Raw genomic sequence first — 57,089 nt, 5'->3', positions numbered from 1 at the left:
GCTTATCTAAGTTAAATAAAAACAGAAGAACCCCGTGTCGAAAGATATGGGGTTTTAGCTTTTGGGAATTTACTCATTATTTAATCAAATAAGAGTCTAATTTTAATTTTCAATAAGTAAGTGATTTTTCAACTCATATGAAGTCACATTCCTATAAATGTTTTATTAGCTGTGCTATAATCCCGCTAAAATTCTACCCTTAAAAACAAGAGAAATTATGACCGCACTTAATGTATTAATTTATCCTGATGATCACTTAAAGGTTGTCTGTGAGCCTGTTACTGAAGTTAATGATGCAATTCGTAAAATTGTTGATGATATGTTTGATACGATGTATCAAGAGAAAGGTATTGGTTTAGCTGCACCTCAAGTAGATATTTTGCAACGTATTATTACTATTGATGTTGAAGGCGATAAACAGAATCAGTTTGTTTTGATTAACCCTGAAATTTTGGCTTCTGAAGGCGAAACGGGAATTGAAGAGGGGTGTTTATCCATTCCAGGGTTCCGTGCGTTGGTTCCTCGTAAAGAAAAAGTGACAGTGAGAGCGTTAGATCGTGATGGTAAAGAATTTACTTTAGATGCTGATGGTTTGCTTGCGATCTGTATTCAACACGAGATCGATCATCTTAATGGAATTTTATTTGTTGATTATCTTTCTCCACTTAAACGCCAGCGCATTAAAGAAAAGTTGATTAAATACAAGAAGCAGATTGCGAAAAGCTAAAACGTAGGGTGGGCTTTAGCCCACCAATCATTTCAAAAAACGGTGGGCTTAAGCCCACCCTACTTCCTATCAATTACCATAACGTAGAACATTATGAAATCACTTAATATTATTTTTGCTGGTACGCCAGATTTTGCTGCACAGCATTTACAAGCCATTCTAAATTCTCAACATAATGTGATCGCTGTTTATACGCAATCTGATAAACCAGCTGGTCGCGGTAAGAAATTGCAAGCAAGTCCTGTAAAGCAACTTGCTGAGCAAAATAACATTCCCGTTTATCAACCTAAATCCTTACGTAAAGAAGAGGCTCAGTCCGAATTAAAAGCGTTAAATGCAGATGTAATGGTTGTTGTCGCTTATGGATTAATTTTACCGAAAGCTGTATTAGATGCCCCTCGTTTAGGTTGTTTGAATGTGCATGGTTCTATTCTTCCACGTTGGCGAGGTGCAGCACCAATTCAGCGTTCAATTTGGGCTGGCGATGTACAAACGGGTGTAACCATTATGCAAATGGATGAAGGTTTAGATACAGGCGATATGTTACATAAAGTCTATTGTGATATTTTACCGACTGAAACTTCAACGAGTCTTTATAACAAACTGGCAGAGCTTGCTCCATCAGTATTAATCGATGTTTTAGATAATCTTGAAAACAGTAAATTTATAGCGGAAAAACAAGATGGCAGCCAAAGTAATTATGCAGAAAAACTTTCCAAAGAAGAGGCACAATTAGATTGGTCACTTCCTGCAGTGCAACTTGAGCGTAATATCCGCGCTTTTAATCCTTGGCCAATTGCCTATTTTTCAACAGAAGACAAGGATGGCAATGCACAAACTTTAAAAGTGTATCAAGCGGAAGTGTTGCCTCATCAAGATAAACCTGCGGGAACTATTTTAAGTGCGGATAAAAATGGCATTCAAATTGCGACTGTCGATGGCGTCTTAAACTTATTGCAATTACAACCTGCAGGTAAAAAGCCTATGTCTGCACAAGATTTATTAAATGGCCGTGCAGAATGGTTTACTATTGGTAAGGCGCTTGTATAATGAAAAAATTTTCTTCTAAAACTATCAAAGTAAGAAATTCAGTAAAAATGACCGCACTTTCGACCAGGGCTATTGCAGCAAACTTAATTTTGCAAGTATTGGATGAAGGCAAATCCTTGTCGGCGTTAATCCCAGAAGTGCAACTTTCTGTAAAAGCTCAAGATTTGCCCTTACTACAAGAAATTTGTTTTGGCGTGTGTCGAGTGTTGCCTCGCTTAGAGCAAATTATCAAACGTCTTGTGGATAAACCGCTTAAAGGTAAAACTCGCATTGTTCATTGCCTGTTACTTGTAGGGTTATACCAATTGCTTTATATGCGAGTGCCTGCTCATGCGGCAGTTGATGAAGTTGTGAACGCAACAAAATCATTAAAATCTGATAGTTTTAGAGGATTAGTGAATGCGGTTCTGCGTAGATTTTTACGTGAGCAAGATGAAATTTTGGCAATTATCGATAAAAATTGGCAAACGCTTCACTCTGAATGGTTCGTGAATAAATTAAAAAAAGCTTATCCGAATTGGAGAGAGATCATTGAGGAGAACAATCAGAAACCACCAATGTGGCTACGTGTGAATTCACAAAAAAACTCCCTCGAAACTTACCGCACTTTACTTGAAGAACAAGGTATTTCTGCAAAAACAAGTCACCATCCTAATGCGCTATGTTTAGATATACCGATTGCTGTGCAAAAATTACCGCACTTTGAAGAAGGGGCGGTTACGGTACAAGATTTGAGTGCACAGTGGGCTGCAACGTTGCTTGAGCCAAAAAATGAGGAATGGATCCTCGATGCTTGCGCGGCACCGGGCGGTAAAACGACTCATATTTTAGAACTGGCACCTCAAGCTAATGTGATTGCATTAGATGTAGAATCTCATCGCTTAAAACGAGTAGAAGAAAATCTTGCACGTTTAAATCAGCAAGCGATAGTGGTGTGTGGTGATGCGAGTAAACCTGACGAATGGTTAGCTGAAATCGGTAAAAGTGCGGTGAAATTTGACCGAATTTTACTTGATGCGCCTTGTTCTGCAACAGGGGTGATTCGACGCCACCCCGATATAAAATGGTTACGTAAAGAAACCGATATCGCTCAGCTTGTTGAATTACAGAAGAAAATTCTGAGTGCGCTTTGGGAAAAATTGAAGCCAAATGGTGTTTTGCTTTATGCTACTTGTTCTGTATTGCCAGAAGAAAATTGCGAACAAATCCAAGCATTTTTAAATGCTCACGCAGATGCGGAGTTATTGTCATTACCTTTTAGTGATGATAAAAGTGCGGTGGGTTTTCAATTCATTCCGCAACCAAATAGTGGTGATGGGTTCTATTATGCGAAATTGCTTAAACGAGCATCATAAGGGAGGGCGATAATGAAAATCATCATTTTGGGTGCAGGTCAGGTAGGAACAACGCTTGCCGAAAATTTGGTTAGTGAAGATAACGATATCACACTCGTTGATAACGAGTCTCCACAGTTACAAGCTTTACAAGAAAAGCATGATTTGCGTGTGGTGCAAGGCTCGCCATCATCACCAAAAGTGCTTCGTGATGCAGGTGCGGCCGATGCCGATTTAATGGTTGCCGTGACAGCCTCCGATGAAATCAATATGGTCGCTTGCCAAATGGGCTATACATTATTTAATACGCCAACGCGAATTGCACGTATCCGTAATTCAGAATATTTACGTGAAAAAGACAAGTTGTTCAACAATGAAAATATACCTATTGATCATTTAATTTCGCCTGAAAATCTTGTAACAGATGAAATTACACGCTTAATTGCTTATCCAGGGGCATTACAAGTTGCCCATTTTGCTAATAATCGTATTAGTATGGTTGTGGTAAGAGCTTATTATGGTGGTCCTTTGGTTGGATATGCGCTTTCCGCATTTCGTGAACATATGCCACATATTGATTGTCGTATTATGTCTATTTTGCGTAACGGCAAACCGATTCGTCCGCAGGGTTCTACTATTGTTGAAGCCGGTGATGAAATTACTTTTATTTGCGCAACTGAGCACATAAAAGCAGTAATGAGTGAACTTCAACGTTTAGAAAAACCTTATAAACGTGTAATGATTGTTGGGGGCGGAAATGTTGCCGCTGGCGTAGCGAAATGTTTAGAAAATGTCTGTACTGTAAAATTAATTGAGCGTGATGAGGAAAGGGCTAATTTGCTAGCTGAAAAACTTTCAAAAACCTTGGTTTTTTATGGTGATGCGTCTGATCAAAATTTATTGTTTGAAGAGCATATTGAAAATGTCGATGTGTTCCTTTCATTGAGTAGTGATGATGAAGCGAATATTATGTCCGCTTTATTGGCAAAACGTTTGGGCGCCAAGAAAGCAATGGTGCTGATTCAACGTATTGCTTATATAAACCTGATTCAAGGTGGAAGTATTGATATTGTGGTTTCACCGCAGCAAGCAACAATTTCTGCTTTGCTTGGTCATGTTCGTAAAGGGGATGTGAAAAATGTGGCTACATTACGACATGGTATTGCTGAGGCTATTGAAATTGTCGCGCATGGTGATGAAAGCACCTCCAATGTGGTCGGGCGCAAAATTGGTGAGCTGCGTTTGCCTATGGGGACTATTATTGGTGCCTTATTGCGCGGTAATGATGTAATTGTTGCACGACGCCAAGTTGTGATTGAAGAAGGCGATCATGTGGTGATTTATTTGAGTGATAAGAAGAATGTGCCTGAAATTGAAAAATTGTTCCAGCCAAGTGCATTCTTCATTTAACGATTTATTTACTTTTAAGAGCGGCTCATTATAATCGTCGCTCTTTTTATTCAATCTCTAAAGGAAAAATTATTATGAGTTTTATTAAAGAATTTCGCGAATTTGCAATGCGCGGTAATGTTGTAGATATGGCTGTCGGTGTGATTATCGGTGGTGCGTTTGGTAAGATCGTAAGTTCACTTGTTAGTGATATTTTTATGCCTGTTCTTGGTATTTTAACGGGTGGCATTGATTTCAAAGATATGAAATTTGTATTAGCTCAAGCACAGGGCGATGTTCCAGCTGTTACTTTAAACTACGGTGTGTTTATTCAGAATGTGATTGATTTCATTATTATTGCTTTTGCAATCTTTATGATGATTAAGGCACTTAATAAAGTGAGAAAACCAGAAGAGAAAAAAGCAGGTCCTACATCGGAAGATTTGCTCACAGAAATTCGTGACTTATTAAAGAATAAATAATGAAATTGAAAAATAAAGGTTGGTAAATATGCCAACCTTTTTTTATTGTTATTTTTTAGGCTATAATCGCCCCCTAAAATTTAAGGAATTAAAAATGGAAAAATATAATAAACTCCGTATTGAATGGGATTGCCGCCGAGGAATGTTGGAGTTGGATAAAATCATTATGCCTTTTTATTTGAAGCATTTTGATGAATTAACAGATGACAAAAAAGATATATTTATTCGTTTATTAGCAAGTACAGATCTGCAGCTGTTTTCTTGGTTTTTTAATCGTGGTCAATCATCGGATTCAGAAATTCAATCTATGGTGGAGTATATCCAAAACGTACAAAAAATCACAACTAATTAAAATTATTAAGATACGTATGAACTTTTTTCACACACTTGTGTCTGAGATTGCAATAAGAGCTTGCTGTCTTGAATATTAAGGCGTGTTAGATATTGGCATAGGAGAAATATGGCTGAACAGCTAACAGATCAGGCTTTGGTAGAAAGAGTGCAGCAAGGGGATAAGAAAGCCTTCAATTTGTTGGTTTCTCGTTATCAGAATAAAGTGGCGGGACTTTTGACTCGCTATGTATCACGTAACGATATTCCTGATGTGGTGCAAGAATCCTTTATAAAGGCTTATCGCTCAATTGAATCTTTTCGTGGCGAAAGTGCTTTCTATACATGGCTTTATCGAATTGCCGTCAATACGGCAAAAAATTATTTAACGGCTCAAGGGCGCCGCCCACCTAATGAAGATATTTTAGCTGAGGATGCTGAAAATTATGATGTGGGTACGCACTTGCGGGATGTAGATACACCCGAAAATGAAATGTTATCTAGTGAACTTGAACGAATCGTGTTTAGTACGATTCACAGTTTGCCAGAAGATTTAAAAACAGCAATCACCTTGCGAGAGCTAGAAGGTTTGAGCTATGAAGAGATTGCAGAAATTATGGATTGCCCTGTTGGTACTGTTCGTTCTCGTATTTTCCGCGCAAGGGAAATTATTGAGAATAAAATTCAGCTACTGATGCAACGCGAATAAAAATGTCGGAGTTTACTATGCAAAAAGAGCAACTTTCAGCCTATATGGATGGCGAACAAGTCGAGGCTGGCTTGACAGATGCTTTATTGAAAGACGAAGAATTACAAGAATCTTGGCAGGCATTCCATGCTGTGCGAGCAGTGATGCGTAAAGAAAGCTCCTTGTTTCTAGGGGCTGATTTTACCGCTAAAATGGCAGGTTTAATTGAACCTGAAGAAGTGAAGAAAGTCGATGTCATTGCGGTGTCTCAACCTGAACTAGAAGACGCACATAATTCTGCATTTATGCAAAAATTAAAAGCGTTCTTTGCGCCAATGACGCAAGTTGCTGTTGCTGCTGGTGTATGTTTAGTGGCGGTACTTGGTGTTCAATCTTTCAATAATAAAAACGATGCGTCTAATTTACCTGAGACTCCAGTGTTGCAAACCTTGCCATTTAATAACTCGGTTCAAGAGGTTAGCTATAATGCGCCGAGTAAAGATACATTGACATCAGATCAGCTTGAACAAAAAAGTCGCCGTATTGGTGCGATGTTACAGAACTATGAATTACAACGTCGTATGCATGCCGATGCATTAAATGTAAGTAGTAATAGTCAGAAATAATACGATTAGTTCAGTTAGTTTATGTTAATTCACCACCTAATATGTTATTTAGCGTGGTGAATTTTTATCCTTTAAATTTATTTTTATGAAAAAAATCGCGTTAAAATTCACCGCACTTTCTCTTTCTTTACTACTAAGTAGCATTGCTTCTGCTGAAGATCTTTCTGCAAAGCAGTCTTTAGATAAAATGACACAAGCATTGGATAATCTCAATTATGAAATTGCCTTTGTTCAAACAACGCCATCAAATATGGATTCCTTTCGCTATCGTCATATTAAGAAAGATAATAAAACTTATGCGCAATTAGTGACGCTTGATGGGCGTCAACAAGAAATTATTCAACGTGATAATTTAGTCAGTTATTTTCAGCCAAATGCACAAGCATTTACGCTTAATAGTGGCAATATAGTTGATGCGATGCCAGCGGTTGTGCGTGCAAATTTTGATAAGCTTTCTCTAGTTTATGATTTTATAAAACTAGGCAAAGATCGAGTGGCTGGTCGTTTTGCTGACACGATTCGTATTATCCCTAAAGATGATTTCCGATATCAGTATTTGGTGTTTATAGATGAAGAAAATGGTTTATTATTACGCGGCGATATGCTTGATCGTGAAGGTAAATTACTTGATCAGTTCAGAGTCGTAACACTTTATATTGATGATAGACTAAGAGGGTTGACGGAGTATATTAACAAAGTCTCAACGCCCCCTTTGTTGAAAGAAAGTAAAAATGAACAAAGTTCAGATATAACTTGGTCTGCAGGTTGGTTGCCACAAGGTTTTTCTTTAATTCGATATACTCAAGAAACATTAGAAAATGAAGTTGTAGATAGTGCGCTATATAGCGATGGTTTATTTACTTTTACACTATTTGTTTCTAATGCAGGCTCTAATGTTTTGCCAGAAAATAGTTGGAAACAAGGGGCATATACGATTTATAGTGAAGTGAATGGCGGAAAAGAAATTACTTTTATCGGGCAATTGCCCATAGCTGCAGCTAAGCGAATTGTACAAGAAGTTAAATTTCGATAAGAAGTGCGGTGATTTTTCACCGCACTTTTGTCTTTTACGACTAGTGTAATTTTAATCTTGGTTTTAAATAACGATTAAGTTTATCAACCAGAATAATCAATCCAATTTTAATGCAACCATGTAAAGCATGTTGATGCATTCTATATAAGGATACATAGGCAAATTGTGCAAATTTACCTTGAACGGTAAGGGGACTTTTTCCAAATTTATTCGAAATACTGCCTAATGCAGTAAAGCTCGAAAGAGAAACCAAGGTACCTTTATCATTATATTTAAATGTTTTTAATGGTTTTTGCTCAAAAAGTGCAAAGATATTTTTTGCACAAGCTTTTGCCATTTGATGTGCGGCTTGAGCTCTTGGCGGGACTAATGTACCGTTTGGCTGTGTTAATGCTGCACAGTCGCCAATGGCAAAAATACTGTCATCAACGGTTGTTTGAAGCGTGTCTTTTACCACTAATTGATTGATTCGATTGAGTTCTAATCCATCAAATTGTTGTGTCACTGTTGAAGTGCGAACGCCTGCGGCCCAAACAATGAGATCTGCCTTAATTTCTTCTCCATCTTTGGTGATAAGGGTATTTGGTTGAGCTTCGGTGATCATTGTATTTAATTTTACGTTCGTGCCCATTTCTTGCAACTCGTCTAATACCGCAGCAGATAAATCTTCGGGTAGTGCTGGCAGTAAGCGAGGTCCCGCTTCAACGAGAGTGACTTGTAAACATGAGTTATCAATCTTGCCATAGCCGTAAGAAGATAAATCTTCCGTGGCATGATAAAGCTCAGCTGTTAATTCCACGCCGGTTGCGCCACCACCAACAATCGCAATATTTACTTTGCTTTCATCGACTAATTTCTGTTTAAATTCTTCTTCACCAATATCATCTAAAGCACGGTTTTCAGAGAATTTAAGAAATAATTCCAACATTTTTTGCTGAAAGCGCAACGCTTGATCTGAGCTGTCTAAGAAAATACAGTTATCAGCTACACCCTTTGTGTTGAAATCATTTGATTTGCTACCAATTGCAACCACTAAATAATCGTAAGGAATTCGGCGAGCAACGACGAGCATATCGCCTTCTTGCCCATAAACGGGGGCGAGTTCAACATATTTTTGTTCACGATTAATACGCGTGATTGAGCCTTGCTCAAAACTAAAATGGTGGTTTTTACCATGTGCGCGATAGCTAAGAGAGTCCGTGCCATCATCCATTACACCCGTTGCAATTTCATGTAATAAGGGTTTCCATAAATGAGTGGCATTACGATCCACAAGTGTCACCTTAGCTTGTCTTTTTCGACCTAATTTATCACCTAAGAATGTCGCTAATTCAATGCCGCCAGCGCCCCCGCCAACGATCACGACGTTTTTCATAAGCTCTCCTAAAAGTTTAAATTGTTAAAAATGTTAAATTAATGTAATGATAACATAACAACTAAACAGGGCGAAAAACTTTCATGAAAATAACCGCACTTTTATTGATGGCAATATTCGTAGATTGGTTTTAATGCTTGAATAGTTTGAGTGATAAAAGATACGGGATTTATTTGACTGAGTTCCGATTTTTCAATGCTTTTTCCTATGCACCAAAAATCTTCTTCTGAGCGTAAAATGAGATCGTTTTTAGTTATTTGTTTTACTTGGCGAAAATCATCATATTCACTTTCATCTTCTCGCCAAATATCAAAACCAGCAAATTGTTTGAAATCAAATTGATCAAGCCACTGATTATATTGTTGCACATTAATTTGTGAGCGATCAGCACGATAGCAATGCCAATCTAAGCACACTCTTAGTCGGCGACGATTTAAGAGCACAGAAAAGATTGCTGCAGAATTTTGGTTAAACTCGTATTTAAAATAAGCGAAGAAATGTGCTCGAACCTGCCAACCATTGGTCCAGCTTTCAATATGCGGTTTTGCAAAAGGCGTACCGAGTTGTGCTGAAACAGATTGAATTATCGCTTTCCAGTTATCCCAATGTAATTTGTAATCAGCTTTAATCGCCGGAATATCTTCCGAGCAGAATTTTTTCATTTGGGCGAATTGGTAGAAAGGAATATTGAACAGTTCACAAGATTCGGCAGTAAGCGAGAGCATAGCATTTCCTTAAAAATCACTGTAATTTTTGACCGCACTTTGCGTGAAAATTTGTTTATCTTCCCAACGTAACATGGTCATACGATTATTCCACACGCATCCCGTATCCAACGCATAAATATCTTGTGGCGTCGGCTCATCCACTAAACTTGCCCAATGTCCGAATACAATGGGAATTTGTTTATAAAGTGGATTATCTAAATTAAACCAAGGTGTGAGCTCCGCTGGCGCATCTTTTAAAGGAGATTTACAAGCAAAATCAAAGCGATGATCCAAATAGCAAAAACGCATTCGAGTGAAAGCATTAATAATGTAGCGATGACGTGCTAAGCCCTGTAAATCTGGCGACCAGCGATCAGGCTGTTCAGAATACATATTTTCAATAAGATAATGAAAATCGCCGTGCTGTAAAATCTGTTCAACTTCAGCCGCACAAGCTTTCGCCGTTTCTAAATCCCAATCAGGCGAAATACCTGCGTGTGCCATCAGGAAGTTTAATTCTCCATTATGGACAAGTAATGACTGATGGCGTAACCAATGAATCAGATCATCAAAATCCGGTGCATTAAAAATGGCATCAACACGATCACGAGGTTTTATTTTTTTAATACCCAGTGCAGTCGCAATTAAATGTAAATCGTGATTACCTAGTACGGTTTGTGCTGTATTACCAAGTGATTTTACGAAACGAAGACATTCAAGTGATTTATCCCCACGCGCTACAAGATCCCCCACAAGATAAAGTTTATCTTGCGTAGGATTGAAATCTACACGTTCTAATAAAAGCTGTAATTCGTCATAACAGCCTTGCAAATCACCGACGAAATAGGTTGCCATTTTTGACCGCTCTTTTTACTCTTCTGAATCTAAGATTTCATCTTTATTAATATCAGCGGGTGGATTATCCGCCAACCAGTTTGCTAAACGCGCATAATCTGCGATAGCCAGATTTTCTGCACGTGCATTTAAATCAATACCAAGTGCGGTCAGATTTTCAGGTGAAAATAATGTTGAGAGTGCATTACGCAGCGTTTTACGGCGTTGATTGAACGCTTGGGAGCAAACACGGTTCAACCAATATAAATCTTTTACAGGGTGCGGCAATTCCTTATGCGGAATTAAACGCACAACCGCTGAATCCACTTTCGGTGCTGGTTTGAAGGCAGAAGGTGGCACTTCAAGTACTGGCATCACTTGGCAGAAATATTGCGCCATAATGGTTAAACGACCATAAGCTTTGCTATTTGGTCCTGCGCATAAGCGTTTTACCACTTCTTTTTGCAGCATAAAGTGCATATCTTGAATCACATCATGATACTTAAATAAGTGGAACATCAATGGGGTGGAAATGTTGTAAGGCAAGTTACCAAACACACGTAATTTTTGACCTTTTTCTGCTAAATTCTCTTTTGTATAAAGCTCACCAAAATCAAATTGCATGGCATCCGTTTCAATAACAGTCAGTTTCTGATGTAAAAATGGATGATGACGTAAACGTTCCGCTAAGTCTCGGTCAAGCTCTACCACAGTTAGATGATCGACAAGTTCACCAACAGGCTCTGTTAATGCACCAAGTCCCGGACCAATTTCCACTAAGAATTGATTAGGTTGTGGGTAAATCGCTGCCACGATACCTTGAATTACAGAAGTATCATGTAAAAAGTTTTGACCAAAGCGTTTACGCGCCGTATGACCTAAGTGTTTTTTTGAATTCATATACTATCTTTTTTTATAAAAGTGCGGTTATTATAGGGCTTGTTTTGGCTTTGTAAATCATTGTTAACTTATGCTAATTTGAGTTTTTTATGAACAATATTATTTTTTCTTTCGTAGAAAGCTAAAAACGGCTATAATCCGCCCGTTTTTCTTAACTTTTCCGCCTAAAGTGCGGATAAAAAATCGATTATTTTTAGAGGATACAATGGCGAAAGAAGATTGCATTGAGATGCAAGGCACAATTTTAGAGACTTTACCGAATACTATGTTCCGCGTGGAGTTGGAAAACGGTCACGTGGTTACTGCGCATATTTCTGGAAAAATGCGTAAAAACTATATCCGTATTTTGACTGGGGATAAAGTGACTGTAGAAATGACCCCTTATGATTTAAGTAAAGGTCGTATTATTTTCCGCAGTCGTTAATTACAGAAGATTTGAGATAGGCCGATATTATTACAATATCGGCCTTCTTTTTTTTGGTTAAAAAGAACTCAAACGGGTTGCGGAACGTAAAAAAATCGGTATAATCCGCAAACCTTAGCCACATTGAATTTTTCGTTCCTTGCCTTTGCAGATTGGTGGCTGATCTACGTCAAAGGCTGATTAACCCGTAAGGAGCAGTAATGCGTCACTACGAAATCGTGTTTATGGTTCATCCGGACCAAAGCGAGCAAGTACCAGGTATGATCGAACGTTACACCGGTTCTGTAAAAGAAGCTGGTGGTCAAGTTCATCGCCTAGAAGATTGGGGTCGTCGTCAATTAGCGTACCCAATTAATAAATTACACAAAGCACATTATGTGCTTATGAATGTAGAAGCGCCTCAACAAGTCATCGACGAGCTAGAAACGACTTTCCGTTATAACGATGCTGTATTACGCAGTCTTGTTATCCATACTAAGCACGCCGTAACAGAAGCGTCCCCAATGAAAGCGGCTAAAGAAGAACGTAAACCTTTAGCTGAAGTTGAAAACAACGATTTTGAGGATGCTGAAGAGTAATTTGAAAATTGATAATCGTTTTTCGGTTATGGGAGTCGTTTCTCAGTTGCCAAAGCGATTAAAGAGCCCTAGTGGAATTGAGCATTGCAAGTTTTTGTTAGAACATCGTTCTGATCAGATTGAAGGTGGTTTCACACGTCAAGCTTGGTTAAAGATGCCAGTTCAAATTAGTGGTAATCAATTGATAGAAAAAACTCAAAGCATTACGGTCGGTAGTAAAATTTTGGTGGTGGGATTTATTACATCACATAAAACCCAAAGTGGGTTATGCCAATTAGTTTTACATGCCGAGCAAATCGAATTTATAGATTAGGAGACTAGCCAAATGGCACGTTATTTCCGTCGTCGTAAGTTCTGCCGTTTCACAGCGGAAAATGTTGTTGAAATCGATTACAAAGATATCGCTACATTAAAGAACTATATTTCAGAAAGCGGCAAAATTGTACCTAGCCGTATTACCGGTACTCGTGCGAAGTACCAACGTCAATTAGCTCGTGCAATCAAACGCGCTCGCTATTTAGCGTTACTTCCATACACTGACAATCATCAGTAATTAAGGAGATACGGTAATGCAAGTAATTCTTTTAGATAAAATTGTTCACTTAGGTCAAGTGGGCGATCAAGTAAATGTTAAATCAGGTTTTGCACGTAACTTCTTAATCCCACAAGGTAAAGCAGTTATGGCAACTAAAGCTAACATTGAACACTTTGAAGCACGTCGTGCAGAATTAGAAGCCGCAGCAGCAGCAAATCTTGCAGCAGCTCAAGCTCGTGCAGCAGAAGTTACTGCATTAGGTTCTGTGACTATTGCATCTAAAGCAGGTGATGAAGGTCGTTTATTCGGCGCAATCACTACTCGTGATGTGGCAGAAGCAGTAACTGCAGCAGGCGTTAAAATTGCGAAAAGTGAAGTTCGTTTACCAAACGGTCCAATCCGTACTCTTGGTGACCACGATGTTCGTTTCCAACTTCACGGTGAAGTATTTGCAACATTAGATGTAATCGTTGTTGCAGAATAATTTGTCAGATAGGCAAAATAAAACCCGGTCTTAGATCGGGTTTTTTATTATTAGTTTAACGTAATAAAAAAGGAGCTATAGCTCCTTTTTATTTGTAACGTTTAGTCGTCAAGGAAACTTCTTAATGTTTCTGATCGGCTCGGATGACGTAATTTACGTAACGCTTTTGCTTCAATTTGACGAATACGTTCACGTGTGACATCGAATTGTTTACCCACTTCTTCAAGCGTATGGTCGGTATTCATATCTATACCAAAACGCATGCGCAATACTTTTGCTTCTCGTGGTGTTAGGCCTTCAAGAACTTCATGGGTCGCGACTCTTAAACTTTGTGCTGTTGCTGAATCTAAAGGAAGTTCTAAGGTTGAATCTTCAATAAAATCACCTAAATGTGAGTCATCGTCATCACCGATAGGCGTTTCCATAGAAATTGGCTCTTTTGCAATTTTCAATACTTTACGGATTTTATCTTCCGGCATTCCCATACGTTCAGCTAATTCTTCTGGCGTTGCTTCACGTCCCATTTCTTGTAATAACTGGCGAGAAATGCGGTTAAGTTTATTGATTGTTTCAATCATATGTACCGGAATACGGATTGTGCGAGCTTGATCCGCAATAGAGCGCGTAATGGCTTGGCGAATCCACCAAGTAGCATATGTAGAGAATTTATAACCACGGCGATACTCAAATTTATCTACCGCTTTCATTAAACCAATATTCCCTTCTTGAATTAAGTCTAGGAATTGTAAACCGCGGTTCGTATATTTTTTCGCGATGGAAATTACTAAACGTAAGTTAGCTTCTACCATTTCTTTTTTAGCGCGACGAGCTTTTTGTTCACCTCTAGCTACCGCATCACAAATATCACGCATTTGGGTAATGGTAAGTTTCGTATTTTCTTCAATGTTAGCTAAGTTGTTTAATGCCTCAAGAATACGTTCTTCATATTTTGGTAAGCGTTTTGCCCATGGTTTGCTTGATTTTAAGGCTTTTTGTACCCATTCAGTATTGCTGCCATTAGTCGTAATGAGTTTTTCAAAATCATCTTTTGGTATTCCTGCAATATCAACTAATATTTTTTGTAATTGACGTTCTTCGTAGCGCACACGTTTCATCATTTCTTTCATTGATAAAACGAGTAAATCGAATTGTTTTGGTACTAAGCGGAATTGTTTAAATATTTCACCAAGCAGTGCAATTTGATCCTGGGCACGTTTTCCTGAGCGACCATGTTTTTCAATAACAGCAAGCGTTTTGCTGTGTTGCTCTTTTAGCTGTTGGAATTTTTCTCTCGCGACCTCTGGATCGATGCTATTATCAGATTCGCTTGAATCTGATGTAGATTCTGATTCGCTTTCGTCTTCATCTTCATTGTCTTCAACATCTGCACTTTCTGATTCTTCTCCGTCTTCAGAAAAGTTTTCGTCAATGACATTATGTTCTTCTATTTCGGCATTTGGATCGACAAAACCTGTAATTAAGTCAGCTAAACGGAAGTTTCCTTTTTCCACATCATCATAATTTTTTAGCAATCCGTTTAAGGCTTCAGGGTATGCAGCAATGGATGTTTGAACTTCATCAATTCCTTCTTCAATACGTTTTGCAATGCTGATTTCATCTTCACGAGTAAGAAGATCAACTGTTCCCATTTCACGCATATACATACGGACAGGATCGGTTGTTCGACCGATTTCAGATTCTACATTTGAAAGAATTTGGGTTGCCTCTTCCACCGCATCTTCATCTGGAATGGTGTCATTCAACATCATCTCATCGCTTTCTGGGGCTTCGTCTAATACGGGGATCCCTGCATCATTTTGTAGCGTTTGTAGCAACTTATCGTAATATTCAGGGTCGATGACATCTTCTGGTAATAAATCATTAATTTCTGCATAGGTTAAATAACCTTGTGTGCGACCTAATTCCATCAGTTGTTCAATTTGTTCTGAATATTGTTCAGCCGTAGATTGTTGATTTTTTTCCATTTTTATATCCGTTTTGCTTGATGTGATAGTAGCAATATAATTCTTGTTACGAACTTAGAATTTTATCATTGTTATTGCGGATTAACTAACTGTTTTTTCTGCTGTTCTTTACCCGCTAAAAGGTGAACGAGTACTGTTTTTTCCTCGTTAGTCAGTCCTTCAGCTCGTTCTTTAGCAATAAGCATTTCAATGTCTCGCTCAATGGCTTGAATATTTAAGCGACGATAGTTTTGTGAAAATGCATTGATCATTTCTGCTTCGTCTAATAAATGATCCCAAGTTGCCAGTATTTCAAGGGGATTGCTGTAAGGCGTATCACGGAAGTGCTCTAAAATCTGCCCTGTAGTAATACCTTCTCGTTGTCGACAAAGTGCGGTCAATTTTTCCAGAATTTCAAAACCAGCTTCTGCACGTAATGCTTGCACGCCGCTTTCAGATATGCGTTTTACTAATTCAGGATTTTGCAGAAGCAATGAAATGACCATTCGCATTGGTGTCTTCTTGATCTTATTATTAGCAACTTTTTGTTGTGTATTGGTTTGTTCTAATTGTTTTGGAATAAGATTTTCTAGCTGAGTTTGATCAAAAATTCCTAGCTTTTGAGCCAACATATTGCGTAGCGACAAGCGAAGCATTTCTCCAGGAATTTGACGAATTAACGGTGCAGCCAAAGCAACTAATTTTCCGCGCCCTTCTTTGCTAGAAAAATCAACTTGTGGGCTTAAGTGAGCAAACATAAACTCGCTTAAAGATTGCGCACTTTCGATATATTCTTCAAATTTTTCTTTGCCATATTGGCGAATGTAAGTATCAGGATCTTCTCCCTCTGGCAAGAAAATAAATTTGAGTTGTCTGCCATCTTCTAAATAAGGCAATGCATTTTCTAATGCGCGCCACGCTGCATCACGCCCTGCACGGTCGCCATCGTAACAACAAATAACTTGCTCGGTCGAACGAAAAATAAGTTGAATTTGTTCTGATGTCGTAGATGTCCCTAAAGAAGCGACAGCATAATCCACGCCAAATTGTGCTAATGCCACCACATCCATATAACCTTCAACAACAAGTAATTGTTTTGGTTCATCGTTGGTTTGTAAGGCTTCGTACAAACCATAAAGCTCGTTACCTTTATGATAAGTAATGGTTTCTGGCGAATTCAGATATTTCGGTTTCTCATCTGTTAATACCCGACCTCCAAAAGCCACTGTACGTCCACGTTTATCGCGAATAGGAAACATAATGCGATTTCGGAATTTATCGTAAATATTGCCACGATCATTTCGAGAAAGCATGCCTAACTCAATGAGTTTTTGTTGTTCTTCACGATTAACACCAAATTTACGCAATACAGTATCCATTGCATTCGGCACAAACCCAATTTGAAAACGCTCAATAATTTCAGCCGAAAGCCCGCGTTGTTGTAAATATCCTTGCGCCTGCGCATTTAATGGTAATTGGCTTTGATAGAACTTGGCAATCTCTAGCATTAATTCATAGAGATTTCGTTTGGTTTGATAATTAGCTTGAGGTTTCCCGCTGTTATTAGTGCGTTTTTCGTAAGGTACTTCAAGCCCTGCCATCGCTGCAAGTTCTTCAATAGCCTCTACAAATTCAAGCTTGTCATAATCCATTAAAAAGGAAATCGCATTACCATGCGCGCCACAACCAAAGCAATGATAAAACTGTTTCTTTTGACTAACCGTGAAGGATGGTGTTTTTTCGTGATGGAAAGGGCAGCAGGCTTGATAATCGCGGCCAGCTTTTTTTAGTTTTATGCGCGTGTTAATCACATCGACAATATCGGACTTTGTCAGCAAATCATCAATAAAGGGGCGTGGAATAGAACCTTTCATTGTCGAGCCTCCGTGATCGTGGTGTGAAAGTGCGGTCGTTTTTGGCGTAGATTTTTGTTGTGCTTAAAGTAACAAAACCGTGAGTCCAAAGGATTCACGGTTTGTCTTAACTCGAGTCAGAAAATACTATAAATTAGTATAAACGGGTATTGCGCGCGTTTTCGCGAGCGTTGCGTTTTGCGTGACGTTTTGCAAGTGTTGCATTTTCACGTTTACGAATTGTAGTTGGTTTTTCGTAAAATTCGCGAGCGCGTACTTCAGCTAAGATTCCCGCTTTTTCGCAAGAGCGTTTGAAACGACGTAAAGCTACGTCAAATGATTCGTTTTCACGTACTTTAATTACAGGCATAAGCCAATCACCTCAATGAGTTTAATTTAATTGCAATTTAAAATTTTATTTTCGCCAAAGCACCAATGTACAAACGGCAAATTTAATAAAGGACGCAATTCTAATCTACTTTTAGGGAAAAAGTAAAGGAAAGAATGCCAATTCACCTTAATATTTGTGGTTTCAACTGGTTAAAACCGCTTAAACAGGGTAAAATCGCGCAACATTTTAGGTAATAAATTAAGAAAATCAATGAAAATCTTAGGCATTGAAACCTCGTGTGATGAAACGGGCGTGGCGATTTATGATGAAGAAAAAGGGTTAATTGCTAATCAACTTTATACTCAAATTGCCCTGCATGCAGATTATGGTGGTGTTGTTCCTGAATTAGCATCGCGCGATCATATTCGTAAAACAGCTCCTCTCATTAAAGCTGCGTTAGAAGAAGCTAAGTTAACGGCGAGCGATATTGATGGCGTGGCTTATACGAGTGGCCCAGGGCTTGTCGGTGCACTGCTCGTCGGTGCTACGATTGCGCGTTCTTTAGCCTATGCGTGGAATGTTCCTGCGATTGGTGTTCATCATATGGAAGGGCATTTACTTGCGCCAATGCTTGATGAAAATTCACCACACTTTCCTTTTGTTGCTTTGTTGGTATCGGGTGGTCACACTCAATTAGTGCGTGTAGATGGCGTAGGAAAATACGAAGTAATTGGCGAATCCATTGATGATGCAGCAGGTGAGGCCTTTGATAAAACAGCAAAATTACTTGGACTAGATTATCCAGGTGGTGCGGCACTTTCTCGTTTAGCGGAAAAAGGCACGCCAAATCGTTTCACATTTCCACGCCCAATGACAGATCGTGCAGGCCTTGATTTTAGCTTTTCTGGTTTAAAAACGTTTGCCGCAAATACGATTAATCAAGCGATTAAAAACGAGGGTGAACTAACAGAACAAACTAAATCGGATATTGCTTATGCTTTCCAAGATGCGGTGGTGGATACTCTTGCCATTAAATGTAAGCGTGCATTGAAAGAAACAGGTTATAAACGTTTAGTGATTGCGGGAGGGGTAAGTGCAAATAAAAAACTCCGAGAAACGCTTGCGCACTTAATGCAAAATTTAGGTGGCGAAGTGTTTTATCCTCAACCTCAATTTTGTACAGATAATGGTGCGATGATTGCTTACACAGGTTTTTTACGTTTAAAGCAAGGTCAGCATAGCGATCTGGCTATTGATGTTAAGCCTCGTTGGGCAATGACGGAATTGGAAGCGATTTAATGTTTATGTTTTATCGTGGGTAGGTATATCCACAGCTAATTATAGTAATAAGCTTACCTTTCGGGGAACAATCACTTTATCCCAAAGGGATAACACTGAAATGAACCTAGGGTATACCTACCCTAGGTATGAAGGAAAAAAATGGCGAAACTCTATTTTTATTACTCGACAATGAACGCCGGAAAATCAACGACGTTGCTACAATCTTCCTATAACTATCGTGAGCGTGATATGAACACATTAGTTTATACGGCTGCGATTGATGATCGTTTTGGCGTGGGGAAAGTCACATCGCGTATTGGCATTTCACAAGATGCCTTTTTATTTCGCTCGGAAACCAATTTGTTTGATGAAATTAATGAGCATTTAAAAAAAGAAAAAGTGCATTGTGTGTTGGTGGATGAAGCTCAATTTCTTAGCAAGCAACAAGTTTACCAGTTGAGCGATGTCGTCGATAAACTCAAAATTCCTGTGCTTTGTTATGGCTTGCGTACAGATTTTCAAGCGGAGCTTTTTGAAGGAAGTAAATATTTACTGGCTTGGGCGGATCAACTCGAAGAATTAAAAACAATTTGTTATTGTGGCCGCAAGGCTAACTTTGTTTTGCGCTTAAATGATCAAGGTGAGGTTATTAAAGAAGGCGCGCAAATTCAAATTGGGGGCAATGACTCTTACCTTTCTGTTTGCCGTTTACACTATAAAGAAAAGTGCGGTCAACTTTAAATTAGTTTTCAAACACAACACTATAAGGATAATTTTATGTTACAGAATAAAACATTTGGGAGTGCACTGATTATTGCAGGCACAACCATTGGAGCAGGTATGCTTGCTATGCCGCTTACATCAGCGGGAATGGGATTTGGTTATACCGTGTTATTGCTCGTGGGATTGTGGGCTTTGTTGGTTTACAGTGGATTGTTGTTTGTAGAAGTGTATCAAACAGCGGAGCAGTTGGATGATGGTGTCGCCACGCTCGCTGAAAAATATTTTGGGGTTCCTGGACGAATTTTAGCAACATTGAGTTTGTTAATTTTACTTTATGCGCTTTCTGCCGCCTATATTACTGGTGGTGGATCTTTGCTTTCAGGCTTGCCAACTGCGTTTGGAATGGAAGCGATGTCGCTTAAAACGGCGATTATTATCTTCACTGTTGTATTAGGTTCTTTTGTGGTTGTAGGAACGAAAGGCGTGGACGGTTTAACTCGCGTGTTATTTATTGGTAAGTTAGTCGCCTTTGCTTTTGTGCTATTTATGATGCTTCCAAAAGTAGCAACAGATAATTTAATGGCATTGCCTTTGGATTATGCTTTTGTAGTTTCTGCGGCACCGATATTTTTCACCTCTTTCGGTTTCCACGTCATTATGGCGAGTGTAAATAGCTACTTAGGTGGAAGTGTTGAAAAATTTCGTCGTGCTATTTTGATTGGTACTGCTATTCCATTAGCCGCTTACCTTGTATGGCAGTTAGCAACTCATGGTGTATTAAGTCAAAGTGAATTTGTGCGCATTTTACAAGCCGACCCAACGCTAAATGGATTAGTGAATGCAACACGTGAAATTACAGGTTCTCATTTTATGGGGGAGGTGGTTCGCGTGTTCTCATCACTTGCGTTAATTACTTCATTCTTAGGCGTAATGCTTGGTGTGTTTGAAGGCTTAGGTGATTTATTCAAACGCTATCATTTGCCAAATAATCGCGTTGTATTAACCATTGCCGCATTTTTACCGCCACTTGTATTTGCATTGTTTTATCCTGAAGGATTTATTACTGCATTAAGTTACGCTGGTTTGTTGTGTGCTTTCTATTGCTTAATTTTACCAATTGGCTTGGCATGGCGTACACGTATTGAAAATCCAACATTGCCATATCGTGTTGCTGGCGGTAATTTTGCTTTGGTGTTTGCGTTATTGATTGGCGTGGTGATTATGGTCATTCCATTTTTAATTCAATGGGGATATTTACCAGCCGTAGCGGGATAATGTGAAGAAAAGTAACTCAATGTAGTTCTTTTTATAGATAAAAGTGCGGTGGAAAATTTCAGTTTTATGATAATAAAAATAAGCTCAAAATTAACCGCACTCTTTTAGAAGATAATAAGTCATATTTCAGTTGCTTTAAAAATTACAATTTATCTGAATGATGAATGATCACAAAGCGTTCCCAAAGCTGTTCTTCGGTTTCTTGATGTTCAGGATCGGGCTTAATACAGTTAGTGATTGGGCAAACTTTTTGGCAGGTTGGGGTGTCGTAATGACCGACACATTCCGTGCAAAGTACAGGATCGATCACATAAATCTCATCGCCAATGGAAATGGCTTCGTTCGGGCATTCTGGTAAGCACATATCGCAGTTGGTACATTTGCTAGTGATGAGTAATGCCATTGTGATCCTTAATAGAAAGTTGAAAGCGGCGAATTATAGCCGACAAAAACTTGATTGACAAAAACTAAACAAAATTTATGAAAAAATTCACTTCCACCCTTTCGCTTATTGTCCTCGTTGTATTAGCAATTTGGCAGTATTTTACCGATTCAACCAAAACTAAAAATCAATCATCTTCTCCCGTAATTGAGCAGACGAAGCAAATAAAAGCATCGGCGCCTAAATCTGAGCCTCAATTTGAGACAAAGCGGACGGATATTGAAAAAAGTGCGGTGAAAAATCCGAATGTTTTTGCCAATTATGATGTGATTATGCGCGATGATCCTATCGGGCAAAATGCAAAGGCGCCTGTCGATTATTATATGTTGGCATTATCTTGGTCGCCTGGATTTTGTGATATTCAGCGTGAAAAATATGGTAATCAGTTGCCTTCTTCCGCTCAATATCAATGTGGAAATAACCGCGCTTTAGGTTGGGTCGTTCATGGGCTGTGGCCTCAAAATGCAAATGCCCTTTCAGTGACGGATCATCCACGTTTTTGTAAGGGCGATTTACCAGCCTTGCCAAAAGATTTATTAGCACGATATTTGGCTATCTCACCAGGTGAACAATTATTACAAGGCGAATGGGAAAAACACGGCAGCTGTGCATTTGATTCTGCCCAGCAATATTTTGCTAAGGAGCAGGAATTATTTAGCTCATTAAAATTACCGAATCAAAATTTAAGCCGTAATGAACTTTTTCGTTGGATGAAACAACATAATCCACAATTAAAAAATGCTTATTTAGGTGCAAGTCGAAACGAATTATTTATTTGTTATGATAAAAAATGGCAGGTAATGAATTGCCAAGGCAAATAAGAATTTCTTTGATCTAAATCGTTACAACCTAGCGCGAAGTAGGTATAATACGAAAAGTTTTCAATTTTAATTTTAACTTAACAAGAGGATAGATTATGTCAGTAATCAAAATGACCGATTTAGATTTAGCCGGTAAACGTGTATTTATCCGTGCGGATCTTAATGTGCCAGTAAAAGATGGCAAAGTGACCTCAGATGCGCGTATTCGTGCGACCATTCCTACTTTAAAATTAGCCTTAGAAAAAGGCGCAAAAGTGATGGTAACTTCTCACTTAGGTCGTCCAACTGAAGGTGAATTCAAACCAGAAGATTCTTTACAACCAGTTGTTGATTACTTAAAAGACGCAGGTTTTAATGTTCGTTTAGAACAAGACTATTTAAACGGCGTAGATGTTAAAGAAGGCGAAATTGTTGTTTTAGAAAACGTACGCGTGAACAAAGGTGAAAAGAAAAACGATCCTGAATTAGGTAAAAAATATGCCTCACTTTGTGATGTATTTGTAATGGATGCGTTTGGTACCGCTCACCGTGCGCAAGCATCAACTTACGGCGTCGCAGAATTTGCACCAATCGCTTGTGCAGGTCCATTATTAGCCGCTGAATTAGATGCATTAGGTAAAGCATTAAAAGAACCTGCTCGTCCAATGGTGGCTATTGTTGGTGGTTCTAAAGTTTCCACTAAATTAGAGGTATTAAATTCTCTTTCAAAAATCGCTGACCAAATTATTGTGGGCGGTGGTATTGCAAATACTTTCATTGCGGCAGCAGGTCACAATGTAGGTAAGTCTTTACATGAAGCTGATTTAATCCCAGTCGCGAAAGAATTAGCAGCAAGCACAGATATTCCTGTGCCAGTTGATGTACGTGTTGGTTTGGAGTTCACTGAAACTGCAGCAGCAACAGAAAAATCAGTCACTGAAGTAAAAGATGATGAATCTATCTTCGATATCGGTGATAAATCTGCAGAACAATTAGCAGAAATCATCAAAAATGCAAAAACCGTTTTATGGAATGGTCCAGTTGGCGTGTTTGAATTCCCTAACTTCCGTAAAGGGACTGAAATCATTTCTCGCGCGATTGCAAACAGCGATGCATTCTCTATCGCAGGGGGCGGTGATACATTAGCGGCTATCGATTTATTCGGTATTGCAGACAAGATCTCTTACATTTCAACTGGTGGCGGCGCGTTCTTAGAATTCGTAGAAGGCAAAGTATTACCAGCAGTAGAAATTCTTGAAAAACGTGCGAAAAACTAACCGCACTTTTCCTATGTGACATATTGATGGCGAGCATTAAAATATCGCCATCAATAAAAAGTCAAAAAAATTCTCCAATTGTGGGTTTGTCCCGCTAAACATAAAAAGGAAACACAAGTATGGCTAAATTATTAGATATCGTGAAACCTGGTGTAGTAACAGGTGAAGATGTGCAAAAAATCTTTGCTTATGCAAAAGAGCATAACTTTGCTATCCCAGCAGTAAACTGCGTAGGTTCTGACTCAGTTAATGCCGTGTTAGAAACTGCTGCACGCGTAAAAGCGCCAGTTATTATTCAATTTTCTAACGGTGGTGCTGCGTTCTATGCGGGTAAAGGTGTTAAACCTGCAAGCGGTGCCCGTCCTGATGTGCTTGGTGCGATTGCTGGAGCGAAACACGTTCATACTTTAGCTAAGGAATACGGTGTTCCTGTTATTCTTCACACTGACCACGCTGCGAAAAAATTACTTCCATGGATTGATGGTTTACTTGAAGCGGGTGAAAAACACTTCGCAGAAACTGGCCGTCCATTATTCTCTTCTCACATGCTTGACCTTTCTGAAGAGCCAATGGAAGAAAATATGGCAATCTGTCGTGAATACCTCGCTCGTATGAATAAAATGGGGATGACCCTTGAAATCGAAATCGGTATTACCGGTGGTGAAGAAGATGGCGTAGATAATTCTGGTGTTGATGAGTCTCGTTTATACACTCAACCATCTGACGTACTTTATGTTTACGACCAATTAAATCCAGTAAGTCCTAACTTTACGGTTGCTGCAGCATTCGGTAACGTACATGGTGTTTACAAACCAGGTAACGTAAAATTAAAACCATCTATTTTAGGTGCATCACAAGAGTTCGTTGCGAAAGAACGTAATCTTCCGGCTAAACCAATTAACTTCGTCTTCCATGGTGGTTCTGGTTCTAGCCGCGAAGAAATCCGCGAAGCAATTAGCTACGGTGCAATCAAAATGAACATTGATACCGATACTCAATGGGCATCTTGGAATGGTATTTTGAACTTCTATAAAGCAAATGAAGCTTATCTTCAAGGTCAATTAGGTAACCCAGAAGGCCCAGATGCGCCAAACAAAAAATACTACGATCCACGAGTATGGTTACGTAAAATGGAAGAATCTATGTCTAAACGCTTAGAGCAATCTTTCGAAGACTTAAATTGTGTTGATGTTTTATAATCCACAAAAATAACATAAAATACGACCGCACTTTCAAGTGCGGTTTTTTTATTTTAGCGGAGAAATTATGGAAAAGATCTTAGTTATTCGTAACGATAAATTAGGTGATTTTATGCAAGCATGGCCCGCTTTTGCTATGCTGAAATTATCGAATCCTTCTTTAAAATTAACCGCACTTGTGCCGAGTTACACAGCGCCTCTAGCGGAAGTTTGTCCGTTTATTGATCATGTCATTATTGATAGCAAAAAAAATGATAAAACGGATTTTAAACGTCTTGTGCAGGAAATCAAAGCGCAGCGATTTGATGGAATGATTAGTTTCTTTTCCAATACCCATAATGGAAAACTCGCTTGGAAAAGCGGGATTAAATATCGCCTTGCACCTGCAACTAAATGGGTTCAAATTCTCTATAATCACCGTCTAACACAACGCCGTTCTCGTTCTGAAAAATCGGAAGCGGAATACAATCAAGATTTAGTCCGCGCTTTTTTGCACAAGCATAATATGCCAGTTGTTGAACCTAAACCGCCTTATTTAACCTTTGAGAAAAGTGCGGTGGAAAATCAACGAATTTTCTTGCAAGAGAGTTTAGGGCTTTCTGCAAATAAAAAATGGATCTTTGTGCATAGTGGCTCTGGTGGTTCAGCAACGAATCTTTCTTTAGCGCAATATGCAGATTTAATTAAAGGCTTATTAGCTGAGTTTGATTGCAATATTGTACTGACAGCAGGGCCTGGAGAAAGTGAAAAAGCCCATGAATTGGCAAATTTGGTGGATGATTCACGTGTAGTTATTTACGATAAGAATAAAGGTTTAGTGGATTTTGCTCATTCTTTGGCTTGTGCGGATTTATTTATTGCGGGATCTACAGGACCATTGCATTTGAGTAGTGCGTTTAATATTCCGACTATCGGGTTTTATCCAAATAGTCGTTCTTCTCAGCCGAGACGCTGGAAACCCATTAATGATGCAGATAAGCATCTTGCATTTTGCCCACCTGCGGGAAAAGAGACTCAAATGAATCTAGGGTTAATTTCTATTCAACAAGCATTACAAGAGATAATCCCTTTTGTTAAGAAAATGTGTTATTCAAGTGATAATATTTAAAATTCGCCAATCAAATTAAAACTGGCGGATATTTTCTGTTCTGCCAGTAAAATCCTTTTCTCTCTACCATCTAAATTCTATATTTCTTATTTTAATGATTAATCGTTTGCTTGAGTTTTTATTTCTGAAAATGTGATCTCGCTCACATTTTCAAAATTGTCTATTTTGTTACCATTGCGTACAATACAAAACCATTTTCAAAGGGGAACGTTATGTTAGCTTCACTTCAAGATATTCTCGATACGGTTAAAGCCAATAATCTGACTTATCACCAAAAATTAATGACATTAGGCAATATTGCCGAACGTTTATTTGATCCTCGTGATTTGCTTGGTTATACCGATGAGGAATGGGGCTTTTTACAGAATCAGATGATTTGTGATTTATGTGAAGGTTACGCGATTTATCGTCCTCGTTATATCCTGCCTGATTACAATGTGTATATCCAAAAAGGCTGCGAATTTTTAGAGTTGCCGCCACCAAAAGATCTTGATGAAGCACTTGATGGATTATTGATTCTTTACTCCCACGTGCCATCGATTACGACTTATCCTGTTTATGTTGGTCGTCTTGATGTATTGCTCGAACCGTTCATTACTGACGAAGAAAAAGACTACATAAAAATTAAGCGTTTCTTAAATCATATCGATAAAACTGTGCCTGACTCATTCTGTCATGCCAATATTGGGCCTTATGATACGAAAGCGGGTCGCTTGATTTTACGCGCGGTGATTGAGCTTGAAGCGCCAACACCGAATATGACCATTCGTTATGACAAATCTAAAACGAGCCGTGAGTTTGCTGAACTTGCAGCAAAAGCCTGTTTATTAGTTTCTAAGCCATCTTTTGCGAACGATGCTTACTATATTTCCGATCTAGGTGAAGAATATGGCGTAGCAAGTTGCTATAACGCACTGCCTGAATGTGGCGGTGCTTACACATTAACGCGTTTACGTCTAGGCACTATTGCTCGCGCGTGTAAAAGTGCGGATGAAATGCTAAATGAATTATTACCACGTGTGGCGAAATGTGCTCTTTCAACGATGGATAAACGACACAAATTTGTAGTGGAAGAAAGTAATTTCTTTAACAGTTCATTCCTCGAAAAAGAAGGCTTTATCAAACGCACTAATTTTACGGGAATGTTTGCAATTGTGGGCTTGGCAGATGCAGCAAACCATTTATTGCAATGTGAAGGATTAAATGAAACCTTTGGTAAAAGTGCTCGTGGTGATGAAATTGCGACAGCAATTATGGATAAACTTAAAGAAATCACTGATGCACATGAAGGGGTTTATGCAGAACGCACTGGCAATCGTTATTTATTACATGCGCAAGTTGGCGCAAGTAACCACGAAGAAGACAAACGCAACGCACCAGCTCACCGTATTCGTGTAGGCGAAGAACCAACGTTACTTGCGCATTTGAAACAGTCTGCACCGTTCCATAAATATTTCCCATCTGGTACAGGGGATTTATTCGCCTTTGATCAAACCTATGTGGATCACTGCGATGCGGTGGTGGATATTATTGATGGTGCATTCTCTTTAGGCTATCGCTACATTACAACCTATTTGAAAAATACAGATTTAATTCGTGTTACAGGTTATCTGGTGAAGAAAAGCGAAGTTGAAAAATACCGTAAAGGCGAAGTCGCATTACGCGATACAACCTGGTATGGCTCGGGTACGGATGAATGTGCTAATGTGTTTGATCGCCAGTTACGCGATGAAAAAGATGTCACTGCTAAAAAATAATTGGAAAAATGACCGCACTTTCTGAGATTTTTGTGCCATTACATCGGATTATTCCTTTTTCAAATGTAGAGGGGCAAGGCAATCGTTCGAGTATTTTTCTGCAAGGTTGCAAGTTAAATTGCTTGTATTGCCATAATCCGGAAACCATTCCTCGTTATACGGAAAACGCGAAATTGGTTAATTTGCAGTATTTGTATGAACAGGTTATGGAGGCGGTTCCATTTATTCGTGGCGTAACAATTTCAGGTGGTGAACCGACTATCCATCATAAAAAACTCGTGCCGCTCTTTGAGGCTTTACGTTCACAAGGATTAACCTGTTATTTGGATAGTAGTGGCTTTTTTGAGTTTGATCGTATTCGTTCGTTAATCGATGTCACTGATAAATTTTTATTCGATCTGAAAGGAGAGGGTGCAGGCTTGCAAACACTCTGTTTCGATCGGCAAAATCAAGCAGGCATTGTACCACAGCAAGTGATGCCAGAACGTTTACATATAAAAAACGATAAACTGGAGCGGAATTTGCAAAATTTAGCTGCCTTGTTGCCATTAAATAAAGTGGAAGAGGTGCGGTTAGTTTTTTTAAAGAATTTTTTTGATGCGGAACATTTAGTGAGCAAGGTTGCTCAACTGCTACGAAATTATCCTGACGTGGCATTAAAAATTATCCGTGTGCATAACAAAGGTGCGCGTGATGAAGCAGGGTTATCCGCACATATCCCAAGTGCGGAGGAAACAAATGAGCTGGCGAAGCTGGCTTATCAATATGGGATTGAAAAAGTCCTGACTATTTTGTAATCGTTTGTGTTAAGTGCGGTGAAATTTCACCGACTTTTTCATCAAAAACAAGTAAAATAGTGCCGTTTTATTTTTATCAACTTCACCAACTAAGGGGAATCAAATGAGTGTGTTAAGCAGCATTTTGGGAATGGTCGTATTAATCGCTATTGCCGTGTTACTTTCCAATAATCGTAAAGCGATTAGTATTCGAACTGTCGTAGGGGCGTTAGCAATCCAAGTAGGATTTGCCGCCCTTATTTTATATGTGCCTGCAGGTAAACAAGCATTGGGTGCCGCTGCGGATATGGTATCTAACGTTATTGCCTATGGTAACGACGGGATTAATTTCGTTTTCGGCGGATTAGCAGATCCAAGTAAACCATCAGGTTTTATTTTTGCAGTGAAAGTATTACCGATTATCGTGTTCTTCTCTGGCTTAATTTCTGTGCTTTACTATCTCGGCATTATGCAAGTAGTAATTAAAGTATTAGGTGGTGCATTGCAAAAAGCATTGGGTACGTCAAAAGCTGAATCCATGTCAGCGGCGGCGAATATCTTCGTCGGTCAAACTGAAGCACCATTAGTTGTTCGCCCTTACATTAAAAATATGACCCAATCTGAATTATTTGCCATCATGGTAGGTGGTACAGCATCTATCGCGGGTTCAGTAATGGCGGGTTATGCTGGAATGGGCGTGCCATTGACATACTTAATTGCTGCGTCATTTATGGCGGCACCAGCAGGTTTGTTATTTGCGAAATTAATGTTCCCACAAACAGAACAATTCTCTGATAAACAACCAGAAGACAATGATTCAGAAAAACCAACTAACGTACTTGAAGCAATGGCAGGCGGTGCGAGTGCAGGTATGCAACTTGCGTTAAACGTAGGTGCAATGTTAATCGCATTCGTTGGTTTAATTGCATTAATTAACGGTATTTTAAGTGGTGTTGGTGGCTGGTTCGGCTATGGCGACTTAACTTTACAATCTATCTTTGGTTTAATTTTCAAACCATTAGCATACTTAATCGGTGTAACTGATGGTGCTGAAGCAGGTATCGCAGGGCAAATGATCGGGATGAAATTAGCGGTTAATGAATTTGTGGGTTATCTTGAATTTGCAAAATACTTGCAACCAGATTCTGCGATTGTATTAACTGAAAAAACCAAAGCAATTATTACTTTCGCACTTTGTGGTTTTGCTAACTTCAGCTCAATTGCAATCTTAATCGGTGGTTTAGGTGGAATGGCACCAAACCGTCGTAGTGATGTTGCACGCTTAGGCTTAAAAGCAGTAATCGCAGGTACTTTAGCAAACTTAATGAGTGCAACGATTGCAGGCTTGTTCATCGGACTCGGTGCTGCAGCGCTTTAATTCTCGGATAAGTGCGGTGAAAAATGACCGCACTTTTTATTTTTACATTTGAAAAAAGGAAGGTAAATTATGACTCCACATATTAACGCGCCTGAAGGTGCATTTGCAGATGTTGTTTTAATGCCGGGTGATCCACTTCGTGCAAAATACATTGCAGAAACATTTTTGCAAGATGCAGTAGAAGTAACAAATGTTCGTAATATGCTTGGTTATACCGGTACTTACAAAGGTCGTAAGATTTCTATTATGGGCCATGGTATGGGGATTCCATCTTGCTCTATTTACGCGAAAGAATTAATCACCGAATACGGTGTGAAAAAAATTATCCGTGTAGGTTCTTGTGGCGCTGTTCGTATGGACGTAAAAGTACGTGATGTGATTATCGGTTTAGGTGCATGTACTGATTCAAAAGTAAACCGTATTCGTTTCAAAGATAACGACTTTGCAGCTATTGCTGACTTCGATATGGCACAGGCCGCTGTTCAAGCTGCAAAAGCAAAAGGCAAAGCAGTTCGTGTAGGTAATTTATTCTCTGCAGATTTATTCTATACACCTGATGTAGAAATGTTCGATGTAATGGAAAAATACGGAATCTTAGGCGTGGAAATGGAAGCTGCAGGAATTTATGGTGTGGCTGCAGAATATGGTGCGAAAGCATTAACAATTTGTACCGTGTCTGACCATATTCGTACTCACGAACAAACCACGGCAGAAGAGCGCCAATTAACATTCAATGATATGATTGAAATTGCATTGGATTCAGTATTAATTGGTGAAGCACAATAATTTCTTATAGTGGATTTAATAAGTGCTTGAAAAACAACCGCACTTTTTATATAATCCGCGCCTATTATGAGCCGTTCGCGGCTCATATTTTTGTGTGGTGCAATATGTTGCACTGAAAATTATCGGGGAGCTATTTAATAGCGTTATTACCCAATTAGAGGAAAACTAAAATGGCAAAAAAAGTCCAAGCCTACGTTAAGTTGCAAGTTGCAGCTGGTATGGCAAACCCATCACCACCAGTTGGTCCTGCATTAGGTCAACAAGGTGTGAACATCATGGAATTCTGTAAAGCATTCAATGCTCGTACTGAGAGCTTAGAAAAAGGTTTACCGATTCCAGTTGTTATCACCGTTTACGCTGACCGTTCATTTACTTTCGTCACTAAAACCCCTCCAGCAGCAGTATTATTGAAAAAAGCTGCAGGCATCAAATCTGGTTCCGGTAAACCGAACAAAGATAAAGTGGGTAAAGTAACTTTAGATCAAGTTCGTCAAATCGCTGAAACTAAAGCAGCAGATATGACTGGCGCGACTATCGAAACTAAAATGAAATCAATCGCTGGTACTGCTCGTTCAATGGGCTTAGTGGTGGAGGAATAATACGATGGCTAAATTGACTAAAAAAATGAAAGCAATCAAAGCTGGCGTAGATTCTACCAAAGCATACGAAATCAACGAAGCGATCGCGGTATTAAAACAATTCGCAACGGCTAAATTCGTTGAAAGTGTTGACGTTGCAGTAAACTTAGGTATCGATCCTCGTAAATCTGATCAAAACGTTCGTGGTGCAACTGTATTACCACACGGTACTGGTCGTGAAGTACGCGTAGCTGTGTTCACTCAAGGTGCTAACGCAGATGCAGCTAAAGAAGCTGGTGCTGATTTAGTAGGTATGGAAGATTTAGCAGAGCAAATCCAAAAAGGCGAAATGAACTTTGATGTTGTTATCGCTTCTCCTGATGCAATGCGTGTTGTTGGTCAATTAGGTCAAGTATTAGGTCCACGTGGTTTAATGCCAAACCCTAAAGTTGGTACTGTAACACCAAACGTTGCTGAAGCAGTTAAAAACGCTAAATCTGGTCAGATCCGTTATCGTAACGATAAAAACGGTATCATCCACACCACTATCGGTAAAGCAAACTTCTCTGAAGTTCAATTAAAAGAAAACCTTCAAGCATTATTGGCTGCTTTAAACAAAGCAAAACCAACTACAGCTAAAGGTATCTTCATCAAGAAAGTAAGCATCTCTACCACTATGGGTGCTGGTGTGGCTGTTGATCAAACTTCTTTATAATTTAAAGAATTGATAGATTTTAAACCGCACTTTTTGAAAGTGCGGTTTTTTGTTTCATAAAATTTCTATATAAGTTTTAAACTTGACGAGAAAGCCGCATTCATTTAAAATCTACCGCCTCAAAATTAGCAAAGGTTTAGATTGATTTTTAATCAATTTTGACCTTTAATTGTTTAATTTAACCGTGTTTTGATAGAAAACACATCTATACAATGATAAATTCACCGTTATTTGTCGTTGTTTTGCTCAAGTTGTCGTCCTATGTAATTTGAGTTGTCACCCCACTATAGAAGTAAGGTTCAGAGTGCGGTCATTTTAACGGTCATTCACGTCACAGTTAGTTTGTGGCTAGGTCACTGAACAGTTAGCAGAGGAAAACCAATGGGTTACTCCTATTCTGAAAAAAAACGAATTCGTAAAGATTTCGGTAAACGTCCGCAAGTTTTAAATGTTCCTTATTTATTAACCATTCAGTTGGATTCTTTTGATAAATTTATTCAAAAAGATCCTGAAGGTCAGCAAGGTTTAGAAGCGGCATTCCGTTCTGTATTCCCTATTGTAAGTAATAATGGCTATACAGAATTACAATATGTAGATTATCGTTTAGAAGAACCGGAATTTGATGTTCGTGAATGTCAAATTCGAGGTTCAACTTACGCAGCAGGCTTACGTGTAAAATTACGTTTAGTGAGCTACGATAAAGAATCTTCTTCACGTGCAGTTAAAGATATTAAAGAAAATGAAGTTTATATGGGCGAAATCCCATTAATGACTGACAACGGTACTTTCGTGATTAATGGTACCGAGCGTGTTATCGTTTCACAATTACACCGTAGTCCAGGCGTATTCTTCGATTCTGACAAAGGTAAGACCCATTCTTCAGGTAAAGTGCTTTATAACGCACGTATTATCCCTTACCGTGGTTCTTGGTTAGATTTTGAATTCGATCCAAAAGATAACTTATTTGCGCGTATTGACCGTCGTCGTAAATTACCGGCAACAATCATTCTTCGTGCATTAGGCTACACCACTGAAGAAATCTTAAACTTATTCTTTGATAAAATTACCTTTGAAATCGCTGGCGATAAATTGTTAATGACTTTAGTGCCAGAACGTTTACGTGGTGAAACTGCTTCTTTTGATATTGAAGCAAATGGCAAAGTTTATGTTGAACGTGGTCGTCGTATTACTGCACGCCATATCAAGGCATTAGAAAAAGATAAAATTTCACAAGTCGTTGTACCTTCTGAATATATTTTAGGTAAAGTTGCGTCGAAAGATTATGTTGATTTAGAGTCTGGCGAAATTATTTGCCCTGCAAATGGTGAGATTTCTTTAGAGACTCTTGCAAAATTAGCACAAGCAGGTTACACCACGATCGAAACTTTATTTACTAATGATTTAGATTATGGCCCATATATTTCTGAAACGCTACGTGTCGATCCAACTTATGACAAAACCAGTGCGCTTTACGAAATTTATCGCATGATGCGTCCAGGTGAACCACCAACACCAGAATCTTCAGAAGCGTTATTCAATAACTTATTCTTCTCTGCAGAGCGTTATGATTTATCTGCTGTCGGTCGTATGAAATTCAATCGTTCTTTAGTGATCGCAGAAGGTGAAGGCGCTGGTACTTTAGGCAATGAAGATATTATTGCGGTAATGCGTAAATTGATCGACATCCGTAATGGTCGCGGCGAAGTGGATGATATTGACCACTTGGGTAACCGTCGTATCCGTAGTGTAGGTGAGATGGCGGAAAACCAATTCCGTATTGGTTTAGTGCGTGTAGAAAGAGCGGTGAAAGAACGCTTATCTTTAGGTGATTTAGATGCAATCACACCGCAAGACTTAATTAATCCAAAACCAATTTCTGCAGCGGTGAAAGAATTCTTTGGTTCTTCACAACTTTCGCAATTTATGGACCAAAACAACCCATTATCAGAAGTTACGCACAAGCGTCGTATTTCTGCATTAGGTCCAGGCGGTTTAACGCGTGAGCGCGCAGGCTTTGAAGTGCGTGACGTACATAATACCCACTATGGTCGTTTATGTCCGATTGAAACCCCTGAAGGTCCAAATATCGGTTTGATCAACTCACTTTCTGCGTTTGCACGTACTAATGATTATGGTTTCTTAGAAACCCCATATCGTAAAGTGGTTGATGGTCAAGTAACCGAAGAAATCGAATACTTATCTGCAATTGATGAAGCAAACTATATCATTGCACAGGCAAACTCAAATTTAGACGAAAATAACCGTTTTACTGATGCATTTGTTACTGCTCGTGGTGAACGTGGTGAATCAGGTTTATATAAACCTGAAGATATTCACTATATGGACGTTTCGACACAACAAGTGGTATCTGTCGCGGCTGCATTGATTCCATTCCTTGAGCATGACGATGCGAACCGTGCGTTGATGGGTGCGAACATGCAACGTCAAGCAGTTCCAACATTACGTGCTGACAAACCATTAGTTGGTACAGGTATGGAAAAACCAATCGCACTTGACTCTGGTGTTGCGGTTGTTGCAAAACGTGGTGGTACAGTTCAGTATGTCGATGCTTCTCGTATCGTTATTAAAGTAAATGAAGATGAAACCATTGCAGGTGAAGCAGGTATTGATATTTATAACTTAATCAAATATACCCGTTCTAACCAAAATACTTGTATTAACCAAATTCCTTGTGTGAATTTAGGCGATCCAATCAATCGTGGTGAAGTATTAGCAGACGGTCCTTCTACTGATTTAGGGGAGCTTGCATTAGGTCAAAATATTCGCGTGGCGTTCATGCCTTGGAACGGCTATAACTTTGAAGACTCAATGTTAGTTTCTGAACGTGTTGTTCAACAAGATCGTTTCACTACCATCCATATTCAAGAATTATCTTGTGTTGCGCGTGATACCAAGTTAGGTGCAGAAGAAATTACTGCGGATATTCCAAACGTAGGTGAGTCAGCGTTAAGCAAACTTGATGAATCAGGTATTGTTTATGTTGGTGCAGAGGTTAAAGGTGGTGACATCTTAGTAGGTAAAGTAACGCCTAAAGGTGAAACTCAATTAACCCCAGAAGAAAAACTTTTACGTGCAATCTTTGGTGAAAAAGCTTCTGATGTTAAAGATTCTTCATTACGTGTGCCAAACGGTACATCAGGTACGGTTATTGATGTTCAAGTCTTCACTCGTGATGGCGTAGAAAAAGATAAACGTGCATTAGAAATCGAAGAAATGCAGCTTCGTGAAGCGAAAAAAGATTTAACTGAAGAGTTAGAGATTTTAGAAGCTGGCTTATTTGCTCGTGTTCGTAATCTTCTTATTTCTAGTGGTGCTGATGCAGCGCAATTAGATAAATTAGATCGCACTAAATGGTTAGAACAAACCATTGCAGATGAAGAAAAACAAAATCAATTGGAACAGCTTGCAGAGCAATACGAAGAACTTCGTAAAGAGTTTGAACATAAACTTGAAGTGAAACGCAAGAAAATCATCAAAGGTGATGATCTTGCACCAGGCGTGTTAAAAGTGGTTAAAGTTTACCTCGCGGTGAAACGTCAAATCCAGCCGGGTGATAAAATGGCGGGTCGTCATGGTAACAAAGGCGTTATCTCGAAAATTAACCCAGTTGAAGATATGCCATACGATGAGAATGGCCAACCAGTTGAAATCGTATTGAATCCACTGGGCGTACCATCTCGTATGAACATCGGTCAGATCCTTGAAACTCACTTAGGTTTAGCAGCGAAAGGTATTGGTGATCAAATCAATACAATGCTTAAACAAAAACAAGAAGTGGAAAAATTACGTGGTTATATCCAAAAAGCGTATGATTTAGGTAATGGCTCACAAAAAGTGGATTTAAGTACCTTCTCCGATGAAGAAGTATTGCGTTTAGCTGAAAATCTCCGTAAAGGTTTACCAGTTGCGACACCGGTATTTGATGGTGCAGCTGAAGCTGAAATCAAAGAGCTATTAAAACTTGGTGGATTACCAACTTCAGGTCAAATCACTTTATATGATGGCCGTACAGGTGAGAAATTTGAGCGTCCAGTAACAGTAGGTTATATGTACATGCTCAAATTGAACCACTTAGTTGATGACAAAATGCATGCTCGTTCAACTGGTTCTTATAGCCTTGTTACACAACAACCATTGGGTGGTAAAGCTCAATTCGGTGGCCAACGTTTCGGTGAGATGGAGGTATGGGCACTTGAAGCATATGGTGCAGCTTACACCTTACAAGAAATGTTAACGGTGAAATCTGATGATGTGAATGGTCGTACGAAGATGTATAAAAACATCGTAAGTGGTAACCAACACATGGACCCAGGCACACCGGAATCTTTCAACGTAATTATGAAAGAAATCCGCTCACTTGGTTTAAATATCGAGTTAGACGAAGAGTAATCAGTAGGGGAGTGAAGAATTTATGATTCACTCGCCTTACGAAAGAAAAATCGCCGAAGTGCGGTGGAAAAATATCGAAATTTTTAACCGCACTTTAAACCTTTAACTCCGACAGGAGAACATTTGTGAAAGACTTAGTTAAGTTTTTAAAAGCACAGTCAAAAACCAGTGAAGATTTTGATGTGATTAAAATTGGGTTAGCTTCCCCAGATATGATCCGTTCTTGGTCATTTGGTGAAGTGAAGAAACCTGAAACCATTAACTACCGTACGTTCAAACCTGAACGTGATGGTCTTTTCTGTGCACGTATCTTCGGGCCTGTAAAAGATTACGAATGTTTATGTGGTAAATATAAACGTTTAAAACACCGTGGTGTGATTTGTGAAAAATGTGGTGTTGAAGTTACCCAAACTAAAGTTCGTCGTGAACGTATGGGGCACATTGAACTTGCATCGCCAGTTGCGCATATTTGGTTCTTAAAATCGTTACCATCTCGTATCGGTTTACTTTTAGATATGCCATTGCGTGATATCGAACGTGTACTTTACTTTGAAATGTACATCGTGACCGAACCAGGTATGACGGATTTAGAGCGCGGTCAATTATTAACAGAAGAACAATACCTTGACGCTGAAGATCGTTGGCAAGATGAATTTGAAGCGAAAATGGGTGCCGAAGCGATTCAAGATCTCTTAAAAGGTATGGATCTTGAAGCTGAATGTGAAAAATTACGTGAAGAATTACAAGAAACTAACTCTGAAACTAAACGTAAAAAAATCACTAAACGCTTAAAATTATTAGAAGCATTTGTTCAATCTGGTAATAAACCAGAATGGATGGTAATGACTGTATTACCAGTTCTTCCACCAGATTTACGTCCATTAGTACCACTTGATGGTGGTCGTTTTGCGACTTCAGATCTGAACGATTTATATCGTCGTGTGATCAACCGTAACAACCGTTTAAAACGTTTATTAGATTTAATTGCGCCAGATATTATTGTGCGTAACGAAAAACGTATGTTACAAGAATCTGTTGATGCCTTATTAGATAATGGTCGTCGAGGTCGTGCAATTACAGGTTCTAACCGTCGTCCATTAAAATCATTAGCGGATATGATCAAAGGTAAACAAGGTCGTTTCCGTCAAAATTTATTAGGTAAACGTGTTGATTATTCTGGTCGTTCTGTAATCACTGTTGGTCCATACTTGCACTTACACCAATGTGGTTTACCGAAGAAAATGGCATTGGAATTATTCCGTCCGTTTATCTATGCGAAATTAGAAAGTCGTGGTTATGCTACGACAATCAAAGCAGCGAAGAAAATGGTTGAGCGTGAAGATGCGATCGTTTGGGATATTCTTGCAGAAGTTATTCGTGAACACCCAATTCTATTGAACCGTGCACCAACACTTCACCGTTTGGGTATCCAAGCCTTTGAACCAATCTTAATCGAAGGTAAAGCTATTCAATTACACCCACTCGTTTGTGCGGCGTTCAACGCGGACTTCGATGGCGACCAAATGGCGGTACATGTTCCATTAACCCTTGAAGCGCAATTAGAAGCTCGTGCGTTGATGATGTCCACTAATAACGTGCTTTCTCCAGCAAACGGTGATCCTATTATCGTTCCATCACAAGACGTGGTATTAGGTCTTTATTATATGACCCGTGAAAAAGTGAACGGTAAAGGCGAAGGTATGTTATTACAAGATCCTCGCGAAGCTGAAAAAGCATATCGTACTGGTGAAGCAGAATTACATTCTCGTGTGAAAGTACGTATTACTGAATATGTGAAGAATGAAGCTGGCGAATTTGATGCGAAAACCACATTAACCGATACCACTATCGGTCGTGCGATTTTATGGATGATTGCACCAAAAGGAATGCCTTATTCATTGTTTAACCAAACATTAGGTAAAAAAGCCATTTCTAAACTGATTAACGAAGCGTATCGTCGTTTAGGTTTAAAAGAAGCGGTAATGTTTGCTGACCAAATTATGTATACTGGTTTTGCGTATGCGGCACGTTCTGGTTCATCAGTTGGTATTGATGATATGGAAATTCCAGCGAAGAAATATGAAATTATTTCTGCAGCGGAAGAAGAAGTGGCAGAGATTCAAGAACAATTCCAATCAGGTCTTGTGACGGCAGGCGAACGCTATAATAAAGTAATCGATATTTGGGCTGCGGCGAATGAGCGCGTAGCGAAAGCGATGATGGAAAACTTATCTCAAGAAGAAGTCATCAATCGCGAAGGTAATCCTGAAAAACAAGCATCCTTTAACAGTATCTTTATGATGGCGGATTCTGGTGCGCGTGGTTCTGCAGCACAGATTCGTCAGTTAGCAGGTATGCGTGGTTTGATGGCTCGTCCAGATGGTTCGATCATTGAAACCCCAATTACAGCAAACTTCCGTGAAGGTTTGAACGTATTACAGTACTTTATTTCAACCCACGGTGCCCGTAAAGGTTTGGCGGATACTGCATTAAAAACAGCGAACTCTGGTTACTTAACTCGTCGTTTAGTTGATGTAGCACAAGATTTAGTGATTGTAGAAGATGACTGTGGTACGCACGAAGGCTTAGTAATGACCCCATTAATCGAAGGTGGAGATGAAAAAGTGCCACTTCGTGAATTAGTGTTAGGTCGTGTTGCTGCAGAAGATATTTTAAAACCAGGTACAGAAGAAGTATTAATTCCTCGTAACACGTTATTAGATGAAAAACTCTGTGATGTGTTGGATGCAAACTCTGTGGACAGCGTAAAAGTACGTTCTGTTGTAACTTGTAATACTGACTTTGGCGTGTGTGCGAAATGTTACGGTCGTGATCTTGCTCGTGGTCATTTAATTAACCAAGGCGAAGCGGTGGGAGTTATTGCCGCTCAATCTATCGGTGAGCCAGGTACACAGCTAACAATGCGTACGTTCCATATCGGTGGTGCGGCATCTGCGGCAGCGAAAGAATCTAGTGTGCAAGTTAAAAACACTGGTACGGTGCATTTAATGAATGCAAAATTCGTCACTAACGATGAAGGAAAACTAGTATTAACTTCTCGTAACACGGAATTAACTATTACCGATGCATTTGGTCGTACTAAAGAACACTATAAAGTGCCTTACGGTGCGGTGTTAAGCAAGGGTGACGGCCAAGATGTAACAGCGGGCGAAACGATCGCAAATTGGGATCCACATACAATGCCAGTTGTCTCTGAAGTATCTGGTTTTGTGAAATTCGTCGATATTGTTGATGGTTTAACTGTGACTCGTCAAACTGATGAATTAACAGGTTTATCATCAATCGTCGTTCAAGATGTAGGGGAACGTGCAACTGCGGGTAAAGATTTACGTCCAACTATTAAATTGGTTGATGCAAATGGCAACGATATTTTCTTACCTGAAACTGATGTTCTTGCACAGTATTTCTTACCGGGTAAAGCAATCGTAAGTTTAGATGATGGCGCAGCAGTGAAAGTAGGGGAACCATTAGCACGTATTCCACAAGAATCTGTGGGTACTAAAGATATTACTGGTGGTTTACCACGCGTTGCGGATTTATTCGAAGCACGTAAACCAAAAGAACCCGCTATCTTGGCTGAAATTTCTGGTATCGTATCTTTCGGTAAAGAAACTAAAGGTAAACGCCGTTTATTAATTACTCCTGTGGAAGGCGAAACTTACGAAGAAATGATTCCAAAATGGCGTCAGCTCAACGTATTTGAAGGCGAAATGGTACAACGTGGTGATGTAATTTCTGATGGTGCTGAAACGCCACATGATATTTTACGTTTACGTGGCGTGCGTGCAGTAACTGAATACATCGTGAACGAAGTACAAGATGTTTACCGCTTACAAGGGGTAAAAATCAACGATAAACATATCGAAGTAATTGTTCGCCAAATGTTGCGTAAAGCGATTGTAACGAAAGCCTATGATTCCGAATTCCTTGAAGGGGAACAAGTTGAAGTGGCTCGTGTGAAAATTGTTAATCGCCAACGTGAAGCGGAAGGTAAACCACCAGTTGAATTTGAACGCGAATTATTGGGTATTACTAAAGCGTCACTTGCGACTGAATCCTTTATCTCCGCAGCATCGTTCCAAGAAACCACGCGTGTTCTTACCGAAGCAGCAGTGGCAGGTAAACGTGATGAATTGCGTGGCTTGAAAGAGAACGTAATCGTAGGTCGATTAATTCCTGCGGGTACAGGTTTTGCGTATCATCAAAATCGTCACAAACATCGTTTAGTTGATGATGTTGTAGCGAAATTATCTGAAGAAGATGAAGCTGCTATCGCTGATGAGTTTGTCATGACTGCAGACGATGCAAGTGCAAACTTAGCTGAAATGCTTAACATGGCAGATGATGCGGAATAATTAATTTCCTACATAAGAAAACCCGAATGAAAGTTCGGGTTTTTTATTTGTATGAAAATGGGTAGGCGTTTTATTCCATAACAATAAGTATGTTTCTTTATAGAAATTTCACAAAAATTTGAGATTTTTAGAAAAGTCTGTTGTTGATGGCTGTGCTAAACTTCGCTCAAATTATTCAAAATAAGGATCATACTATGAATACAACAAAACCTTTTCCTCTTCCAACGGGATATTTCGGTATTCCTCTTGGTTTAGCCGCTTTATCTTTGGCTTGGCTTCATCTAGAAAACTTATTTCCTACTGCCCGAACCGTAAGTGATGTTCTTGGCATCGTAGCAAGTGCGGTCTGGATTTTATTTATTTTAATGTATGTGTATAAACTTTGTTATTACTTTGATGAAGTTCGTGCAGAGTATCATTGCCCAGTTCGTTTTTCCTTTATTGCGTTGATTCCTATTACAACCATGTTGGTGGGCGATATTATTTATCGTTGGAATCCTTTAATAGCTGAAGTGATGATTTGGGTTGGTACTGTAGGACAGTTACTTTTCTCATCATTGCGTATCAGTGAACTATGGCAAGGTGGTGTATTTGAACAAAAATCCACTCGTCCTCCATTTTATTTGCCTGCAGTAGCGGCAAATTTCACAAGTGCAAGTTCATTGGCATTACTCGGTTACCATGATTTAGGTTATTTGTTCTTTGGCGCAGGAATGGTTGCATGGATTATTTTTGAGCCCGTATTATTACAACATTTGCGAATTTCATCTCTTGAGCCGCCATTTAGAGCCACAATGGGCATTATTCTTGCGCCTGCATTTGTGGGAGCATCCGCTTATTTGTCACTTAATCATGGCGAAGTGGATACTTTAGTTAAAATCCTTTGGGGATATGGGTTTTTGCAATTATTTTTCTTATTGCGATTATTCCCTTGGATTGTGGAAAAAGGACTTAACATTGGCTTATGGGGATTCTCATTCGGATTAGCGTCTATGGCAAACAGTGCTATCGCTTTCTATCATGGCAATGTTTTACAAGGCGTGTCTATTTTTGCCTTTGTTTTCTCAAATTTAATGATTGGGTTATTAGTTCTAATGACGATTATTAAATTAGCTAAAGGGCAGTTTTTCCTAAAATAAGGCATTTAAATCGACTAAGGCAGAGAACCCCTGCCTTATTTACATATTCCATCTATTTGTCTTTTTCTATTTCAATCACTTCTACACAATTCACTGTACCCACTTTAATTCGCCATTTCACATTAAATTCGTACAAACTCATTCCATAAACACGATCACTCAGTTTACCTTGTTGATAGGCTGGGCGAGGATCTTGCTCTAGCACTTGGCGAATGAAACGACTTAAGTGCGGTCGTTTTTCTTCTCGTTTTTTTACCGCACTTTGGGCTTGCTCGGTAAATTCAACAGTCAGTTTTACTGGAGGTTTTTCTTGAGCAAAGCTCGATTGCGCATTTGGCTCACTATCCGCATAGGCAATATAGGGTTTGATATCGAAAATGGGCGTGCCATCCACTAAATCCACTGCACCTAAATGGAGAAAAACGTTACCGTTGATACATTCTACTTGACGTAATTCGACTTTGGATAAACCAAGAGGATTTGGGCGGTGCGTTGCGCGTGAAGCAAACACGCCAATTCGTTGATTACCGCCTAACCGCGGAGGGCGTACGGTGGGTTGCCATTTTCCTTGTTGGATTTGGTCGAACTGAAAAATTAACCAAAGGTGACTGAATTGTTCCAGTCCTCTCACAGCTTCAGGTGAATTATACGGCGGTAAGAGTTCTACAATGCCTACTCCATCTTCAACTAAATTAGGTTGGCGTGGTACGGAGAATTTTTCTTTATAAGGTGTGTGGATAATGGCGATAGGCGATAAGGTTAAATCATTCATAAATTGGGTGTCTTAGTGTAGAATACGCGGCCTATTGTAATCAAAAGTGCGGTCAAAAAAAATGACAAATGAAAAATTGAAAATGTGGTGGGAAACGGCTAGACCAAAAACTTTGCCCTTAGCGTTGGCATCGATTTTCACGGGTTCGGCATTAGGTTATTGGGCGAATCCACAAGGTTTTAATGGGCTTGTAATGGCGCTTTGTTTACTTACGACAATTTTATTGCAGGTGCTTTCTAATTTTGCCAATGATTATGGGGATCATCAAAAAGGTTCAGATACTGAAGAACGTATTGGACCATTACGTGGCATTCAAAAAGGCGCAATTTCAGCCAAAGAACTGAAATGGGGATTAATTCTAATGGCGGTGGCAAGTTTTCTTTCAGGAAGTTTCTTGATTGGAATCGCTTATGAAAACCTCTCGGATTTATTCGCTTTCGCTGGGCTTGGCATTTTAGCTATTGTTGCTGCCATTACTTATACGGTTGGGGCAAAACCTTATGGCTATATGGGCTTGGGCGATATTTCTGTATTGGTATTTTTTGGTTTGCTTGGTGTGGGCGGCACTTATTATTTGCAAACTCACAGTATTGATAGCCACATTATTTTGCCTGCTATTGGTTCTGGCTTATTGGCAAGTGCGGTATTAAATATCAATAATTTACGCGATATTGAACAGGATGCGAAAGCGGGCAAAAATACCTTAGCTGTTCGTTTAGGTGCATATAAAGGGCGTGTTTATCATTGTATTTTATTAAGTGTGGCAGCCCTATGTTATTTAGCATTTGTGTTGGCGACGGCTATTTCTTGGGCAAATTATTTATTTGTATTGGCAATGCCATTGTTAGCTAAGCATGCGATCTTTGTTTATCACAGTCAGCAACCAAGTGAATTGCGTCCAATGTTGGCTCAAATGTCTATGATTTCGTTATTAATCAATATCTTGTTTAGTTTAGGCTTGCTTATCGGCTAAATCGGCATATACTAAAGCAAACAAAATTTCAACAATCGATAGGGGAAAGTTATGTTTATTGATACTTCAGAACTTTGCGATCTTTATGCAGAACAAGTGGATGTAGTGGAGCCAATTTTTTCAAGCTTTGGTGGCGTAAGTCATTTTTACGGTAAAGTCACTACGGTAAAATGCTTTGAAAGTAATGGATTAATTGCTGAAGTATTAGAAGAAAATGGCGAAGGTCGAGTGCTTGTCATTGATGGAGGTGGTGCGGTACGCCGTGGTTTAATTGATGCAGAATTGGCTCAACTTGCTGTTGATAATGGTTGGGAAGGCATTATTGTATATGGTGCAGTACGCCAAATTCAGCAATTAGAAAACCTCGATATTGGTATTCATGCCCTTGCGCCAATTCCAGTCAGTGCAGATGAAAGCAGTGCTGGCGAGAGTGATATTCCAGTGAATTTTGGTGGCGTAACCTTTTTCCCTGAAGATTATATTTACGCAGATCTGACAGGAATTATACTTTCGCAAGAGCCCTTAGATTTAGATGATTCGGACGAATAATACGAAAGAGCAAAAGTGCGGTGAAAAAATTCACCGCACTTTTTTTGTCAAAATTTTTTGCACTCGATCACATTTCTGAAAATTGAGCATTGCAACTTATTAACATTCATTTAACATTGTAGTCCGTTCGAGTTAGAACACTAACGGAGGAGCTTTATGACTGAGATGAAATCTTTCAAAAATCACAAAAATGGCATTATTTTTATTTTAGATATAGTGCTGTTTTTTGTGTTATTAAAAGTGCTGCCTTATGAGCCAAAAGCAAATGCTGGTTTAGCGTTATTGGCTTTTGTCGCAGTGCTTTGGTTAACTGAGGCATTGCATGTTACGGTTACCGCATTATTGGTGCCATTATTGGCGATTGCGCTAGATTTAGTGAGCACTAAGCAAGCTTTAGTGGCTTTTGCTGATCCTACAATCTTTTTATTTTTTGGTGGCTTTTCTTTGGCTACAGCCTTACATATTCAAAAACTTGATAAAATGATTGCTAATAAGATTATGGTGTTAGCGCGCGATAATTTATTTATTGCCATTATTTATCTCTTTTTGATTACAGCCTTCCTTTCTATGTGGATGAGTAACACGGCAACTGCAGCTATGATGTTACCACTCGCAATGGGGATTTTAAGCCAACTTGATCGTGAGAAAGAACATAATACTTATGTGTTTGTGTTGTTAGGGATTGCTTATAGTGCATCAATTGGTGGTATGGGAACCCTTGTAGGTAGTCCGCCGAATGCCATCGTGGCAAGTAACCTACATTTAACTTTTGCAGATTGGTTATGGTATGGTTTACCTATTATGATTATTTTGTTACCAATTATGATTGGTACGCTTTATATTATTTTCAAACCAAAACTCCATCTTAATTTTGAGCAATCTTTTGAAAACATTGAAATGAATTCAGTGCGTGTATTAACGCTTGTTATTTTTGTTGTAATTGCTTTAACTTGGGTATTTAGTGGGCAAATTAATCCGCTGATTTCAGGCTTACTTGGTTTGCAGAAAAATATTGCGAGCTTCGATAGTGTTGTCGCTTTATTAGCGGCTATTGTGATTTGTTCTACGGGCATTGCAAGCTGGAAACAAATTCAAGAAAGTACTGATTGGGGTGTATTAATGCTTTTCGGTGGTGGATTAACATTAAGTGCGGTATTGAAGGATTCTGGAGCAAGTAAAATTTTAGCAGATAGTATTGTCTTTATGATTGAAGGACAACATTTCTATCTTATTGGCTTGTTAGTTGCGGCGTTCATTATTTTCTTAACTGAATTTACTTCTAACACAGCAAGTGCGGCACTGCTGGTCCCAATCTTTATTTCTATCGCCCAATCATTGGGTATGCCTGAAATTGGTTTAGCATTAATTATTGGTATTGGTGCATCCTGTGCCTTTATGTTACCAGTGGCGACGCCTCCAAATGCTATTGTATTTGGTTCTGGACAAGTGAAACAAAGTGAAATGGTAAAAGCTGGTTTCGTATTGAATTTAGTATGTATCGTCGTGATTGCAACTGTCGGCTATATGTTCTGGTTGAACTAATTTAGATTTGATTATTTACAAAATTCTTTAGTGATTAAAATAAATGGGTTAAAGCGAATAAGGCTTTAACCCATTTTTCTTGTGATAAGATTCGTTTATACAAAGCTATTTATTGTGTTCATAAGCGTAAAGTGTGTTGCTCATTAACATTGCAACGGTCATTGGCCCAACACCGCCAGGAACGGGGGTAATATAAGCTGCTTTTTCGGCTGCTTTGTCAAACTCTACATCGCCTACTAATTTTTCATCTAGGCGGTTAATTCCGACATCAATTACGACCGCACTTTCTTTGATCCAATCTCCGGGGATCAAATTCGGCTTACCCACCGCGACGACAAGTATATCTGCTTGGCGAACATGGCTTTCTAAATCTTTGGTGAATCGATGAGTTACTGTGACAGTTGCGCCAGCTAATAATAATTCTAAAGACATTGGGCGGCCGACAATATTGGATGCGCCTACAATTACTGCGTGTTTGCCATGTAGGTCAATGCCCGTTGTTTCTAATAATTTCATTACACCATAAGGGGTGCAGGCACGTAAAGTTGGGATACGTTGGCATAAAAGCCCAACATTGTAAGGATGGAAACCATCCACATCTTTTTTCGGATCGATACGTTCAATTATTGCTTCTGTGTTAATTTGTTTGGGTAACGGTAGTTGTACCAAAATACCATCAATATTTTTATCAGCATTAAGTTTGTCAATAATCGATAACAATTCATCTTGTGTGGTGGTATCTGGCAGATCATAAGATTTAGAGAGAATGCCAATTTCTTCACAGCTTTTACGTTTATTACCAACGTAGATTTGCGAAGCAGGATCCGCACCCACGAGAATGACTGCAAGCCCAGGCGCGCGTTTTCCTTGCTTAATGTAATGGGTGATTTTATCTGCCACATCGGCTTTAATTTTTTTTGAAAGTGCGGTACCAGAGATGATTTGTGCGGTCATTGGGCTGTCCTTTTGAATGATGGGAAAGAAAGCGTTTGCTATTTTAGCGGACAATGATTTTTTTACAACGAAAAAGGGGGTATTTTTCCTAAAGTGGAATAATTTTGAACAATTAAATTAAAAAATCAAAAAATTAATTGACTGAGATAAAAACAAACCTATAATTGACCGCACTCGTCGGCGAGTAGCGCAGCTTGGTAGCGCAACTGGTTTGGGACCAGTGGGTCGTAGGTTCAAATCCTATCTCGCCGACCACTTCTTTTATATTGTCTTGAAATTCCGTACAAAAGAAATCCTTTGAATGCGCCCTTAGCTCAGCTGGATAGAGCAACGCCCTTCTAAGGCGTGGGTCAAAGGTTCGAATCCTTTAGGGCGTGCCATTTATTTCTTCAATCCATTTTTTATTCTCTTTTATTAATTTCTTTTGCTATTTAAGCAAGCTACAATACGCCCCCAAATTTTATCAATATAAATCAGAAAGAGAATAATTATGCCCTTTGCTATTGGTCAGCGTTGGTTGAGTGAAAGTGAGAATGCTTTAGGATTAGGTGTTATTACTGCATTAGATCAACGAACTGTTACTATTTATTTCCCCGCAGCAGATGAAACGCGGATATATGCTATGGCGCAAGCACCTTTAAGTCGGATTGTATTTAGCAAAGGTGAAACATTATCCCATCAAGATGGCTGGCAAGGCGAGATTTTAGACGTTCAAAATATGAACGGTTTGCTATTTTATTTAGTTAAAAATCCACAAGGTGAAGATGTCATTGTGCAAGAACGTGATATTTCATCGATTATTTCTTTTAGCCAAGCAAAAGATCGCCTCTTTTCAGCGCAAATTGATCGCAGCAGTCATTTTGCATTGCGTTATCGCACGCTTTGTCATCAGCAAGCACAATTTAAATCGCCATTGCGTGGTTTACGCGGAACGCGTGCGGGCTTAATTCCTCATCAGCTTCATATTGCAGCTGAAGTCGGTAATCGAGTTAATCCTCGCGTGTTATTGGCGGATGAGGTTGGTTTAGGGAAAACCATTGAAGCAGGAATGATTTTGCAGAATCAACTTTTTGCTGAGAAAGTGCAACGTGTTCTTATTATCGTGCCAGAAACGTTGCAACATCAATGGCTGGTGGAAATGCTTCGTCGTTTTAATTTGCATTTTTCACTTTTTGATGAAGAACGGTGCAACGATTTTGATCTTGATGCCGTTAATCCATTCACGACTGAAAGTTTAATTATCTGTTCGCTGAATTGGTTAGAAACTCATCCAAACCGAGTAGAGCAGGCACTCAATGCTCAATTTGACTGTTTAATTGTGGATGAGGCGCATCATCTCGTTTGGTCCGAAACTTCGCCAAGTGTTGCTTATTTATTAGTTGAACAGCTTGCTCGTATCATTCCCTCTGTATTGTTACTCACGGCAACTCCAGAGCAACTTGGTCAAGAAAGTCATTTTGCTCGTTTGCGCTTACTGGATCCAGAACGTTTCTTTGATTATCAAACCTTTGTGAAAGAGCAGGAACGCTACCAACCTGTGGTTAATGCCGTTGAATCTTTGTTGGCAAATAAGGCATTAAGTGCGGTAGAAAAAAATCATATTTCTGATTTGTTGCTTGAACAAGATGTTGAGCCACTTTTTAAAGCAATTGCATCAAATAATGATGAGGAACAGCATCGTGCCCGTCAGGAACTGATTCAAGCCTTAATTGATCGTCATGGCACGGGGCGAATGTTATTCCGCAATACACGTCAAGGCGTGAAAGGTTTTCCGCACCGTGTTTACCACCAAATTACACTCTCTGAAGAGAATGATAAAATTAATTGGCTGATTGACTTCCTCAAACTCCATCGCGATGAAAAAATTTTTGTGATTTGCCAGACGTCGGCAACGGCGATTCAGTTAGAACAAATTTTGCGTGAACGTGAGGCGATTCGCGCCGCAGTGTTCCACGAAAAAATGTCGATTATTGAACGGGATAGAGCCGCAGCTTATTTTGCGGATTTAGAAAACGGCGCGCAGGTTTTACTGAGTTCGAGTATTGGCTCGGAAGGGCGTAACTTCCAATTTGCGGCAAATTTAGTGTTATTTGATTTACCGATAAATCCTGATTTATTGGAACAATGTATTGGCCGATTAGATCGTATTGGACAAAAACGTGATGTGCAAATTTATGTGCCTTGTGCGAAAGATTCGCCTCAAAGCCGTTTAGCGCGTTGGTACAATGAGGGGCTGAATGCTTTTGAAGAAACTTGTCCAATGGGAATGGCATTATTTTCACAGTTTGAGGACGAGTTGGAAAAAGTGCGGTCAAATTCTACCGCACTTTCAGAGAATGAATTTTCTGAATTATTAAAACAAACTAAAACCGCGCGGGAAAAACTCAAGATTGAGTTAGAAAAGGGGCGGGATCGTTTATTAGAGCTAAATTCTCATGGAGGTGAGCAAGCACAAGCGTTAGCGGATCAAATTGCTGATGAAGATAATTCGCCTGAGCTTGTGAATTTTGCTTTAAAATTATTTGATATTATTGGCGTAGAGCAAGAAGATCTTGGCGCAAATAGTATTGTGATTAGCCCAACTGGAACAATGCTTGTGCCCGATTTTCCGGGTTTAAAAGAAGAAGGTGTGACGGTTACCTTTGATCGAGAGCTTGCCCTTGCTCGCGAAGAAATGGAGTTTCTGACTTGGGATCATCCAATGATTCGTCAAGGTATTGATCTTGTTGCTTCTGGTGATATTGGCAAAGCCGCAATGGCATTGCTTGTGAATAAACAACTCCCAGCTGGAACCTTACTAATTGAATTGATTTACGTGGTAGAAAGCCAATCGCCAAAAGGATTACAGCTCAATCGTTTCTTACCACCAACGCCTATTCGTCTGCTGCTTGATAACAAAGGAAATAACATTGGTGAGCAGGTTGCCTTTGAAACATTGCATAGCAAATTGAAACCACTTGGTAAAAATATTGCTAATCAAATGGTGAAAATGGCACGGAGCAATATTGAATCCTTGATCATGCGAGGCGATCAGCTAGTAAAATCTTTAGCTGACCCGATTATTGCCGAAGCTAAAAATCAAGCAGATCAACAATTAAGCGCAGAAATTAACCGTTTGCAGGCTTTGCGAGCAGTGAATAAAAATATTCGCCAAAGCGAAATTGATATTTTAGAACAACAACGAACACAATCACTAGACGAGCTTTCTAAAGCAAATTGGCGTTTGGATTGCTTGCGTGTCATTGTGACGAACAAGGAATAAAAATGGCATTGATTGAATATAATCCGCCTCTTGAACCTTATTTAGATATGATTTATCAAGATAATCATTTGTGCGTGGTGAACAAACCTAGCGGTTTGCTTTCTGTGCCTGGTAATCAACCACAATATTATGATAGCGCAATGAGTCGAGTGAAAGAAAAATTCGGCTTTTGCGAGCCAGCTCATCGTTTGGATATGGCAACGAGCGGCATCATTGTGTTTGCTTTAAGTAAGGCGGCGGATCGTGAATTAAAACGTCAATTTCGCGAACGTGAACCGAAAAAACATTATCAAGCGATTGTTTGGGGTCATTTGGAGAAAGATTATGGCGAGGTAAATTTGCCGATGATTTGTGATTGGGAAAATCGACCTCGCCAACGTTTGGATTTCGTTTTAGGAAAAAGAGCGGTCACAAAATTCGAAGTTTTAGCACGTTTGCCCAATAACAGTACTCGCGTGAAACTGACGCCCGTGACAGGCAGATCTCATCAGTTACGCTTGCACATGTTAGCATTGGGGCATCCAATTCTAGGCGATAAATTTTACTCTCATCCTCAGGCTAAAGCTATGTCGCCAAGATTATGCTTGCACGCAGAAGAATTGATGATTACCCACCCTATTACAGGGGAAACAATGACATTTAATGCGAAGTTCGATTTTTAAATTTGCGTAGAGACTTGAGATTACGAATGAAAAACTTTTTAGCTCAACAAGGAAAAATCACGCTAATTCTTACCGCACTTTGTGCGGTCATTTATATTGCTCAACAGCTGGGTTTTGAAGACGATATTATGTATTTGATGCATTACCCCGCTTACGAAGAGCAAGATAGCGAAGCGTGGCGTTATATTTCACATACATTGGTACATTTATCTCATTTGCATATTTTGTTTAATCTGTCTTGGTTTTTTATTTTCGGTGGAATGATTGAGCGCACTTTTGGTTCGGTCAAATTATTGATGTTGTATGTTGTAGCCTCCGTCATAACAGGATATGTGCAAAATTATGTGTCTGGCCCCGCTTTCTTTGGACTTTCTGGTGTTGTATATGCTGTGTTGGGTTATGTATTTATATGCGATAAATTGAATCATCATTTATTTGATCTGCCAGAAGGTTTTTTCACGATGTTATTGGTGGGGATCGCATTAGGTTTTATTAGCCCCTTATTTGGTGTTGAAATGGGAAATGCTGCACATATTTCAGGCTTGATTGTCGGCTTGATTTGGGGATTTATTGATAGCAAATTGCGCAAAAATTCGCTAGAGTAAGCCCGTTTAATTTGGATAAAGGATTCGCTATGAAACAATCGTTACGCCATCAAAAAATTATTAAACTGGTGGAGCAAGCTGGCTATTTAAGTACGGAAGAACTGGTTGCTGCCTTAGATGTTAGCCCCCAAACGATTCGCCGTGATTTGAATATTTTGGCGGAGTTGGATTTAATCCGTCGCCATCACGGCGGTGCGGCATCGCCATCTTCTGCTGAAAATTCTGATTACGTGGATCGTAAGCAATTTTTTTCATTACAAAAAAATAATATTGCACAGGAAGTCGCAAAGTTGATTCCTAACGGCGCATCGTTGTTTATTGATATTGGTACCACGCCTGAGGCTGTCGCCAATGCATTGCTTAGCCACGAAAAACTCCGAATTGTGACGAACAATCTGAATGCCGCGCATCTTTTACGCCAAAATGAAAGTTTTGATATTGTCATGGCGGGCGGATCGTTACGAATGGATGGTGGAATTATCGGCGAAGCTACGGTGAATTTTATTTCTCAATTTCGCCTAGATTTCGGGATTTTAGGGATTAGCGCGATCGATGCTGATGGTTCATTATTGGATTATGATTACCATGAAGTGCAAGTCAAGAGAGCGATTATTGAAAGTTCACGTCAGACCTTATTAGTGACCGATCACTCTAAATTTACTCGCCAAGCGATTGTTCGCTTGGGCGAATTAAGTGATGTGGAATATTTGTTTACAGATGATGTTCCTGAAGGAATTGTTAATTATCTGAAAGGTCAGAAAACGAAATTAGTTTTATGTTAGGGATGAGAAAGTGCGGTAAAAATAATGTTTTTTTACCGCACTTTTTATATGTTTTATGGGAAATATTTATTTTGTTGTTATTTGGCAAATTAGGTAGAATAAGCCCACATTTATATAAGGATTCAAAATGAAAATAAAGACGATTTTGACCGCACTTTTTGGCGTAATTATGCTGACAGGTTGTGCAAATAAGAACGACACAAAACAAGCGAGTGACCGTAATGATACCCTTGAAGGGTTCAATCGAACCATGTGGAAATTTAACTATAATGTTATGGATCGCTATGTGTTAGAACCCGCTGCAAAAGGTTGGAATAACTATGTGCCTAAGCCTATTTCTTCTGGTCTTGCTGGCATTGCCAATAATCTTGATGAGCCAGTAAGCTTTGTGAACCGCTTAATTGAAGGTGAACCGAAAAAAGCATTTGTTCACTTTAATCGCTTTTGGATTAATACCGTATTTGGTCTAGGTGGCTTTATTGATTTTGCGAGCGTAAGCAAAGAGTTGCGCGTAGATAATCAACGTGGATTTGGGGAAACGTTAGGTAGCTACGGCGTAGATGCGGGCACTTATATTGTGCTACCGATTTATAATGCAACAACGCCACGTCAATTAACGGGCGCAGTGGTTGATGCGGCTTATATGTATCCATTTTGGGAATGGGTTGGCGGTCCGTGGTCATTAGTGAAATATGGTGTACAAGCGGTGGATGCCCGTGCGAAAAATATTGATAACGCTGAGTTGTTACGCCAAGCACAAGATCCATATGTAACCTTTAGAGAAGCGTATTACCAAAATTTACAATTTAAAGTAAGTGATGGCAAATCAACAGAAAATAAAGAATCGCTTTCTGATGATGTGCTAAAAGAAATTGATTAATAAACAAAAAAGTGCGGTGAAAAATAACCGCACTTTTTATCAACCAAGGAGAAAATGATGACTCAAATTATTCATACTGAAAAAGCACCGGCAGCCATTGGCCCTTATGTTCAAGCGGTTGATCTTGGCAATTTAGTTTTAACCTCAGGGCAAATTCCCGTGAATCCTGCAACAGGCGAAGTGCCTGCGGACATCGTTGCGCAAGCGCGCCAATCTTTAGAAAATGTGAAAGCGATTATCGAGAAAGCGGGTTTAACCGCCGCAGATATTGTAAAAACGACGGTTTTTGTGAAAGATCTTAATGATTTTGCTGCGGTTAATGCAGAATACGAACGTTTCTTTAAAGAAAATAATCATCCTAACTTCCCTGCTCGTTCTTGCGTAGAAGTTGCTCGTTTACCAAAAGATGTAGGATTAGAAATTGAAGCGATTGCTGTAAGAAAATAATTTTCTATTTGGTAATTTCTGCTTAAAAGTGCGGCCATAAACTCGCATGTTTTTGACCGCGCTTTTTGTTTGTATGCTGATAACAGAAATTTTACATTGCACCTTGAATTTTTTGTGAATTTTCCCCACTAAGGAAATACTTAACCCTAACTTTGAGAGAACACATTATGATGCGTATTCTTCTTTTCTTGGCAACCAATATGGCTGTAATGCTGGTATTAGGTATTATTTTAAGTGTGACTGGTATTGCAGGAAATAGCACCGGCGGCATTTTAATTATGGCTTTGCTATTTGGTTTTGCTGGCTCATTAATTTCATTATTCCTGTCTAAAACGATGGCATTACGTTCTGTAGACGGAGAAGTGATTACTCAACCTCGTAATCAAACTGAACGTTGGTTAATTGATACCGTTAGTCGCCAAGCGCAGAAAGCGGGTATTCCGATGCCAGACGTGGCGATTTTTCATTCACCCGATGTGAATGCTTTTGCTACAGGCGCGACAAAAAGCAATTCTTTGGTGGCAGTGAGCACCGGATTATTAAACAACATGACGGAGGCTGAAGCGGAAGCTGTTTTAGCGCACGAAATTTCCCATATTTCCAATGGGGATATGGTGACGATGGCGTTATTACAAGGCGTATTAAATACTTTCGTGATTTTCTTATCTCGCGTTATTGCAACGGCGGTGGCAAGTTCGCGTAACGATAATGGAGAAGAAACGCGCAGCTCAGGCATTTATTTCTTGGTTTCGATGGTATTGGAAATGCTCTTTGGTGTGCTTGCGAGTATTATCGCAATGTGGTTCTCGCGCTACCGAGAATTTCGTGCAGATGCTGGTTCCGCAAGTTTAGTTGGCAAAGAAAAAATGATCATGGCATTACAACGTTTGCAACAACTTCACGAACCCCAAAATCTTGAAGGTTCTTTAAATGCCTTTATGATTAACGGAAAACGAAGTGAACTCTTTATGAGCCATCCGCCACTCGAAAAGCGTATTGAAGCCTTACGCAATCTTTAAAAATCATAAAAAAATCGGCCGCATTTTAATGATGGTCGATTTTTTTATTTTCCTTTTTTCACCCAATATTTGAACGGTGGTTTTTCCACTTCACTTTGCAGTAAGGTGTGATCCATAAATTGACAGAAACTTGGAATATCTCTTGTTGTTGCAGGATCGTCAGCAATAATCAAAAGTATTTCCCCATCGTTAAGATGACGAATATTTTTACGAACAAGCATGACAGGTTCTGGGCAACGTAATCCTAAAGTATCTAGGGTTTGTGTGACGGAAATTTCAGACATATTCTTTTTTCTTTTGAAAAACAGGGTCATATCATACCGCACTTACGGCAAAATTTCGACAAATCCCAGTCATCAGTGATAGACTAGCATCATTGAAATTAGTTTGAAAAAATGAATGGCGGAATACCTCGTTCCTAAAAGTGCGGTTGTTTTTGAAGAAGAAATTAAGAAAAGCCGTTTTATTACTTATTTACAGCACACCGAAGGTTTAGAAGACGCAAGAGCTTTTTGGGCAAAGATTAAACAAGAACACCCAAATGCTCGGCATCATTGTTGGGCTGCCGTAGCAGGCAAGCCAACAGATTCTCTACAACTTGGTTTTTCTGATGATGGCGAACCTGCTGGAACGGCAGGAAAGCCAATGTTGAGTGCATTGCAAGGTAGTCAATTCGGTGAAATCAGTGCGGTGGTGGTTCGCTATTATGGCGGTATTTTGCTCGGAACAGGTGGATTAGTTCGTGCTTATGGCAATGGCGTTCAACAAGCGTTAAAGTTGATTGAAAGCGAAATTAAAGTTGAACGAACCCCTTTCAAACTTGATTGTGACTATGGTCAGCTAAGTTTGGTGCTACAACTTTGTGAAAAATATCAGGTTGAGATTTTATCTCAAGATTTTCAGGTAAATATTCATTTGATTTTAGGTATTAGTGAAAAAACAGTCGATGTTTTTTCTTCAGAATTAACGGAAAAGTCTGCGGGCAGATTAGTCATCCAACTTTTAGAGACAGGCGAATAATAGTGCATATTTTATCGATTATCCGAATTATTGGTATTCTTGTGATGTGTTTTTCTGGCACGATGCTGATTCCAGCATTTGTCGCACTGATTTATGGCGATGGTGGCGGTAAGGCATTTATGCAGGCTTTTATGTTAAGTTTGACGGCGGGCACATTGCTTTGGTGGCCATGCCATCACCATAAACAAGAATTACGATCCCGTGATGGTTTTTTGATTGTTGTGGCTTTTTGGTTAGTTTTAGGAAGCTTGGCAACATTGCCTCTTTTATTGTTCGATTCACCACATTTAACTATTGCTTCAGCCGTATTTGAAGCATTTTCTGGCTTAACTACTACTGGTGCAACGGTAATGACGGGGCTGGATAATTTACCTAAATCTATTTTGTTTTATCGTCAGTTTTTACAATGGTTAGGTGGTATGGGGATTATCGTATTGGCTGTGGCGATAATTCCGCTGTTGGGAATTGGTGGGACACAATTATATCGAGCAGAATCTTCAGGTCCTCTTAAAGATCAAAAATCTTTGCCTAAAATTTCAGAAGTGGCGAAAGCGCTATGGATTATTTATGCTTCATTAACTGTTCTTTGTGCCATTGCATATTGGCTATCAGGAATGAGTCTTTTTGATGCCATTGGGCATAGTTTTTCGACAATTTCAAATGGCGGATTTTCAACACACGATGCAAGTATTGGCTATTTTAATCAAGCTTCCATTTATTGGGTTACAACAATTTTTATGCTGATTGGTGGTGTTAATTTTAGCTTACATATTTCCGCTTTTCTTGCACTAGGTAAAAGAAATATTTGGCGAAATTATTGGAAAGATCCCGAATTTCGTTTTTTTCTAACGATGCAAATTATTTTTATTGGTATTGTATCTCTATCTTTATATGGTTATGGTTTAGTTTCAGATATGAACGAGGCAGTAACAAAAGGTGCATTACAATTAACATCAATGTCAATGACTGCTGGTTATACGATTTTTGATATTGATAATCTTCCGCCTTTTATTGGGCTTTTACTGGTAATTTCTGCGGTAATTGGTGGTTGTGGTGGTTCCACAACTGGGGGATTAAAAGCGATACGGACACTTATATTGTGGAAACAAATCGATCGAGAACTGCATAGTTTAATTCATCCAAATTTAGTACAACCAATTCGAATAGGTAAAAATTGTCTAGCACCAAGAATGATAGAAAGTATTTGGGCATTTTTCATTATTTTTATATTGGTTTATTGGGGGTGTGTTTTTGCTGTTATTCTTTGTGGAATGAATGCTTTTGATGCGATGGGAGCCGTATTCGCCACATTAACGAATGCAGGACCGGGACTTGGTTTTATTCACGAAAGTTTTATTGATGTTCCAGAAAGTGCTAAATTAGTCTTTAGTTTTGCTATGATCTGTGGACGTTTAGAAATGTTTTCATTAATCGTGCTGTTTATTCCAAGCTATTGGAAAAAATAATTTTTGAAAAATTATTGTATTTTTGACCGCACTTTTTAATGAAATGTTTATATTTCCATCAAAAGATCATTTTTTTAAATATTTTTGTAAAAAGTGCTTGCAAGGGATTTGAAAATCCCTATAATGCACCGCACACAACGACGCACTGTTGTGAAATATTTAAGTTTACAAGTGCGTCGTTGTTTTTTGCTCTTTAACAATGTATCAGACAATCTGTGTGGGCACTTGTTGATTGACTTGTTTTAAAATATTTTTTAATTTTGAAGTCTTAATAGGTGCTTAACTGAAAATTCATCATTACTTTTTTAACTAGTATTTTTATTTATAGCTAAGCAGTTTATTGAGCGATTGAACTTGAATTGAAGAGTTTGATCATGGCTCAGATTGAACGCTGGCGGCAGGCTTAACACATGCAAGTCGAACGGTAGCAGGAGAAAGCTTGCTTTCTTGCTGACGAGTGGCGGACGGGTGAGTAATGCTTGGGAATCTGGC

At 39.2% G+C, this 57,089-nt stretch carries 53 protein-coding genes, 2 tRNA genes and 1 rRNA gene; 45 read left to right on the top strand and 11 right to left on the bottom strand.

What is annotated here, in order from left to right; genetic code table 11:
• The first annotated feature begins 217 nt into the window (after nt 1–217).
• The 9 genes from def (at nt 218) to rseB (ending at nt 7,659) form a co-directional block, all read left to right on the top strand.
• Nucleotides 218–727 carry a peptide deformylase gene (def, locus tag GG9_RS05795; RefSeq protein WP_005630900.1) on the top strand — a complete coding sequence of 170 codons (510 nt, stop codon included), beginning with the start codon at nt 218–220 and terminating at the stop codon, nt 725–727.
• 93 nt (nt 728–820) lie between these two features.
• Entirely contained in the window at nt 821–1,777 is a 957-nt protein-coding gene (gene fmt, locus GG9_RS05800; RefSeq protein ID WP_005630896.1) for a methionyl-tRNA formyltransferase, read from the top strand.
• Nucleotides 1,777–3,132 (top strand): 16S rRNA (cytosine(967)-C(5))-methyltransferase RsmB, encoded by a 1,356-nt coding sequence (gene rsmB, locus GG9_RS05805; protein ID WP_005630893.1) that lies wholly within the window; start codon nt 1,777–1,779, stop codon nt 3,130–3,132. The genes fmt and rsmB overlap by 1 nt, the downstream gene beginning before the upstream one ends.
• Nucleotides 3,133–3,144: 12 nt before the next feature.
• A complete protein-coding gene (gene trkA / locus GG9_RS05810; RefSeq protein WP_005630890.1) occupies nt 3,145–4,521 on the top strand; it encodes a Trk system potassium transporter TrkA in 1,377 nt (458 codons plus the stop codon).
• A gap of 74 nt (nt 4,522–4,595) precedes the next feature.
• A complete protein-coding gene (mscL, locus tag GG9_RS05815; RefSeq protein ID WP_005630888.1) occupies nt 4,596–4,982 on the top strand; it encodes a large-conductance mechanosensitive channel protein MscL in 387 nt (128 codons plus the stop codon).
• Between the two features lie 94 nt (nt 4,983–5,076).
• Nucleotides 5,077–5,334: an FAD assembly factor SdhE gene (locus GG9_RS0108590; protein WP_005643996.1), complete on the top strand. Its 258-nt coding sequence runs from the start codon at nt 5,077–5,079 to the stop codon at nt 5,332–5,334.
• 108 nt (nt 5,335–5,442) lie between these two features.
• A complete protein-coding gene (rpoE, locus tag GG9_RS05820; protein ID WP_005630881.1) occupies nt 5,443–6,021 on the top strand; it encodes an RNA polymerase sigma factor RpoE in 579 nt (192 codons plus the stop codon).
• A 17-nt stretch (nt 6,022–6,038) separates the two neighbouring features.
• On the top strand, nt 6,039–6,626 hold the full coding sequence (locus GG9_RS05825; RefSeq protein ID WP_005630878.1) for a sigma-E factor negative regulatory protein: 588 nt from the start codon (nt 6,039–6,041) through the stop codon (nt 6,624–6,626).
• Between the two features lie 85 nt (nt 6,627–6,711).
• A complete protein-coding gene (gene rseB / locus GG9_RS05830; RefSeq protein WP_005630875.1) occupies nt 6,712–7,659 on the top strand; it encodes a sigma-E factor regulatory protein RseB in 948 nt (315 codons plus the stop codon).
• 40 nt (nt 7,660–7,699) lie between these two features.
• Here rseB and GG9_RS05835 read toward each other — a convergent pair whose 3' ends face one another.
• The 4 genes from GG9_RS05835 to rsmA all read right to left on the bottom strand — a co-directional run bounded on the left by GG9_RS05835 (nt 7,700) and on the right by rsmA (nt 11,475).
• Entirely contained in the window at nt 7,700–9,034 is a 1,335-nt protein-coding gene (locus tag GG9_RS05835; protein WP_005630872.1) for an NAD(P)/FAD-dependent oxidoreductase, read from the bottom strand.
• Nucleotides 9,035–9,135: 101 nt separating this feature from the next.
• Complete coding sequence (locus GG9_RS05840; protein WP_005630869.1) at nt 9,136–9,759, bottom strand: glucose-6-phosphate 1-dehydrogenase family protein; 624 nt, start codon at nt 9,757–9,759, stop codon at nt 9,136–9,138.
• Nucleotides 9,760–9,768: 9 nt separating this feature from the next.
• A complete protein-coding gene (apaH, locus tag GG9_RS05845; RefSeq protein ID WP_005630867.1) occupies nt 9,769–10,596 on the bottom strand; it encodes a bis(5'-nucleosyl)-tetraphosphatase (symmetrical) ApaH in 828 nt (275 codons plus the stop codon).
• Nucleotides 10,597–10,611: 15 nt separating this feature from the next.
• A complete protein-coding gene (gene rsmA, locus GG9_RS05850) occupies nt 10,612–11,475 on the bottom strand; it encodes a 16S rRNA (adenine(1518)-N(6)/adenine(1519)-N(6))-dimethyltransferase RsmA (RefSeq protein WP_005630864.1) in 864 nt (287 codons plus the stop codon).
• Between the two features lie 205 nt (nt 11,476–11,680).
• On the opposite strand from rsmA, the gene infA reads away from it, so the two are divergent.
• The 5 genes from infA to rplI all read left to right on the top strand — a co-directional run bounded on the left by infA (nt 11,681) and on the right by rplI (nt 13,496).
• Nucleotides 11,681–11,899, top strand: coding sequence for a translation initiation factor IF-1 (infA, locus tag GG9_RS05855; protein ID WP_005627617.1), 219 nt, complete (start codon nt 11,681–11,683; stop codon nt 11,897–11,899).
• A gap of 200 nt (nt 11,900–12,099) precedes the next feature.
• On the top strand, nt 12,100–12,477 hold the full coding sequence (gene rpsF / locus GG9_RS05860) for a 30S ribosomal protein S6 (RefSeq protein ID WP_005627620.1): 378 nt from the start codon (nt 12,100–12,102) through the stop codon (nt 12,475–12,477).
• A complete protein-coding gene (gene priB / locus GG9_RS05865; protein ID WP_005630861.1) occupies nt 12,464–12,790 on the top strand; it encodes a primosomal replication protein N in 327 nt (108 codons plus the stop codon). The genes rpsF and priB overlap by 14 nt, the downstream gene beginning before the upstream one ends.
• 12 nt (nt 12,791–12,802) lie before the next feature.
• Nucleotides 12,803–13,030, top strand: coding sequence for a 30S ribosomal protein S18 (gene rpsR, locus GG9_RS05870; protein ID WP_005598105.1), 228 nt, complete (start codon nt 12,803–12,805; stop codon nt 13,028–13,030).
• 16 nt (nt 13,031–13,046) lie between these two features.
• Nucleotides 13,047–13,496 carry a 50S ribosomal protein L9 gene (gene rplI, locus GG9_RS05875; RefSeq protein WP_005627626.1) on the top strand — a complete coding sequence of 150 codons (450 nt, stop codon included), beginning with the start codon at nt 13,047–13,049 and terminating at the stop codon, nt 13,494–13,496.
• A 101-nt stretch (nt 13,497–13,597) separates the two neighbouring features.
• Here the strand turns inward: rplI and rpoD are convergent, their stop codons facing one another.
• From rpoD to rpsU, 3 genes are all read right to left on the bottom strand, one after another.
• Complete coding sequence (gene rpoD, locus GG9_RS05880) at nt 13,598–15,481, bottom strand: RNA polymerase sigma factor RpoD (protein WP_005630859.1); 1,884 nt, start codon at nt 15,479–15,481, stop codon at nt 13,598–13,600.
• A gap of 71 nt (nt 15,482–15,552) precedes the next feature.
• The gene (gene dnaG / locus GG9_RS05885; protein WP_005630858.1) at nt 15,553–17,334 is read right to left on the bottom strand and encodes a DNA primase; all 1,782 of its coding nucleotides are present in this window, start codon (nt 17,332–17,334) and stop codon (nt 15,553–15,555) included.
• A 133-nt stretch (nt 17,335–17,467) separates the two neighbouring features.
• Complete coding sequence (gene rpsU, locus GG9_RS05890; protein WP_005627632.1) at nt 17,468–17,683, bottom strand: 30S ribosomal protein S21; 216 nt, start codon at nt 17,681–17,683, stop codon at nt 17,468–17,470.
• 231 nt (nt 17,684–17,914) lie between these two features.
• Between rpsU and tsaD the strand changes: the two genes are divergently transcribed.
• The 3 genes from tsaD to GG9_RS05905 all read left to right on the top strand — a co-directional run bounded on the left by tsaD (nt 17,915) and on the right by GG9_RS05905 (nt 20,923).
• A complete protein-coding gene (tsaD, locus tag GG9_RS05895; RefSeq protein WP_005630857.1) occupies nt 17,915–18,943 on the top strand; it encodes a tRNA (adenosine(37)-N6)-threonylcarbamoyltransferase complex transferase subunit TsaD in 1,029 nt (342 codons plus the stop codon).
• A 141-nt stretch (nt 18,944–19,084) separates the two neighbouring features.
• Complete coding sequence (locus tag GG9_RS05900) at nt 19,085–19,666, top strand: thymidine kinase (protein ID WP_005627636.1); 582 nt, start codon at nt 19,085–19,087, stop codon at nt 19,664–19,666.
• Between the two features lie 36 nt (nt 19,667–19,702).
• Nucleotides 19,703–20,923, top strand: a complete 1,221-nt coding sequence (locus tag GG9_RS05905; protein ID WP_005630856.1) for an aromatic amino acid transport family protein — start codon at nt 19,703–19,705, stop codon at nt 20,921–20,923.
• Between the two features lie 142 nt (nt 20,924–21,065).
• Here GG9_RS05905 and GG9_RS05910 read toward each other — a convergent pair whose 3' ends face one another.
• Nucleotides 21,066–21,326: a YfhL family 4Fe-4S dicluster ferredoxin gene (locus GG9_RS05910; protein ID WP_005630854.1), complete on the bottom strand. Its 261-nt coding sequence runs from the start codon at nt 21,324–21,326 to the stop codon at nt 21,066–21,068.
• A gap of 77 nt (nt 21,327–21,403) precedes the next feature.
• Here GG9_RS05910 and GG9_RS05915 point away from each other — a divergent pair, with 77 nt between their 5' ends.
• From GG9_RS05915 to tehA, 13 genes are all read left to right on the top strand, one after another.
• A complete protein-coding gene (locus tag GG9_RS05915) occupies nt 21,404–22,186 on the top strand; it encodes a ribonuclease T2 family protein (RefSeq protein ID WP_005630853.1) in 783 nt (260 codons plus the stop codon).
• Nucleotides 22,187–22,281: 95 nt separating this feature from the next.
• Nucleotides 22,282–23,442: a phosphoglycerate kinase gene (gene pgk, locus GG9_RS05920; RefSeq protein ID WP_005630852.1), complete on the top strand. Its 1,161-nt coding sequence runs from the start codon at nt 22,282–22,284 to the stop codon at nt 23,440–23,442.
• 119 nt (nt 23,443–23,561) lie between these two features.
• Nucleotides 23,562–24,641: a class II fructose-bisphosphate aldolase gene (fbaA, locus tag GG9_RS05925; protein WP_005630851.1), complete on the top strand. Its 1,080-nt coding sequence runs from the start codon at nt 23,562–23,564 to the stop codon at nt 24,639–24,641.
• Between the two features lie 67 nt (nt 24,642–24,708).
• Entirely contained in the window at nt 24,709–25,749 is a 1,041-nt protein-coding gene (locus GG9_RS05930) for a glycosyltransferase family 9 protein (RefSeq protein WP_005630850.1), read from the top strand.
• Nucleotides 25,750–25,961: 212 nt separating this feature from the next.
• Nucleotides 25,962–27,506 (top strand): YjjI family glycine radical enzyme, encoded by a 1,545-nt coding sequence (locus GG9_RS05935; protein WP_005630848.1) that lies wholly within the window; start codon nt 25,962–25,964, stop codon nt 27,504–27,506.
• 8 nt (nt 27,507–27,514) lie between these two features.
• Nucleotides 27,515–28,303, top strand: coding sequence for a 4Fe-4S cluster-binding domain-containing protein (locus GG9_RS05940; RefSeq protein ID WP_005630846.1), 789 nt, complete (start codon nt 27,515–27,517; stop codon nt 28,301–28,303).
• A 103-nt stretch (nt 28,304–28,406) separates the two neighbouring features.
• Entirely contained in the window at nt 28,407–29,660 is a 1,254-nt protein-coding gene (locus tag GG9_RS05945) for a NupC/NupG family nucleoside CNT transporter (protein WP_005630844.1), read from the top strand.
• Between the two features lie 69 nt (nt 29,661–29,729).
• Nucleotides 29,730–30,446, top strand: coding sequence for a purine-nucleoside phosphorylase (deoD, locus tag GG9_RS05950; protein ID WP_005630842.1), 717 nt, complete (start codon nt 29,730–29,732; stop codon nt 30,444–30,446).
• A gap of 170 nt (nt 30,447–30,616) precedes the next feature.
• Nucleotides 30,617–31,045, top strand: coding sequence for a 50S ribosomal protein L11 (rplK, locus tag GG9_RS05955; protein ID WP_005630840.1), 429 nt, complete (start codon nt 30,617–30,619; stop codon nt 31,043–31,045).
• 4 nt (nt 31,046–31,049) lie between these two features.
• On the top strand, nt 31,050–31,739 hold the full coding sequence (rplA, locus tag GG9_RS05960) for a 50S ribosomal protein L1 (protein WP_005630838.1): 690 nt from the start codon (nt 31,050–31,052) through the stop codon (nt 31,737–31,739).
• A 381-nt stretch (nt 31,740–32,120) separates the two neighbouring features.
• Complete coding sequence (rpoB, locus tag GG9_RS05965; protein WP_005630836.1) at nt 32,121–36,149, top strand: DNA-directed RNA polymerase subunit beta; 4,029 nt, start codon at nt 32,121–32,123, stop codon at nt 36,147–36,149.
• 125 nt (nt 36,150–36,274) lie between these two features.
• Nucleotides 36,275–40,525 (top strand): DNA-directed RNA polymerase subunit beta', encoded by a 4,251-nt coding sequence (gene rpoC, locus GG9_RS05970; protein ID WP_005630833.1) that lies wholly within the window; start codon nt 36,275–36,277, stop codon nt 40,523–40,525.
• Between the two features lie 194 nt (nt 40,526–40,719).
• On the top strand, nt 40,720–41,664 hold the full coding sequence (gene tehA, locus GG9_RS05975) for a dicarboxylate transporter/tellurite-resistance protein TehA (RefSeq protein ID WP_032825060.1): 945 nt from the start codon (nt 40,720–40,722) through the stop codon (nt 41,662–41,664).
• Between the two features lie 52 nt (nt 41,665–41,716).
• Here tehA and tsaA read toward each other — a convergent pair whose 3' ends face one another.
• Nucleotides 41,717–42,436: a tRNA (N6-threonylcarbamoyladenosine(37)-N6)-methyltransferase TrmO gene (gene tsaA / locus GG9_RS05980; RefSeq protein WP_005630829.1), complete on the bottom strand. Its 720-nt coding sequence runs from the start codon at nt 42,434–42,436 to the stop codon at nt 41,717–41,719.
• Nucleotides 42,437–42,497: 61 nt separating this feature from the next.
• Between tsaA and menA the strand changes: the two genes are divergently transcribed.
• From menA to GG9_RS05995, 3 genes are all read left to right on the top strand, one after another.
• Nucleotides 42,498–43,409, top strand: coding sequence for a 1,4-dihydroxy-2-naphthoate octaprenyltransferase (menA, locus tag GG9_RS05985; protein ID WP_005630826.1), 912 nt, complete (start codon nt 42,498–42,500; stop codon nt 43,407–43,409).
• Nucleotides 43,410–43,460: 51 nt separating this feature from the next.
• The gene (gene rraA, locus GG9_RS05990) at nt 43,461–43,958 is read left to right on the top strand and encodes a ribonuclease E activity regulator RraA (protein ID WP_005630824.1); all 498 of its coding nucleotides are present in this window, start codon (nt 43,461–43,463) and stop codon (nt 43,956–43,958) included.
• 156 nt (nt 43,959–44,114) lie between these two features.
• Nucleotides 44,115–45,500 (top strand): DASS family sodium-coupled anion symporter, encoded by a 1,386-nt coding sequence (locus GG9_RS05995; RefSeq protein ID WP_005630822.1) that lies wholly within the window; start codon nt 44,115–44,117, stop codon nt 45,498–45,500.
• Between the two features lie 105 nt (nt 45,501–45,605).
• Here the strand turns inward: GG9_RS05995 and folD are convergent, their stop codons facing one another.
• On the bottom strand, nt 45,606–46,454 hold the full coding sequence (folD, locus tag GG9_RS06000) for a bifunctional methylenetetrahydrofolate dehydrogenase/methenyltetrahydrofolate cyclohydrolase FolD (RefSeq protein ID WP_005630820.1): 849 nt from the start codon (nt 46,452–46,454) through the stop codon (nt 45,606–45,608).
• Nucleotides 46,455–46,632: 178 nt separating this feature from the next.
• Between folD and GG9_RS0108585 the strand changes: the two genes are divergently transcribed.
• From GG9_RS0108585 to htpX, 9 genes are all read left to right on the top strand, one after another.
• Nucleotides 46,633–46,709 (top strand) — tRNA-Pro (locus tag GG9_RS0108585).
• Nucleotides 46,710–46,757: 48 nt separating this feature from the next.
• Nucleotides 46,758–46,834: transfer RNA gene (locus GG9_RS0108580), tRNA-Arg, on the top strand.
• Nucleotides 46,835–46,944: 110 nt separating this feature from the next.
• Nucleotides 46,945–49,716: an RNA polymerase-associated protein RapA gene (gene rapA, locus GG9_RS06005; protein WP_005630818.1), complete on the top strand. Its 2,772-nt coding sequence runs from the start codon at nt 46,945–46,947 to the stop codon at nt 49,714–49,716.
• Between the two features lie 2 nt (nt 49,717–49,718).
• Nucleotides 49,719–50,378, top strand: coding sequence for a bifunctional tRNA pseudouridine(32) synthase/23S rRNA pseudouridine(746) synthase RluA (rluA, locus tag GG9_RS06010; protein ID WP_005630816.1), 660 nt, complete (start codon nt 49,719–49,721; stop codon nt 50,376–50,378).
• A 26-nt stretch (nt 50,379–50,404) separates the two neighbouring features.
• A complete protein-coding gene (locus GG9_RS06015) occupies nt 50,405–50,983 on the top strand; it encodes a rhomboid family intramembrane serine protease (RefSeq protein WP_005630814.1) in 579 nt (192 codons plus the stop codon).
• Nucleotides 50,984–51,012: 29 nt separating this feature from the next.
• Nucleotides 51,013–51,765: a DeoR/GlpR family transcriptional regulator gene (locus GG9_RS06020; RefSeq protein WP_005630812.1), complete on the top strand. Its 753-nt coding sequence runs from the start codon at nt 51,013–51,015 to the stop codon at nt 51,763–51,765.
• 127 nt (nt 51,766–51,892) lie between these two features.
• Nucleotides 51,893–52,645 (top strand): MlaA family lipoprotein, encoded by a 753-nt coding sequence (locus tag GG9_RS06025; protein ID WP_005630810.1) that lies wholly within the window; start codon nt 51,893–51,895, stop codon nt 52,643–52,645.
• Nucleotides 52,646–52,702: 57 nt separating this feature from the next.
• Nucleotides 52,703–53,092: a RidA family protein gene (locus GG9_RS06030; protein WP_005630808.1), complete on the top strand. Its 390-nt coding sequence runs from the start codon at nt 52,703–52,705 to the stop codon at nt 53,090–53,092.
• 164 nt (nt 53,093–53,256) lie between these two features.
• Entirely contained in the window at nt 53,257–54,111 is an 855-nt protein-coding gene (gene htpX, locus GG9_RS06035; RefSeq protein ID WP_192805823.1) for a protease HtpX, read from the top strand.
• A gap of 44 nt (nt 54,112–54,155) precedes the next feature.
• Here the strand turns inward: htpX and tusA are convergent, their stop codons facing one another.
• Entirely contained in the window at nt 54,156–54,395 is a 240-nt protein-coding gene (tusA, locus tag GG9_RS06040; RefSeq protein WP_005630802.1) for a sulfurtransferase TusA, read from the bottom strand.
• A gap of 115 nt (nt 54,396–54,510) precedes the next feature.
• Between tusA and GG9_RS06045 the strand changes: the two genes are divergently transcribed.
• From GG9_RS06045 to GG9_RS0108575, 3 genes are all read left to right on the top strand, one after another.
• Nucleotides 54,511–55,131, top strand: coding sequence for a YigZ family protein (locus GG9_RS06045; protein ID WP_005630800.1), 621 nt, complete (start codon nt 54,511–54,513; stop codon nt 55,129–55,131).
• 2 nt (nt 55,132–55,133) lie between these two features.
• Nucleotides 55,134–56,597 (top strand): TrkH family potassium uptake protein, encoded by a 1,464-nt coding sequence (locus tag GG9_RS06050; protein ID WP_005630798.1) that lies wholly within the window; start codon nt 55,134–55,136, stop codon nt 56,595–56,597.
• A gap of 356 nt (nt 56,598–56,953) precedes the next feature.
• Nucleotides 56,954–57,089, top strand: a 16S ribosomal RNA gene (locus GG9_RS0108575); the annotation flags it as partial.

It is taken from the genome of Haemophilus haemolyticus M19501 (assembly GCF_000222025.1).
Taxonomy (GTDB): domain Bacteria; phylum Pseudomonadota; class Gammaproteobacteria; order Enterobacterales; family Pasteurellaceae; genus Haemophilus; species Haemophilus haemolyticus_G.
The sequence above is the reverse complement of the archived record's forward strand: the minus strand, read 5'-3'. Positions and strand labels throughout refer to the sequence as shown.

Excerpts from the sequence above, each read along its gene's own strand:
- def (WP_005630900.1), top strand. The coding sequence starts at position 218 with ATGACCGCACTTAATGTATTAATTTATCCTGATGATCACTTAAAGGTT.
- fmt (WP_005630896.1), top strand. The coding sequence starts at position 821 with ATGAAATCACTTAATATTATTTTTGCTGGTACGCCAGATTTTGCTGCA.
- rsmB (WP_005630893.1), top strand. The coding sequence starts at position 1,777 with ATGAAAAAATTTTCTTCTAAAACTATCAAAGTAAGAAATTCAGTAAAA.
- trkA (WP_005630890.1), top strand. The coding sequence starts at position 3,145 with ATGAAAATCATCATTTTGGGTGCAGGTCAGGTAGGAACAACGCTTGCC.
- mscL (WP_005630888.1), top strand. The coding sequence starts at position 4,596 with ATGAGTTTTATTAAAGAATTTCGCGAATTTGCAATGCGCGGTAATGTT.
- GG9_RS0108590 (WP_005643996.1), top strand. The coding sequence starts at position 5,077 with ATGGAAAAATATAATAAACTCCGTATTGAATGGGATTGCCGCCGAGGA.
- rpoE (WP_005630881.1), top strand. The coding sequence starts at position 5,443 with ATGGCTGAACAGCTAACAGATCAGGCTTTGGTAGAAAGAGTGCAGCAA.
- GG9_RS05825 (WP_005630878.1), top strand. The coding sequence starts at position 6,039 with ATGCAAAAAGAGCAACTTTCAGCCTATATGGATGGCGAACAAGTCGAG.
- rseB (WP_005630875.1), top strand. The coding sequence starts at position 6,712 with ATGAAAAAAATCGCGTTAAAATTCACCGCACTTTCTCTTTCTTTACTA.
- GG9_RS05835 (WP_005630872.1), bottom strand. The coding sequence starts at position 9,034 with ATGAAAAACGTCGTGATCGTTGGCGGGGGCGCTGGCGGCATTGAATTA.
- GG9_RS05840 (WP_005630869.1), bottom strand. The coding sequence starts at position 9,759 with ATGCTCTCGCTTACTGCCGAATCTTGTGAACTGTTCAATATTCCTTTC.
- apaH (WP_005630867.1), bottom strand. The coding sequence starts at position 10,596 with ATGGCAACCTATTTCGTCGGTGATTTGCAAGGCTGTTATGACGAATTA.
- rsmA (WP_005630864.1), bottom strand. The coding sequence starts at position 11,475 with ATGAATTCAAAAAAACACTTAGGTCATACGGCGCGTAAACGCTTTGGT.
- infA (WP_005627617.1), top strand. The coding sequence starts at position 11,681 with ATGGCGAAAGAAGATTGCATTGAGATGCAAGGCACAATTTTAGAGACT.
- rpsF (WP_005627620.1), top strand. The coding sequence starts at position 12,100 with ATGCGTCACTACGAAATCGTGTTTATGGTTCATCCGGACCAAAGCGAG.
- priB (WP_005630861.1), top strand. The coding sequence starts at position 12,464 with ATGCTGAAGAGTAATTTGAAAATTGATAATCGTTTTTCGGTTATGGGA.
- rpsR (WP_005598105.1), top strand. The coding sequence starts at position 12,803 with ATGGCACGTTATTTCCGTCGTCGTAAGTTCTGCCGTTTCACAGCGGAA.
- rplI (WP_005627626.1), top strand. The coding sequence starts at position 13,047 with ATGCAAGTAATTCTTTTAGATAAAATTGTTCACTTAGGTCAAGTGGGC.
- rpoD (WP_005630859.1), bottom strand. The coding sequence starts at position 15,481 with ATGGAAAAAAATCAACAATCTACGGCTGAACAATATTCAGAACAAATT.
- dnaG (WP_005630858.1), bottom strand. The coding sequence starts at position 17,334 with ATGAAAGGTTCTATTCCACGCCCCTTTATTGATGATTTGCTGACAAAG.
- rpsU (WP_005627632.1), bottom strand. The coding sequence starts at position 17,683 with ATGCCTGTAATTAAAGTACGTGAAAACGAATCATTTGACGTAGCTTTA.
- tsaD (WP_005630857.1), top strand. The coding sequence starts at position 17,915 with ATGAAAATCTTAGGCATTGAAACCTCGTGTGATGAAACGGGCGTGGCG.
- GG9_RS05900 (WP_005627636.1), top strand. The coding sequence starts at position 19,085 with ATGGCGAAACTCTATTTTTATTACTCGACAATGAACGCCGGAAAATCA.
- GG9_RS05905 (WP_005630856.1), top strand. The coding sequence starts at position 19,703 with ATGTTACAGAATAAAACATTTGGGAGTGCACTGATTATTGCAGGCACA.
- GG9_RS05910 (WP_005630854.1), bottom strand. The coding sequence starts at position 21,326 with ATGGCATTACTCATCACTAGCAAATGTACCAACTGCGATATGTGCTTA.
- GG9_RS05915 (WP_005630853.1), top strand. The coding sequence starts at position 21,404 with ATGAAAAAATTCACTTCCACCCTTTCGCTTATTGTCCTCGTTGTATTA.
- pgk (WP_005630852.1), top strand. The coding sequence starts at position 22,282 with ATGTCAGTAATCAAAATGACCGATTTAGATTTAGCCGGTAAACGTGTA.
- fbaA (WP_005630851.1), top strand. The coding sequence starts at position 23,562 with ATGGCTAAATTATTAGATATCGTGAAACCTGGTGTAGTAACAGGTGAA.
- GG9_RS05930 (WP_005630850.1), top strand. The coding sequence starts at position 24,709 with ATGGAAAAGATCTTAGTTATTCGTAACGATAAATTAGGTGATTTTATG.
- GG9_RS05935 (WP_005630848.1), top strand. The coding sequence starts at position 25,962 with ATGTTAGCTTCACTTCAAGATATTCTCGATACGGTTAAAGCCAATAAT.
- GG9_RS05940 (WP_005630846.1), top strand. The coding sequence starts at position 27,515 with ATGACCGCACTTTCTGAGATTTTTGTGCCATTACATCGGATTATTCCT.
- GG9_RS05945 (WP_005630844.1), top strand. The coding sequence starts at position 28,407 with ATGAGTGTGTTAAGCAGCATTTTGGGAATGGTCGTATTAATCGCTATT.
- deoD (WP_005630842.1), top strand. The coding sequence starts at position 29,730 with ATGACTCCACATATTAACGCGCCTGAAGGTGCATTTGCAGATGTTGTT.
- rplK (WP_005630840.1), top strand. The coding sequence starts at position 30,617 with ATGGCAAAAAAAGTCCAAGCCTACGTTAAGTTGCAAGTTGCAGCTGGT.
- rplA (WP_005630838.1), top strand. The coding sequence starts at position 31,050 with ATGGCTAAATTGACTAAAAAAATGAAAGCAATCAAAGCTGGCGTAGAT.
- rpoB (WP_005630836.1), top strand. The coding sequence starts at position 32,121 with ATGGGTTACTCCTATTCTGAAAAAAAACGAATTCGTAAAGATTTCGGT.
- tehA (WP_032825060.1), top strand. The coding sequence starts at position 40,720 with ATGAATACAACAAAACCTTTTCCTCTTCCAACGGGATATTTCGGTATT.
- tsaA (WP_005630829.1), bottom strand. The coding sequence starts at position 42,436 with ATGAATGATTTAACCTTATCGCCTATCGCCATTATCCACACACCTTAT.
- menA (WP_005630826.1), top strand. The coding sequence starts at position 42,498 with ATGACAAATGAAAAATTGAAAATGTGGTGGGAAACGGCTAGACCAAAA.
- rraA (WP_005630824.1), top strand. The coding sequence starts at position 43,461 with ATGTTTATTGATACTTCAGAACTTTGCGATCTTTATGCAGAACAAGTG.
- GG9_RS05995 (WP_005630822.1), top strand. The coding sequence starts at position 44,115 with ATGACTGAGATGAAATCTTTCAAAAATCACAAAAATGGCATTATTTTT.
- folD (WP_005630820.1), bottom strand. The coding sequence starts at position 46,454 with ATGACCGCACAAATCATCTCTGGTACCGCACTTTCAAAAAAAATTAAA.
- rapA (WP_005630818.1), top strand. The coding sequence starts at position 46,945 with ATGCCCTTTGCTATTGGTCAGCGTTGGTTGAGTGAAAGTGAGAATGCT.
- rluA (WP_005630816.1), top strand. The coding sequence starts at position 49,719 with ATGGCATTGATTGAATATAATCCGCCTCTTGAACCTTATTTAGATATG.
- GG9_RS06015 (WP_005630814.1), top strand. The coding sequence starts at position 50,405 with ATGAAAAACTTTTTAGCTCAACAAGGAAAAATCACGCTAATTCTTACC.
- GG9_RS06020 (WP_005630812.1), top strand. The coding sequence starts at position 51,013 with ATGAAACAATCGTTACGCCATCAAAAAATTATTAAACTGGTGGAGCAA.
- GG9_RS06025 (WP_005630810.1), top strand. The coding sequence starts at position 51,893 with ATGAAAATAAAGACGATTTTGACCGCACTTTTTGGCGTAATTATGCTG.
- GG9_RS06030 (WP_005630808.1), top strand. The coding sequence starts at position 52,703 with ATGACTCAAATTATTCATACTGAAAAAGCACCGGCAGCCATTGGCCCT.
- tusA (WP_005630802.1), bottom strand. The coding sequence starts at position 54,395 with ATGTCTGAAATTTCCGTCACACAAACCCTAGATACTTTAGGATTACGT.
- GG9_RS06045 (WP_005630800.1), top strand. The coding sequence starts at position 54,511 with ATGGCGGAATACCTCGTTCCTAAAAGTGCGGTTGTTTTTGAAGAAGAA.